The sequence below is a fragment of the Pseudomonas sp. 44 R 15 genome (genome assembly GCF_900004965.1).
In the GTDB taxonomy this organism is placed as follows: Bacteria; Pseudomonadota; Gammaproteobacteria; order Pseudomonadales; family Pseudomonadaceae; genus Aquipseudomonas; species Aquipseudomonas orientalis_A.
In genome coordinates this window covers 1-54,802 of the sequence record NZ_CVTU01000010.1, presented here as the reverse complement: position 1 = coordinate 54,802, position 54,802 = coordinate 1, and the positions used below count along the sequence as shown (strand labels likewise).

General features: G+C 61.0%; 46 protein-coding genes and 2 pseudogenes. 16 read left to right on the top strand and 32 right to left on the bottom strand.

The window, feature by feature from the left end:
* The first annotated feature begins 252 nt into the window (after positions 1 to 252).
* Complete coding sequence (locus BFP93_RS00345; RefSeq protein ID WP_065891541.1) at positions 253 to 1,563, top strand: MFS transporter; 1,311 nt, start codon at positions 253 to 255, stop codon at positions 1,561 to 1,563.
* Between the two features lie 144 nt (positions 1,564 to 1,707).
* Here the strand turns inward: BFP93_RS00345 and purT are convergent, their stop codons facing one another.
* From purT to BFP93_RS00325, 5 genes are all read right to left on the bottom strand, one after another.
* Positions 1,708 to 2,889, bottom strand: coding sequence for a formate-dependent phosphoribosylglycinamide formyltransferase (gene purT / locus BFP93_RS00340; RefSeq protein WP_054918313.1), 1,182 nt, complete (start codon positions 2,887 to 2,889; stop codon positions 1,708 to 1,710).
* 70 nt (positions 2,890 to 2,959) lie between these two features.
* A complete protein-coding gene (locus tag BFP93_RS00335) occupies positions 2,960 to 3,427 on the bottom strand; it encodes a VUT family protein (protein WP_065891540.1) in 468 nt (155 codons plus the stop codon).
* A 127-nt stretch (positions 3,428 to 3,554) separates the two neighbouring features.
* Positions 3,555 to 3,770, bottom strand: a complete 216-nt coding sequence (locus BFP93_RS26925) for a DUF1289 domain-containing protein (protein WP_083203181.1) — start codon at positions 3,768 to 3,770, stop codon at positions 3,555 to 3,557.
* A complete protein-coding gene (locus tag BFP93_RS00330) occupies positions 3,767 to 4,291 on the bottom strand; it encodes a gamma carbonic anhydrase family protein (protein WP_065891539.1) in 525 nt (174 codons plus the stop codon). The genes BFP93_RS26925 and BFP93_RS00330 overlap by 4 nt, the downstream gene beginning before the upstream one ends.
* 35 nt (positions 4,292 to 4,326) lie before the next feature.
* The gene (locus BFP93_RS00325; RefSeq protein WP_065891538.1) at positions 4,327 to 4,929 is read right to left on the bottom strand and encodes a CoA pyrophosphatase; all 603 of its coding nucleotides are present in this window, start codon (positions 4,927 to 4,929) and stop codon (positions 4,327 to 4,329) included.
* A gap of 147 nt (positions 4,930 to 5,076) precedes the next feature.
* Between BFP93_RS00325 and BFP93_RS00320 the strand changes: the two genes are divergently transcribed.
* From BFP93_RS00320 to nagE, 7 genes are all read left to right on the top strand, one after another.
* Positions 5,077 to 5,625: an NUDIX hydrolase gene (locus BFP93_RS00320; RefSeq protein ID WP_065891537.1), complete on the top strand. Its 549-nt coding sequence runs from the start codon at positions 5,077 to 5,079 to the stop codon at positions 5,623 to 5,625.
* Between the two features lie 37 nt (positions 5,626 to 5,662).
* Complete coding sequence (locus BFP93_RS00315) at positions 5,663 to 6,166, top strand: L,D-transpeptidase family protein (protein WP_065887515.1); 504 nt, start codon at positions 5,663 to 5,665, stop codon at positions 6,164 to 6,166.
* 261 nt (positions 6,167 to 6,427) lie between these two features.
* Positions 6,428 to 7,186, top strand: a complete 759-nt coding sequence (locus tag BFP93_RS00310; RefSeq protein ID WP_065891536.1) for a GntR family transcriptional regulator — start codon at positions 6,428 to 6,430, stop codon at positions 7,184 to 7,186.
* 10 nt (positions 7,187 to 7,196) lie between these two features.
* Complete coding sequence (gene nagA / locus BFP93_RS00305) at positions 7,197 to 8,303, top strand: N-acetylglucosamine-6-phosphate deacetylase (protein WP_065891535.1); 1,107 nt, start codon at positions 7,197 to 7,199, stop codon at positions 8,301 to 8,303.
* A complete protein-coding gene (locus BFP93_RS00300) occupies positions 8,284 to 9,306 on the top strand; it encodes an SIS domain-containing protein (RefSeq protein ID WP_139113416.1) in 1,023 nt (340 codons plus the stop codon). The genes nagA and BFP93_RS00300 overlap by 20 nt, the downstream gene beginning before the upstream one ends.
* A gap of 30 nt (positions 9,307 to 9,336) precedes the next feature.
* Positions 9,337 to 11,862 (top strand): phosphoenolpyruvate--protein phosphotransferase, encoded by a 2,526-nt coding sequence (gene ptsP / locus BFP93_RS00295; RefSeq protein ID WP_065891533.1) that lies wholly within the window; start codon positions 9,337 to 9,339, stop codon positions 11,860 to 11,862.
* A gap of 26 nt (positions 11,863 to 11,888) precedes the next feature.
* Positions 11,889 to 13,586, top strand: coding sequence for an N-acetylglucosamine-specific PTS transporter subunit IIBC (gene nagE, locus BFP93_RS00290; RefSeq protein ID WP_065891532.1), 1,698 nt, complete (start codon positions 11,889 to 11,891; stop codon positions 13,584 to 13,586).
* A 115-nt stretch (positions 13,587 to 13,701) separates the two neighbouring features.
* Here the strand turns inward: nagE and BFP93_RS00285 are convergent, their stop codons facing one another.
* The 5 genes and pseudogenes from BFP93_RS00285 to purL form a co-directional block, all read right to left on the bottom strand.
* Positions 13,702 to 13,971 (bottom strand): DUF6124 family protein, encoded by a 270-nt coding sequence (locus tag BFP93_RS00285; RefSeq protein WP_065891531.1) that lies wholly within the window; start codon positions 13,969 to 13,971, stop codon positions 13,702 to 13,704.
* Between the two features lie 485 nt (positions 13,972 to 14,456).
* The gene (locus BFP93_RS00280) at positions 14,457 to 15,395 is read right to left on the bottom strand and encodes a pectate lyase family protein (protein WP_065891530.1); all 939 of its coding nucleotides are present in this window, start codon (positions 15,393 to 15,395) and stop codon (positions 14,457 to 14,459) included.
* A 213-nt stretch (positions 15,396 to 15,608) separates the two neighbouring features.
* Positions 15,609 to 15,725, bottom strand: a pseudogene (locus tag BFP93_RS29510) (DUF6124 family protein); the annotation flags it as partial.
* A 249-nt stretch (positions 15,726 to 15,974) separates the two neighbouring features.
* The gene (locus BFP93_RS00275; RefSeq protein WP_065891529.1) at positions 15,975 to 16,286 is read right to left on the bottom strand and encodes an NGG1p interacting factor NIF3; all 312 of its coding nucleotides are present in this window, start codon (positions 16,284 to 16,286) and stop codon (positions 15,975 to 15,977) included.
* A gap of 4 nt (positions 16,287 to 16,290) precedes the next feature.
* Positions 16,291 to 20,187 carry a phosphoribosylformylglycinamidine synthase gene (gene purL / locus BFP93_RS00270; protein WP_065891528.1) on the bottom strand — a complete coding sequence of 1,299 codons (3,897 nt, stop codon included), beginning with the start codon at positions 20,185 to 20,187 and terminating at the stop codon, positions 16,291 to 16,293.
* Positions 20,188 to 20,473: 286 nt separating this feature from the next.
* Here purL and mltF point away from each other — a divergent pair, with 286 nt between their 5' ends.
* Positions 20,474 to 21,934 carry a membrane-bound lytic murein transglycosylase MltF gene (gene mltF / locus BFP93_RS00265; protein ID WP_065891527.1) on the top strand — a complete coding sequence of 487 codons (1,461 nt, stop codon included), beginning with the start codon at positions 20,474 to 20,476 and terminating at the stop codon, positions 21,932 to 21,934.
* A 127-nt stretch (positions 21,935 to 22,061) separates the two neighbouring features.
* On the opposite strand, the gene BFP93_RS00260 is transcribed toward mltF, so the two are convergent.
* From BFP93_RS00260 to treP, 5 genes are all read right to left on the bottom strand, one after another.
* Entirely contained in the window at positions 22,062 to 22,352 is a 291-nt protein-coding gene (locus tag BFP93_RS00260; RefSeq protein ID WP_065891526.1) for a PTS transporter subunit EIIB, read from the bottom strand.
* Positions 22,353 to 22,354: 2 nt separating this feature from the next.
* Positions 22,355 to 24,886, bottom strand: a complete 2,532-nt coding sequence (gene ptsP / locus BFP93_RS00255) for a phosphoenolpyruvate--protein phosphotransferase (RefSeq protein WP_065891525.1) — start codon at positions 24,884 to 24,886, stop codon at positions 22,355 to 22,357.
* A gap of 171 nt (positions 24,887 to 25,057) precedes the next feature.
* Complete coding sequence (locus BFP93_RS00250; protein WP_065891524.1) at positions 25,058 to 26,278, bottom strand: maltoporin; 1,221 nt, start codon at positions 26,276 to 26,278, stop codon at positions 25,058 to 25,060.
* 164 nt (positions 26,279 to 26,442) lie between these two features.
* On the bottom strand, positions 26,443 to 28,089 hold the full coding sequence (gene treC, locus BFP93_RS00245) for an alpha,alpha-phosphotrehalase (RefSeq protein ID WP_065891523.1): 1,647 nt from the start codon (positions 28,087 to 28,089) through the stop codon (positions 26,443 to 26,445).
* Positions 28,090 to 28,207: 118 nt separating this feature from the next.
* On the bottom strand, positions 28,208 to 29,650 hold the full coding sequence (gene treP / locus BFP93_RS00240) for a PTS system trehalose-specific EIIBC component (protein WP_065891522.1): 1,443 nt from the start codon (positions 29,648 to 29,650) through the stop codon (positions 28,208 to 28,210).
* A gap of 255 nt (positions 29,651 to 29,905) precedes the next feature.
* Here treP and treR point away from each other — a divergent pair, with 255 nt between their 5' ends.
* Together treR and BFP93_RS00230 are read left to right on the top strand one after the other, a co-directional pair.
* Positions 29,906 to 30,610, top strand: a complete 705-nt coding sequence (gene treR / locus BFP93_RS00235; protein ID WP_065887498.1) for a trehalose operon repressor — start codon at positions 29,906 to 29,908, stop codon at positions 30,608 to 30,610.
* A gap of 176 nt (positions 30,611 to 30,786) precedes the next feature.
* Complete coding sequence (locus BFP93_RS00230; protein ID WP_065891521.1) at positions 30,787 to 32,091, top strand: helix-turn-helix domain-containing protein; 1,305 nt, start codon at positions 30,787 to 30,789, stop codon at positions 32,089 to 32,091.
* Positions 32,092 to 32,231: 140 nt separating this feature from the next.
* On the opposite strand, the gene BFP93_RS00225 is transcribed toward BFP93_RS00230, so the two are convergent.
* The 4 genes and pseudogenes from BFP93_RS00225 to BFP93_RS29500 form a co-directional block, all read right to left on the bottom strand.
* Positions 32,232 to 32,864 carry an NAD(P)H-dependent oxidoreductase gene (locus BFP93_RS00225; RefSeq protein WP_065891520.1) on the bottom strand — a complete coding sequence of 211 codons (633 nt, stop codon included), beginning with the start codon at positions 32,862 to 32,864 and terminating at the stop codon, positions 32,232 to 32,234.
* A gap of 81 nt (positions 32,865 to 32,945) precedes the next feature.
* The gene (locus BFP93_RS00220) at positions 32,946 to 33,926 is read right to left on the bottom strand and encodes a sterol desaturase family protein (protein WP_122461284.1); all 981 of its coding nucleotides are present in this window, start codon (positions 33,924 to 33,926) and stop codon (positions 32,946 to 32,948) included.
* A gap of 463 nt (positions 33,927 to 34,389) precedes the next feature.
* Positions 34,390 to 35,157 carry a methyl-accepting chemotaxis protein gene (locus BFP93_RS29505; protein WP_370671680.1) on the bottom strand — a complete coding sequence of 256 codons (768 nt, stop codon included), beginning with the start codon at positions 35,155 to 35,157 and terminating at the stop codon, positions 34,390 to 34,392.
* 87 nt (positions 35,158 to 35,244) lie between these two features.
* Positions 35,245 to 36,132, bottom strand: a pseudogene (locus tag BFP93_RS29500) (cache domain-containing protein); the annotation flags it as partial.
* A gap of 12 nt (positions 36,133 to 36,144) precedes the next feature.
* Between BFP93_RS29500 and BFP93_RS29050 the strand changes: the two are divergent.
* Positions 36,145 to 36,354, top strand: a complete 210-nt coding sequence (locus tag BFP93_RS29050; RefSeq protein WP_241088563.1) for a hypothetical protein — start codon at positions 36,145 to 36,147, stop codon at positions 36,352 to 36,354.
* A 298-nt stretch (positions 36,355 to 36,652) separates the two neighbouring features.
* A complete protein-coding gene (locus BFP93_RS00210) occupies positions 36,653 to 36,964 on the top strand; it encodes a hypothetical protein (RefSeq protein ID WP_065891518.1) in 312 nt (103 codons plus the stop codon).
* A 142-nt stretch (positions 36,965 to 37,106) separates the two neighbouring features.
* Here the strand turns inward: BFP93_RS00210 and guaA are convergent, their stop codons facing one another.
* The 4 genes from guaA to BFP93_RS00190 form a co-directional block, all read right to left on the bottom strand.
* Positions 37,107 to 38,684, bottom strand: coding sequence for a glutamine-hydrolyzing GMP synthase (gene guaA, locus BFP93_RS00205; RefSeq protein ID WP_065891517.1), 1,578 nt, complete (start codon positions 38,682 to 38,684; stop codon positions 37,107 to 37,109).
* Positions 38,685 to 38,765: 81 nt separating this feature from the next.
* Positions 38,766 to 40,235, bottom strand: coding sequence for an IMP dehydrogenase (guaB, locus tag BFP93_RS00200; protein ID WP_015885726.1), 1,470 nt, complete (start codon positions 40,233 to 40,235; stop codon positions 38,766 to 38,768).
* 242 nt (positions 40,236 to 40,477) lie between these two features.
* Positions 40,478 to 41,026 (bottom strand): sugar ABC transporter ATPase, encoded by a 549-nt coding sequence (locus BFP93_RS00195; protein ID WP_065891516.1) that lies wholly within the window; start codon positions 41,024 to 41,026, stop codon positions 40,478 to 40,480.
* A 143-nt stretch (positions 41,027 to 41,169) separates the two neighbouring features.
* Positions 41,170 to 41,937 carry a sulfite exporter TauE/SafE family protein gene (locus tag BFP93_RS00190; protein WP_065891515.1) on the bottom strand — a complete coding sequence of 256 codons (768 nt, stop codon included), beginning with the start codon at positions 41,935 to 41,937 and terminating at the stop codon, positions 41,170 to 41,172.
* A 123-nt stretch (positions 41,938 to 42,060) separates the two neighbouring features.
* Here BFP93_RS00190 and xseA point away from each other — a divergent pair, with 123 nt between their 5' ends.
* The 3 genes from xseA (at position 42,061) to leuA (ending at position 46,265) form a co-directional block, all read left to right on the top strand.
* On the top strand, positions 42,061 to 43,440 hold the full coding sequence (gene xseA, locus BFP93_RS00185; RefSeq protein ID WP_065891542.1) for an exodeoxyribonuclease VII large subunit: 1,380 nt from the start codon (positions 42,061 to 42,063) through the stop codon (positions 43,438 to 43,440).
* A 3-nt stretch (positions 43,441 to 43,443) separates the two neighbouring features.
* Positions 43,444 to 44,265, top strand: a complete 822-nt coding sequence (locus BFP93_RS00180; RefSeq protein ID WP_065891514.1) for a M23 family metallopeptidase — start codon at positions 43,444 to 43,446, stop codon at positions 44,263 to 44,265.
* Positions 44,266 to 44,585: 320 nt separating this feature from the next.
* Positions 44,586 to 46,265: a 2-isopropylmalate synthase gene (gene leuA, locus BFP93_RS00175; RefSeq protein ID WP_065891513.1), complete on the top strand. Its 1,680-nt coding sequence runs from the start codon at positions 44,586 to 44,588 to the stop codon at positions 46,263 to 46,265.
* Positions 46,266 to 46,432: 167 nt separating this feature from the next.
* Here leuA and BFP93_RS00170 read toward each other — a convergent pair whose 3' ends face one another.
* The 9 genes from BFP93_RS00170 to BFP93_RS00130 all read right to left on the bottom strand — a co-directional run.
* Positions 46,433 to 47,224, bottom strand: a complete 792-nt coding sequence (locus tag BFP93_RS00170) for an amidohydrolase (RefSeq protein WP_065891512.1) — start codon at positions 47,222 to 47,224, stop codon at positions 46,433 to 46,435.
* Positions 47,212 to 48,360 (bottom strand): pyridoxal phosphate-dependent aminotransferase, encoded by a 1,149-nt coding sequence (locus BFP93_RS00165; RefSeq protein WP_065891511.1) that lies wholly within the window; start codon positions 48,358 to 48,360, stop codon positions 47,212 to 47,214. Before BFP93_RS00165 ends, BFP93_RS00170 begins: the two co-directional genes overlap by 13 nt.
* A 135-nt stretch (positions 48,361 to 48,495) precedes the next feature.
* Entirely contained in the window at positions 48,496 to 49,965 is a 1,470-nt protein-coding gene (gene der, locus BFP93_RS00160; protein WP_057723953.1) for a ribosome biogenesis GTPase Der, read from the bottom strand.
* Positions 49,953 to 50,159: a hypothetical protein gene (locus BFP93_RS29495; RefSeq protein WP_158254504.1), complete on the bottom strand. Its 207-nt coding sequence runs from the start codon at positions 50,157 to 50,159 to the stop codon at positions 49,953 to 49,955. The genes der and BFP93_RS29495 overlap by 13 nt, the downstream gene beginning before the upstream one ends.
* Positions 50,160 to 50,219: 60 nt before the next feature.
* A complete protein-coding gene (gene bamB, locus BFP93_RS00150; protein ID WP_065891509.1) occupies positions 50,220 to 51,371 on the bottom strand; it encodes an outer membrane protein assembly factor BamB in 1,152 nt (383 codons plus the stop codon).
* On the bottom strand, positions 51,364 to 52,005 hold the full coding sequence (locus tag BFP93_RS00145) for a YfgM family protein (protein ID WP_065887485.1): 642 nt from the start codon (positions 52,003 to 52,005) through the stop codon (positions 51,364 to 51,366). Before BFP93_RS00145 ends, bamB begins: the two co-directional genes overlap by 8 nt.
* A gap of 41 nt (positions 52,006 to 52,046) precedes the next feature.
* Entirely contained in the window at positions 52,047 to 53,336 is a 1,290-nt protein-coding gene (gene hisS, locus BFP93_RS00140; RefSeq protein ID WP_065891508.1) for a histidine--tRNA ligase, read from the bottom strand.
* Between the two features lie 23 nt (positions 53,337 to 53,359).
* Entirely contained in the window at positions 53,360 to 54,469 is a 1,110-nt protein-coding gene (gene ispG, locus BFP93_RS00135; protein ID WP_003175952.1) for a flavodoxin-dependent (E)-4-hydroxy-3-methylbut-2-enyl-diphosphate synthase, read from the bottom strand.
* A gap of 2 nt (positions 54,470 to 54,471) precedes the next feature.
* The coding region (locus tag BFP93_RS00130; protein WP_141687916.1) for a DUF4115 domain-containing protein at positions 54,472 to 54,802 on the bottom strand (331 nt) is incomplete at its 5' end.

The following is a 54,802-nucleotide window of genomic DNA, read 5'->3' as shown; positions in this document are numbered from 1 at the left end:
AGCAGCCGTTACCGCAGAAACGGATATGTACTCGATCTGATCCAACATCCTGGTCGGCCCAGAGGCCGCCATCGGGGGCAAGCCCCCTCCCACATTGGATCTGTGTTACTTCAGCCACTTGTTGTAATTCCACCCCCCTTCCTATAATCCCTGCGGCTTACCCAAGCCGCTGCGCGCACAACCCTGATCCATGGGTGTACGACCAATAATAATCCGCGTCCAAACGCGCAATGACCGTCAGGGATTACCGCCATGAGCCCCCCCTATAACGAGGCCACCACCGCTGCCCCGACCAACTCGACGGCTCGCGTGGCGACCGCGAGCATCGTCGGCACCGCCATCGAGTTCTACGACTTCTATATCTACGCCACGGCTGCCGCGCTGGTGATCGGCCCGGTGTTCTTCCCGCAGACGTCCGGCACCGCGCAGATGCTGGCGTCGTTCCTGACCTTCGGCATCGCGTTTATCGCCCGCCCGCTGGGCTCGGCGCTGTTCGGCCATTTTGGCGACCGCATCGGTCGCAAGTCGACGCTGGTGGCCTCCCTGCTGCTGATGGGCGTGTGTACCACCCTGATCGGCTTGCTGCCCGGCTACGACAGCATTGGCGCCTGGGCACCGATCCTGTTGTGTGTCTTGCGCTTCGGCCAAGGCTTGGGCCTGGGCGGGGAATGGGGCGGCGCGGCCTTGCTGGCGACCGAGAACGCGCCCAAAGGCAAACGCGCCTGGTTCGGCATGTTCCCGCAACTGGGCCCGTCGATTGGCTTTTTGGCGGCCAATGGTTTGTTCCTGATTTTGGCCATGAGCCTGAACGATGAGCAGTTCCGCAGCTGGGGCTGGCGCATTCCGTTCATCCTCAGCGCGGCGCTGGTGATGGTGGGCCTGTACGCACGGCTCAAGCTGCACGAGACGCCTGTGTTCGCCAACGCCGTGGCCCATGAAAAACCGGTGAAAGTGCCGCTGGTGGAGCTGTTCAGCCAGCACTGGCTGCCGGTATTGCTGGGCGCCGCGTCGATGGTGGTGTGCTATGCGCTGTTCTATATCACCACGGCGTTTTCCCTGAGTTACGGGGTGTCGACCCTCGGCTACAGCCGTGAAACCTTCCTCGGCCTGTTGTGCTTCGCGGTGCTGTTCATGGGCCTGGCGACGCCGTTGGCGGCGCTGGCCAGCGACCGCTACGGGCGCAAACCGGTGCTGATCGTCGGCGCGATCCTGGCGATACTGTCGGGTTTTACCATGGAGCCGCTGCTGACCCACGGTTCGACCTGGGCCGTAGCGTTGTTCCTGGCGCTGGAACTGTTCCTGATGGGCATAACCTTCGCGCCGATGGGTGCGCTGCTGCCGGAACTGTTCCCGACCCGCGTGCGTTATACCGGCGCTTCGGCGGCGTATAACCTGGGTGGGATCGTGGGCGCGTCGGCGGCACCGTTCTTCGCAACCAAGCTGGTGGCGATGGGCGGGCTGAGTTATGTGGGTGGGTATGTGTCGGCGGCAGCGTTGCTGAGCTTGATCGCGGTGCTGTGCCTGAAAGAGACGCGGGATAATGATTTGAACAAGGTCGCCTGAAGCCTGATCGCGATGATCGTTCCCACGCTCTGCGTGGGGAATGCTGCCCTGGACGCTCTGCGTCGGCTTTTAAAGTCGTGACGCGGAGCGTCACAGGATGCATTCCCACGCGGAGCGTGGGAACGATCGGCGTCAGGGGCGGTTTTAGAGTTCTACAACCACAGCCTGAGAAGCCCGGGTCGCCTTGGCCCGAGCAGCCTCAATCGACTCATCTCGCGCCAGCGCCACGCCCATGCGGCGCTGGCCATTGACCTCCGGCTTGCCAAACAGACGCAACGCCGTATCCGGCTCGCTCAACGCGGCGCCCAGGTTGGCGAATGCGGTCTGGGTCGACTGCCCTTCCACCAGGATCACCGCCGAAGCCGAAGGCCCGAACTGGCGGATCAACGGGATCGGCAGGCCGAGGATGGCGCGGGCGTGCAGGGCAAATTGCGACAGGTCCTGGGAAATCAGGGTCACAAGGCCCGTGTCATGGGGGCGCGGCGAGACTTCGCTGAACCACACCTGATCACCCTTGATAAACAGCTCCACGCCAAACAGACCCCGGCCGCCCAAGGCCTCGGTCACGGCTTTGGCGACGCGCTCGGACTCGGCCAGCGCAATCGGGCTCATGGCCTGGGGCTGCCAGGATTCCTGGTAGTCGCCCTTCTCCTGACGATGGCCGACCGGCGCGCAGAAGGTGGTGCCGCCGATATGGCGCACGGTCAGCAGGGTGATTTCGTAGTCGAAGTCGATAAAGCCTTCGATGATCACCCGGCCTTTACCGGCGCGCCCACCTTCCTGGGCGTAGTCCCAGGCTTTCTGCACATCGTCCGCGCTGCGCAGCAGGCTCTGGCCCTTGCCCGACGAACTCATCACCGGCTTGACCACACACGGGAAACCCAGGTCCTGCACGGCCTTGCTGTAGTCTTCGAAGGTGTCGGCGAAGTGGTATGGGGAGGTCGGCAAGTCCAGCTCTTCGGCGGCCAGGCGACGGATGCCTTCACGGTTCATGGTCAGCGAGGTGGCGCGCGCGGTCGGGATCACGGTGAAGCCTTCGGCTTCCAGCTCGACCAGGGTAGCGGTGGCGATGGCTTCGATTTCCGGCACGATGAAGTGCGGCTTCTCCGCCTCGATGACGGCACGCAAGGCGGCGCCGTCGAGCATGTTGATCACATGGCTACGGTGCGCCACCTGCATGGCGGGCGCGTTGGCGTAGCGATCCACGGCAATCACTTCAACGCCCAGGCGTTGCAGCTCGATTACCACTTCCTTGCCCAGCTCACCGCAGCCACACAGCAAAACGCGGGTCGCGGTTGGCGACAATGGAGTTCCGATTCGGGTCATCTCAGGTCCTCAGGGGAGCGGATCATGGGGGAGAAAGGCCGGCATTTTACATGAACTGTAGAGATTGGCCTCAGTTAGCAACGGCGCGCCGGCGCATGCGCCAGGCCATGACCAGCCACACCACGGTCACCCCGGCGAATTTCGACACCAGCGCGGTGCCCGCCACCGCCGGCGTCAGCGCGCCGATCAGGCCGAAGAAGATAAAGGTATCCAAGGGAATGCTCAGCGCCGAACTGATCCACAGGCGATCGTGCAACGGGCGCCGGGTGATGCTGAACACCAGCCAGTCGATGCACTCGGACACCGCGAACGCCGTGGCGCTGGCCAGGGCGATGGACGGGTCCGACGTGATATACGACAACACCAGCGCCGCCAGCATGGCGATGATCGCACCGTGGCCGAAGCGGGTTTGCACCATGTCGCGCAGAATGAAGACCAGGCCACCCCAGGCGGACCAGATCACGTCCAGGTGCGGGGCGGTGGAAAAGGCAAAGTTGATCAGCACGACGCTGCTGATGTAGGCGATCAGGAAGAGCATGGGGCGAAAACCTGTAGGAGCGAGCTTGCTCGCGAAAAACGTTAACGATGACGCGGGGAATCTGACTATACGCGGTGTTCTTGGGTTTTTCGCGAGCAAGCTCGCTCCTACAGGGGGGGGGCAGCAGTCAGGCGCCGGATTTACCAGAAACCATAAACACTAACCCACTCGCCACCGCCCGCTCATGGCACAACCCCAACACCAGCCGGCGTTCGGCATTGTCCATGCGGCTCCAACGCGTAATCTCGTCCACGGTACGCTGGCAACCAGTACAGATATCGTCATCATCCAGTGCGCAAATACTCACACAAGGCGAAGCGACAGGCCGTTCAACCGTACTCATTGTTCCTGCTCGACCAGATCACGCGCATACCGCTGCGCGTTATGCACATAGTGCGCGGCGCTGGCTTCGAGCATGCGTTTCTGCGCTTCAGTCAGCTCACGCACCACCTTGCCGGGCGACCCCATCACCAGCGAGCCATCGGGAATTTCCTTGCCTTCGCCGATCAGCGAATTGGCGCCGATGATGCAGTGCTTGCCAATCTTCGCGCCATTGAGGATCACCGCGTTGATGCCGATCAGGCTGTAATCATCGACGGTGCAGCCGTGCAGCATGGCGTTGTGGCCGATGGTCACGCCGGTGCCGAGAGTCAGCGGGTAGCCCATGTCGGTGTGCATCACGCTGCCGTCCTGCACGTTGCTGTTCCTGCCGATCAGGATCAGTTCGTTGTCGCCACGCAATACCGCGTTGAACCAGACGTTGGCGCCCTCCTCCAGCTTGACCTTGCCCACCAGCGTGGCATTGGGTGCTACCCAACTGTTGGGATGCGTCTCGACGCGGGCATCGCCCAGGCGGTATTTCATGGTTGTTCCTCACGGCTCGCCATTCAAACGATGGCTCAGATATTGATGAAGCTCTTGGGTGGCTGATGCAGGCTGATCTTGGCGTCGTCGTAGAGCAGGTTGATCAGCTCGACGATCATGATTGCCGTCAGGCCCCAGATCTTGTATTCGCCGAACCTGTAGCTTGGCACATACCAACTGCGACCCTGATAGTCGATGCGGTGGGTGTGCTCGCGTGGGTCCTGGCGGAAAAAATCCAGGGGCACGCTGAAGACAGCGGCAATTTCGGCGTCGTTGGCCAGGTACTCGACGTAATCAGGGACCACGCCCACATAGGGCGTTACACGGATACCGTGCAGGGAGATCAACGGGCTCAATGGGCCAATGACCTCGACCAGACCCGGCGGCAGGCCGATTTCTTCTTCGGCTTCGCGCAGGGCGGTAAAGATCAGGTCCGGGTCTTCGGGGTCACGGCGTCCGCCGGGAAAGGCCACTTCGCCGCCATGGGTCGACAGGCCACTGGCGCGCAGGGTCAGGATCAGCTCGGGTTCGTCACTGCGGGTAATCGGCACCAGCACCGCGGCCTCGGGGAAACGCCCGTCGGTCTCCAGCGAGTGGGGGGTGTGGTTGCTTACCCGGCGAAGTAGCTCGTCCAGCATGAGTCATCTCGGTCTGTTGGCTACCTTGCATCATGCACCAAAGCGCGCAGGCGCCCAACCCCAAAACCACCGGAGTGTCGCGAAACGACAACTTGCAGGAACGCCTGGCACCAAGCCAAGATGTGCCCACTCTCCAGGAACCCCAGCATGAATTTCTGCAGCCAGTGCGGCAAACCGGTCACCCAACGCATTCCCGAAGGCGACGCGCGCCTGCGCTATGTGTGCGATCACTGCTCGACCATTCATTACCAGAATCCCAATATCGTCGCCGGTACCGTGCCGGTATGGGGCGACAAAGTGCTGCTGTGCCGTCGCGCCATCGAGCCGCGCCTGGGTTACTGGACCCTGCCCGCGGGCTTCATGGAAAACGGCGAAACCGTGGAACAGGCCGCCATGCGCGAGACCCTGGAAGAAGCCTGCGCCCGCGTGCGCAACCTGAGCCTCTATACCTTGATCAACGTGCCGCACATCAATCAGGTGCATATTTTCTATCGCGCCGAGCTGGCCGACCTGGACTTTGCCGCAGGCATCGAAAGCCTGGAAGTGAAGCTGTTCGCCGAGGCCGACATCCCTTGGTCCGAGCTGGCTTTCCGCACGGTCGGGCGTACCTTAGAATGCTTCTTCGCTGACCGTGCGCAACAGCTGTTCCCGGTGCGCAGCGAGTCCGTGCCGCCCCAGTCCAAGCCCGCCCAATAACAAGCCGGCCACTCGTCGCCAAAGGGAAATCGTTTCAATGCGTTGGTTGCTTGCTCTGATCTGCCTGTCGTTCGCTGCCCTGTCCTCGGCCTCCACGGTGCAAACCCTCGGCGGCAAACCGGTCGAAAAGGTCCTGGTGCTCAAATCCGCCCACCAGTTGCAACTGATCAACGACGGCAAGCCGCTCAAGACCTATCGCATATCCCTGGGAAAAAACCCGAAAGGTCACAAACTGATCGAGGGCGACCGTCGCACGCCTGAGGGCTTCTACTGGATCGACTGGCGCAAGACCAGCGAACGCTTCAACCTGGCCATGCACATCTCCTACCCCAATATCAGCGACGCCGCCCGCGCGCGCCGCGAAGGGGTGAAACCGGGCAGCATGATCATGATCCACGGCACGCCCGACACCGAAGACTACCCGGAACAGTGGTTCCACACCCTGGACTGGACCGACGGCTGCATCGGCATGCGCAATGTGGACATGCGCGAAGTCTGGAGCCTGGTCAAGGACGGCACCCTGATCGAGATTCGGCCCTGATCTGCGACCGCTCGTAAAATAATTCGAAAATATTTCCTGCCCAGGGCAGCGCCTGCCGGTGAATACCAGTTCACCGCGCGCGCTGTGCGTTTGTGCGCGCAACAAAGACCTCTCTAATACCACTTGATACCATGCACCATTAGCACGCCCTGAAACCGGGGTTCGCACCGTTTTGGCAGCATTGACATGGTATTTAAGTGGTATTAATTTCCGGCCATTACCGGGCGACAACATTCCAATAACGCATCGGAAACCTGACAGATGAATCCCATCCTGGCCCTGCGCCCCGACGACAAGCAATCCACGCCGCTGTACCTGCAACTGGCCCGCAGCCTTGAAGCGGCGATCCATGCCGGCCAGTGGAAATCCGAGCAGGCCCTGCCCTCGGAGCGTGCGCTCAGCGAGCAGTTGGGCATCTCGCGGGTGACCGCCCGCAAAGCGCTGGAGGTGTTGCTTGCCCAGGGCCTGATTCGCCGCAGCCAGGGCTCCGGCACCTTTATCACGCCGCGCCTGGAACAACCGTTGTCGCGCCTGTCGGGGTTCAGTGAAATGTTGCGGCTCAAGGGCTTTGTGCCCACGTCCCAATGGCTGGAGCGCGACATCACCCCGCCGACCCACGAAGAGCTGATCCGATTGTGCCTGTCGCCCACCGACAAAGTGGCGCGCCTCAAGCGTTTGCGCAAAGCCGATGACACGGTAATGGCGATTGAAATGACCACCCTGCCCGCCTCGGTGCTGCCTCAGCCGCAAGCCATCGGCAATTCGCTGTACGAATACCTGGAAGGCATCGGCAAGCCCATCGTGCGCGCCCTGCAGCATATCCAGGCGATCAATGCGTCGGACGAGTTCGCCAGGCTGGTGGGCATCGCCCCCGGCACCGCCATGCTGCTGATGACCCGCGTGGGCTACACCGCCGACAACACGCCGATTGAAATCACCGACACCTACTGCCGCAACGACTACTACGACTTTGTCGCAGAGCTGCGCCGTCATGACTACTCCGCCGAATTGCGAATTTAGAGAACTGCCCATGTCAGAAGACAATATCCTCACGCCCAGCGGCTGGATGCGCGGCCGCCTGGTGCACGAGCACGGCAAGGTGGTCGCCGTTGAAGGCACCCCGTGCGACCCGGCCGACAACGAGCTGCCCTACTTGCTGCCAGGCTTTATCGACCTGCATGTGCATGGCGGCGGCGGTGCGGACATCATGGAAGGGGCGCACGCCTTCCAGACCATCACCCGTACCCACGTGCGGTTCGGCACCACCTCGCTACTGGCCACCACCATGACGGCGCCGGTGGAAGAAATCACCAAAGTGCTCGGTGAGCTCGGCAAGTTCTGTGAACAACGTCCGACGGGCAGCGCCCGGGTCCTGGGCGTGCACTTGGAGGGCCCTTACATCAATCCAGGCAAACTCGGTGCCCAACCCAACTTCGCCCACACCGCCTTGATGGCCGAAGTCGAAGCCTACCTGCGCCTGGCACCGATCCGGGTGATCACCATCGCCCCGGAAATCGCCGGCCACGACGGCCTGATCCGCGCCCTCAGCGAACGCGGCGTGCGCATGCAGATCGGCCATACCCTGGGCAGCTATGAAGAAGGCGTCGCCGCCCTCGCCGCCGGCGCCACCAGCTTCACGCATTTGTACAACGCCATGAGCCCGCTGCATCACCGCGAGCCGGGCATCGTCGGCGCCGCGCTGGCCCACGCCCAATACGCCGAATTGATCCCGGATTTGCTTCACGTGCATCCTGGTGCCATGCGCGTGGCCCTGCGCTCGATCCCGTGCCTGTATTGCGTCACCGACTCCACCGCCGCCGCCGGCATGCCCGATGGCGAATACAAGCTGGGCAGCCACACCGTGACCAAATGCCTGGGCGGGGTGCGCCTGGCCGACGGCACCCTGGCCGGCAGCACGCTGACCATGGACCAGGCGCTGCGCAACCTGGTGAAGATCGGCCTGCCCATCAGCGAAGCCTCACAACGCCTGTCGCAATTTCCTGCGGACTACCTGGGCCTGGAAGAACGCGGCCGCCTGCAACCCGGCAGTTTTGCCGACTGCGTGCGCCTGGACCGCTCCCTGACACTCACCGACGTAATGGTCGAAGGAGAAACCATTGACTTCAAAAATGCTTGAAGAGGCCCTGGCCTCCTGCGACGCCGTCGCCGCACAACTGCAACGCCTGGACCCGTTGCTGGAGGAAGTCGCCGGTCGCCTGCGCCGCCAGCCGCCGCAAGTGGCGATGACCATTGCCCGTGGCAGCTCGGACCATGCCGCCAGCTACTTCGCTTACCTGGCCATGCAGCATGTGGGCATTCCGGTGGCGTCGTTGCCGATGTCGGTGGTGACCCTGTTGCAGGCGCCAATGAAAGTCAGCGGCCAAGTGGCGTTCGGGTTCTCCCAGTCGGGGCAGAGCCCGGATTTGGTCAACAGCCTGCGCCTGTTGCGCAAACGCGGGGCCTTGAGCATTTCGCTGGTGAATGCCGAAGATTCGCCGCTGGAAGCCGCGTGTGAATTCCATGTGCCGCTGTGCGCCGGGCCGGAACTCAGCGTGGCCGCGACCAAGAGCTTTATCGCCACCCTCAGCGCCAGCGCGCAGTTGATCGGCCACTGGAATCAGGAAGCCGATCTGCTGCAAGCCTGCCAGGCGCTGCCCGACGGCCTGCGCGACGCCGCCAGGCAGGATTGGCGCCTGGCAGTCGACGCCCTCAAAGGCAGCCAGCGCTTGATGGTCATCGGCCGTGGCGCCGGTTTCGCCATCGCCCAGGAAGCTGCGCTCAAACTCAAGGAGACCTCGGCGATCCAGGCCGAGGCCTTCAGCAGCGCCGAAGTGCGCCACGGGCCGATGGCCTTGATCGACGAACACTACCCGCTGCTGGTGTTCGCCCCACGCGGCGCTGAACAGGCCGGCCTGCTGAGCCTGGCCGCCGACATGCGTCAACGCGGTGCCCGCGTGCTGTTGGCCGCGCCCGACGATATCGCCGAACGCGACCTGACTCTGAGCCGTGCCGAACACCCGAGCCTGGACCCGATCCTGGCGATCCAGAGTTTCTATGTGATGGCCGCCAGCCTGGCTGAGGCACGGGGCATGGACCCGGACCAGCCGCGCCACCTGAGCAAAGTCACCCGCACCCACTGAAGCGGCGTTTTCCTGATGAGTACCGTGCCCATGTCCAACAACAATAATGTACTGACCCTCAGCGCCCCCTTGAGTGGGCCGGTGCTGGCCCTGAACAGCGTCCCCGACGAAGTGTTCGCCAGCGGCGCCATGGGCGACGGTATCGCTATCGACCCGTTGAACGACTGTCTGCAGGCCCCCTGTGACGGCGTGATCATCCATGTCGCCCGCACCGGGCACGCCCTGACCATCCGCGCCGATAACGGTGCCGAGGTATTGATGCATGTGGGCATCGACACCGTGGAACTCAATGGCGAAGGCTTTGCCTTGCTGGTCAAGGAAGGCGCACGGGTGAGCCAGGGCCAGGCACTGGTGCGGTTTGACCTGGACCGTATTGCGCGTCAGTGCAAGAGCCTGGTGAGCCTGATCATCCTGACCAACAGTGATCGCTTTGAGCTGACGCCGGTGCCGCTGAAGACGGTCAAGGTCGGTGAGCCGTTGATGCACATTGCCGCGCGCTCCACCGCCACCGTTCAAGCAGCGGTGGATAACTCCAATTGCGAAGCCGGCTCCGAAGCCAGCGCCAGCGTACGCATCACCCACCGGGGCGGCTTGCATGCCCGCCCCGCCGCCTTGATCCGCAAGACGGCCCAGGGTTTCAGCAGCCAGTCGCACCTGCATTTTGCTGACAAGTCGGCGTCGTGCGACAGCCTGATTGGCTTGATGGGCCTGGGCATTGGCGAAGGCGACGAAGTGCGCGTGAGTTGCCGTGGCAAAGACGCCGAGGCCGCCTTGCAAGGGTTGCTCGCGGCATTGTCGGTAGCGGTCAGCGAAGCCCATCACGCCCCCGTGGTCGCTGCTGCGCCCCGTCGTGCCAGTGTAGAAACCGATGTGCTGCAAGGCGTTTGTGCAGCCCCCGGCCTGGTGTGCGGTCCGCTGTTCCGCCTGACCGGCATCGAGCTGCCGCAAGACACCGGCAACCATTCGGCCGCCGAACAACAACAGCGCCTCGACACGGCACTGGAGCAGGTGCGCGATGAAATCCACAGCACCCTCGAGCATGCCCGCCAACGCAAGAACGTCGAGGAAGAAGACATCTTCGCCGCCCACCTCGCGCTGCTCGAAGACCCGGCGCTGCTGGAAGCGGCCAGCGCCGCCATCGCCCACGGCAGCGCCGCCACCCATGCCTGGCGCGATGCGATCCAGGCCCAGTGCGCGGTGCTGCTGGCACTGGGCAAGCCGTTGTTTGCCGAGCGCGCCAACGACCTGCGCGACCTGCAGCAACGCGTATTGCGTGCCTTGCTGGGCGAGGCCTGGCACTTCGAACTGCCCGCCGGGTCGATCGTCAGTGCCCACGAACTGACCCCGTCGGATTTGCTGCAGTTGAGTGAGCAGCAGGCCGTGGGTATCTGCATGGCCGAAGGCGGCGCCACGTCACACGTCGCCATTCTTGCGCGGGGTAAAGGCTTGCCCTGCGTGGTCGCGTTGGGTGCCGAGGTGCTGGATGTGCCCCAGGGCCAGCGTGTGGTGCTGGACGCCGTCAATGGCCGACTGGAACTGGCCCCCACAGACGCGCGCCATGCTGAAGTGCAGCAGATTCGCGACGCGCAAAAACTGCGTTGCCAGCAGCAGCAAGCCCAGGCGCAACAACCGGCACGCACCACCGATGGCGTGAGCATTGAAATCGCCGCCAACGTCGCCTCCAGCAGCGAGGCGCGGCTGGCGTTTGAAAATGGCGCCGATGGCGTCGGCCTGTTGCGCACCGAATTTCTGTTCGTCGACCGCCGCACCGCGCCGGATGAACAGGAACAGCGCCAGGCCTATCAGGCCGTGCTGGATGCCATGGGCGACAAATCCGTGATCATTCGCACCATCGACGTGGGCGGCGACAAGCAGCTCGACTACCTGCCGCTGCCTGTCGAAGCCAACCCGGTGTTGGGCCTGCGCGGCATTCGCCTGGCCCAGGTGCGCCCGGAACTGCTCGACCAGCAACTGCGCGCCCTGTTGCAAGTCTCGCCGCTGGCGCGTTGCCGCATCCTGTTGCCGATGGTCAGCGAGGTGGACGAACTGCTGCAGATCCGCCAGCGCCTGGATGAGTTGTGCGTGGAGCTGAAACTGACGCAGCGCCCCGAACTGGGGGTGATGATCGAAGTGCCCGCCGCCGCGCTGATGGCCGAGCAATTGGCCGAACACGCAGACTTTTTGTCCATCGGCACCAATGACCTGTCCCAGTACACCCTGGCCATGGATCGCGACCACGCAGGCTTGGCCGCCCGCGTCGATGCGCTGCACCCGGCCTTGCTGCGGCTGATCGCCCAGACCTGTGCCGGTGCGGCCAAGCATGGGCGTTGGGTCGGTGTGTGCGGCGCCCTGGCCTCCGACCCGCTGGCCACGCCGGTGCTGGTCGGCCTGGGCGTCAGCGAGCTGTCGGTAAGCCCGCCGCAGATCGGAGAAATCAAGGACCGCGTCCGCCACCTGGACGCGGCGCAATGCCGGCAACTGAGCCTTGAGCTGCTCGACCTGAGCAGTGCCAAGGCCGTTCGCCACGCCTGTCAACACCACTGGCCGCTGAGCTGAAAACAACAAGAATAGGGAGACACGCCATGTACCAACACTTTATCGAAGGCCTGCAACGCCTGGGCCGCGCCCTGATGCTGCCGATTGCGATCCTGCCAATCGCCGGCCTGCTGCTGCGCCTGGGCGACACGGACTTGCTCAACATCGCGGTGATGCACGATGCCGGGCAAGCGATCTTCGCCAACCTGGCGCTGATCTTCGCCATCGGCATCGCCGTCGGCTTTGCCCGCGACAACAACGGCACGGCCGGCCTGGCCGGGGCGATTGGCTACCTGGTGATGATCTCGACCCTCAAGGTGATGGATACCACCATTAACATGGGCATGCTCGCCGGTATCGCCAGTGGCCTGATGGCGGGCGGGCTGTATAACCGCTTCAAGGACATCAAGCTGCCGGAGTACCTGGCGTTCTTTGGTGGGCGACGGTTTGTGCCGATTGTCACCGGCTTCAGTGCAGTCGGTCTGGGGGTGATCTTCGGCTTGATCTGGCCGCCGATCCAGCACGGCATCAACAGCTTCGGCGTGTTGCTGATGGAGAGCGGCAGCCTGGGCGCCTTCGTGTTTGGCGTGTTCAACCGCCTGCTGATCGTCACCGGCCTGCACCACATCCTCAACAATATGGCGTGGTTCGTGTTCGGCACCTTCACCGACCCGGCAACCGGCGCGGTAGTGACCGGCGACCTGACCCGCTACTTCGCCGGCGACCCCAAAGGCGGCCAATTCATGACCGGCATGTTCCCGGTGATGCTGTTCGGCCTGCCCGCCGCGTGCCTGGCGATGTACCGCAACGCGTTGCCGGAGCGCCGCAAAGTGATGGGCGGGATTTTCCTGTCGATGGCGCTGACCTCGTTCCTGACCGGGGTGACCGAGCCGATTGAATTTGCCTTCATGTTCCTGGCGCCGTTCCTCTACTTGCTGCATGCACTGCTCACCGGCCTGTCGATGGCCGTGACCAACCTGCTCAATATCCACCTCGGCTTTACCTTCTCCGGTGGCTTTATCGACATGGTGCTGGGCTGGGGCAAGTCCACCAACGGCTGGCTGGTGGTACCGGTAGGCCTGGCCTACTCGGTGATCTACTACACGGTGTTCAGCTACTGCATCCGCCGCTTCAACCTGAAGACGCCGGGTCGGGAAGATATACAGGTGGTGCAGGCCGAAGCAATGAGCGATAACCAGCGCGCCACGGCTTATATCCAGGCGTTGGGTGGTGCTGAGAATCTGCTGAGTGTAGGTGCCTGCACCACGCGCCTGCGGCTGGACATGGTGGATCGCAACAAGGCGGTGGATACGCAGTTGAAAGCGCTGGGCGCCATGGCTGTAGTGCGGCCGGGGAATGGGGGAAGTTTGCAGGTGGTGGTTGGGCCGATGGCCGATAGCATTGCTGATGAAATTCGCTTGGCGATGCCGGGGTTTGTTGCAGCAGCGTCTGTAGCGGTTGCGCCTGTGGATAAGCCGGTGGCTGTGAATGTACACGAGGCAGAAAAATGGCTGAATGCGCTGGGGGGCCGGGGGAATGTGCGCCAGCTGGAAGCGGTAGCGATGACCCGGTTGCGGGTAGAGTTGGGTGATGATTCAGGGTTGTCTGAGGCTCAACTTACTGCGCTCGGTTGCCAGGGTGTGAGTCAGCTTGAGAGCGGTGTTTGGCACCTGTTGATTGGGGACAAGGCGTCCGGGTTGGGTGAGGCGCTGGAGCGGTTGGTTGCCCGCCCAATCAACGCCTGATCGATCGTTCCCACGCTCCGCGTGGGAATGCCGCCCCGGACGCTCCGCGTCCCGCCGTGCGCAAGGGTGACGCAGAGCGTCACAGGATGCATTCCCACGCGGAGCGTGGGAACGATCAGTTGGCGGTGGCTGTTGACACTTCGTGAAGATCCAGCACTCGATCCACCATCAGCTGGATCCCTTCCACCATACGATGAATCCCCAGCACTGCATCACGCTGGGGGCCGTCAACATCAAAAGCCAGATTCCCCGCCAGTGCCTGTACGGATGCCAGGTCTTGGGAGGCGTTGGCGAGCAGGGTTTCGCTGTTCAGGTGGGTCAGGACGGTGAAGATTTGGTCGGTGGGCGGAGAATCAGATGGGGGGGTTGGGCTGTCTTTGATCATGGTAAACCTCCTGAAAAATAGGAGCTGCCAGCATCACTTGCAGATGATGGGTGGCAGCTGTGCGCGGGCCTGCAAGACCGAGTCAGAAGCACCTCGGCAGACCCAAAGGTCTCCCGCGCACAGCCACCAGAAAACGATGACCATGAAAAGCGCCACGATTATAGCGGCGCTTCCGAGCCTCTAATATTATTTCGGCGGGCTTGCAGTCCCGGTCACTGAATTGGCAGCGACTCGAGAAGGTTAGTTGTGCGAGTTCCGACAGACAACCTGAAAGGCTTGTCGGAAATGTCTGAGGCGCCTGGGCGGACGCCATCGGGGGCAAGCCCCCTCCCACAGTTGACCGAGTTTCATCGTTGGAATGCAGTTGAATGTGGGATGGGGCTTGCCCCCGATGAGGCCCTTGCAGCCAACAAAAAACCCACCGGCCAAACTGGCCCGGCGGGTTTCTTGTTTATGCAGCCAGCCGATCAAGAATCCGCCAGGCTTTAGCCACCGAACACCAGGCTTACCGACTGGGCCCCCGCATTCTTGACGGTGAAATCCTTTGCCTGCGCGGCGGTCCTCAACGTGTAGGTGTAATTGGACGAAGCGGTCCACTGTGCTTTGGGCGACTTCTGATTCGTGATAGCAGGCACGCTGCCAATATCGGTAAACGTACCGTTGCCTTTATCATCCAACATGCCGTTGCTTGCGCTGCCTTCGCCAAAGTTGTTGCTCTCGGAAAGAATGTTGGCGTTTTGCGCCAGTGTAAAACCGAGATGAAACTTGTTGATGTAGTTGTTATAGACATGGAAGTAGCCATAACGCATCAACCCCGGTGCGCGCACTTCCATATTCTCGAAGCGATTATGGCAAATAGTCAGCCGTGGGAAGCCATTGAAGGCTGTGTTGTTGTCATCGCTCGGATGGCCCAGGATCAGGCCATACTTGTGATTGCCGAAAAAACAGTTGCTGATGGTCGCGTAGTCGGCCTTGTCGCCGATGTATAACAGCTTGTCGAGGCTGCCATCGTTGGCGGACCAGTCATGGCCGTCAAAGGAGCAGTGATCGATCCAGTACTTGCTGCCGTAGTTGAGGTACAGCTGGATATCATCATTGGCCTTGATACCCGCCGAGTGCTGGAAAACGATGTTCTGAAAAATGATGTTTTGCGACTCAGGTGTCGCACGCAAGTGAATGTTGTTGAGCGTGCGGTTCTGGAACGAGCCGACCAGGGTTTTATTTGAACCCATGGAGACCTTGGTCAAACTGGACGCCGAGATATTGCTGTTGATCACCAGCACGCGGGGTGTGGAACCGGCAATATTGGTTTTGAGCTGATCCAGGTTAGTGATGCTGACAACCGGACCGGACCAGCCGCCAGTGACCTTAGCGGCTTTGGCGAAGCCGGTCATGCCGGTGAGTTTACTTTCTGGATAAGACATAGGAGTTCCCTCTCTTTCAACATGGGACCCGATGATCGAGTCAAGGATGAAACATGACCGTCCTGGTCATGTGCACAGTGGGATGAGCGGCGGCGCAACCTACCGAACGTGGCAAGTTACCGCAGCCCCGCAAACTGTACATTTATACAGTGTCATGTGAAAGAAATGGCGTCAAGCGTGGATTGATCGTTGCCATGTTCCGCGCGGGAATGATCAGTTGGCGGGGGCTGCTGACACTTCGTGAAGATCCGGCACTCGATCCCCCATCAACTGAATGCCCTCCACCATCCGATGAATCCCCAGCACTGCATCACGCTGGGGGCCGTCGACAATCGAGATAGTCGCAGGGAGGCTATTGAGACAGGTTCCGACGGGCAACCTGAAAGGCTTGTCGGAAAGGTCTGAGGCGCCTGGGCAGACGCCATCGGGGGCAAGCCCACTCCCACAGTGGAGCGAGTTTCATCGTTGGAATGCAGTTGAATGTGGGAGGGGGCTTGCCCCCGATGAGGCCTTGAAAGGCAACAAAAAACCCGCTGACCAAACTGGCCCAGCGGGTTTCTTGTTTATGCAGCGTGCGAATCAAAACTCCGCCAACTGCCACACCTCATACGCCGGTGTCTCATACGGATGGCTCAGTTTCAACGCAGCCACAACCGCCACGATCAACGCATCCGCCACCACCAGCTCAACCTTCCACTCCTCAACCACTTCAACCTGGCCCACTTGCCCGATGAACGGCTGACTGCCGTCCAACGCGCGGAATTGGCCCTGGCCCAGCACTTGCCAGGCGCAGCTGTCGTAGTCGCCGATGCGCCCGCCGCCGGCTGCGAAGACGGCGGTTTTCACCGTCTCCACGTGGCTGTCGGGTACGAAGAAGGCGAGCTTGTACACCGCCTTAGTTCACCCACACACGGGCGTTGCGGAACATGCGCATCCAGGCGCCGTCTTCGTTCCACTCTTCCGGGCGCCACGAGTTTTGCACGGCGCGGAATACGCGCTCCGGGTGCGGCATCATGATGGTGACGCGACCGTCGCGGCTGGTGAGGCCGGTGATGCCGCGCGGCGAGCCGTTCGGGTTGGCCGGGTAGCTTTCGGTGACCTTGCCGTGGTTGTCGACGAAACGCAGGGCCACGGTGCCGGACAGGTCGGCTTCGAGCAGGGCTTCTTCGCTGGCGAACTCGGCATGGCCTTCACCGTGGGCGATGGCGATCGGCATACGCGAACCGGCCATGCCCTGCAGGAAGATCGAGTTGGATTCCTGCACCTGCACCATGGCGACACGGGCTTCGAACTGCTCGGAACGGTTACGCACAAAGTGCGGCCAGAACTCGCTGCCCGGGATCAGTTCGCTGAGGTTGGACATCATCTGGCAACCGTTGCACACGCCCAGGGTGAAGCTGTCGTTACGCTCGAAGAACCCCTGGAACGCGTCGCGGGCGCGGCTGTTGAACAGCGCCGACTTGGCCCAGCCTTCACCGGCACCCAGTACGTCGCCGTAGGAGAAACCACCGCAAGCTACGAGACCTTTGAACTCATTGAGGTCAACGCGACCGGCGAGGATGTCGCTCATGTGCACGTCGATCGCATTGAACCCGGCACGGTCGAACGCCGCCGCCATTTCCACCTGGCCGTTGACGCCCTGCTCACGCAGCACGGCAACCTGTGGGCGAATACCCTTCTTGATGTAGGGCGCGGCGATGTCCTGGTTGACGTCGAAGCTGAGCATGGTGCTCAGGCCCGGGTTGTCTTCTTCCAGGATCGCGTCGAATTCCTGCTCGGCGCAGTCGACGTTGTCGCGCAGGCGCTGGACCTGGTAGCTGGTCTCGGCCCACTGGCGCTGCAGCAAGCGGCGCTGACCGGTAAAGACCGTGTCACCGTTGAACGAGATAGTAACTTCGCCGTTGTTGATCGGCTGGCCAATGACCGCCACGCACTCGGCAAGACCGGCAGCGCTGAACTGTGCGAGCACGTCCGGGGTAGCGTCCTGGCGCACTTGAATCACCGCACCCAACTCTTCGTTGAACAGGATGCCGTTGATCTCGGCGGCATCCTCGGCAACGCTGTCGAGCACGATGTTCAGGCCGCAGTGACCGGCGAAGGCCATTTCTACGACGCTGGTCAGCAAACCACCGTCGGAACGGTCGTGGTAAGCCAGCAGGTGACCGTCGGCATTCAGGCCCTGGATCACGGCGAAGAAGGCCTTGAGGTCTTCGGCGTCGTCGACATCCGGCGCGTGTTTGCCGAGCTTGCCGTGAGTCTGCGCCAGGATCGAGGCGCCCATGCGGTTCTGGCCACGGCCCAGGTCGATCAGGATCAGATCGGTGGTGCCCTTGTCCATGCGCAGTTGCGGGGTCAGGGTCTGGCGGATGTCGGTGACCGGCGCGAAACCGGTCACGATCAACGACAGTGGCGAGGTGACGCTCTTGTCGGTGCCGTCTTCGTTCCAGCGGGTGGCCATGGACATGGAGTCCTTGCCCACCGGAATGGTAATACCCAGCTCAGGGCACAGCTCCATGCCGACCGCTTTAACCGTGTCGTACAGGCGCGCATCTTCACCCGGGTGACCGGCAGCGGACATCCAGTTGGCCGACAGTTTGATGTCGGACAGCTTGCCGATACGCGAGGCCGCGATGTTGGTGAGGGTTTCACCAATGGCCATGCGGCCCGACGCCGGAGCGTCCAGCAGGGCCAGCGGCGTGCGCTCGCCCATGGCCATGGCTTCACCGGTGTACACGTCGAAGCTGGTGGCGGTGACGGCAACGTCAGCCACCGGAACCTGCCACGGGCCGACCATTTGGTCACGGGCCACGAGGCCGGTGATGGTGCGGTCGCCGATGGTAATCAGGAAGCTTTTGCTCGCCACGGCGGGGTGGTGCAGCACGCGCTCGATGCTGTCGGCCAGCTCAAGGGGGCTTGGGTCGAAATCATCGCCCAGCTCGGCTTCACGCACGGCCGAACGGTGCATGCGCGGGGCTTTGCCCAGCAGCACTTCGAGTGGCATGTCCACCGGGCTGTTGCCGAAGTGGCTGTCTGTAACAGTAAGCTGCGGCTCGGCCGTGGCTTCGCCGACCACGGCAAACGGGCAGCGCTCACGTTCGCAGATGGCCTGGAAGCGCGCAAAATCTTCAGGGCCGACGGCCAGCACGTAGCGTTCCTGGGATTCATTGCTCCAGATTTCGTGCGGGGCCATGCCCGGCTCGTCGTTTGGAATATTGCGCAGTTCGAAACGGCCACCACGCTCGCCATCGTTGACCAGTTCCGGGAAGGCGTTGGACAAACCGCCAGCACCGACGTCGTGGATGAAGCTGATCGGGTTCTTGTCGCCCAACTGCCAGCAACGGTCGATGACTTCCTGGCAGCGGCGTTCCATCTCGGGGTTTTCGCGCTGGACGGAAGCGAAGTCGAGGTCCGCCGAGCTGGTGCCGGTGGCCATGGAGGACGCTGCGCCGCCGCCCAGGCCGATCAGCATGGCCGGGCCGCCGAGTACGATCAGCTTGGAACCGACCAGAATCTCGCCCTTCTTGACGTGTTCTTCACGGATGTTGCCCATGCCGCCGGCCAACATGATCGGCTTGTGGTAGCCGCGCACTTCATCGCCACGGGGGGTGGTGATGGACTGTTCAAAGGTACGGAAGTAACCGGTCAGCGCCGGACGCCCGAATTCGTTGTTGAACGCGGCGCCGCCCAGCGGGCCTTCGATCATGATGTCCAACGCGGTGACGATGCGCTCAGGCTTGCCGTACGGCACTTCCCACGGCTGTTCGAAGCCCGGGATCTGCAGGTTCGATACGGTGAAACCGGTGAGGCCCGCCTTGGGCTTGGCGCCACGGCCGGTGGCGCCTTCATCGCGAATTTCGCCGCCCGAACCGGTGGCCGCGCCAGGGAACGGGGCAATCGCGGTCGGGTGGTTGTGGGTTTCAACCTTCATCAGGATGTGCACCGGCTCCTGCACCGCGCCGTATTGGCGGGTTTCCGGGTCCGGGAAGAAGCGGCCGGCGACGGAGCCGACGATCACCGAGGCGTTGTCCTTATAAGCCGACAGAACACCTTCGCTGTGCATCACGTAGGTGTTCTTGATCATGCCGAACAGGCTTTTTTCCTGGCTCTGGCCGTCGATGTCCCAACTGGCGTTGAAGATCTTGTGACGGCAGTGCTCGGAGTTGGCCTGGGCGAACATCATCAGTTCGATGTCGTGGGGGTTGCGCTTCAAGCCGTTGAAGGCGTTGACCAGGTAGTCGATCTCGTCTTCGGCCAGGGCCAGGCCCAGTTCGGTGTTGGCCTTCTCGAGGGCGGCGCGGCCACCGCCAAGCACGTCAATCGCAGTGAGCGGCTTGGGCTCGGCGTGGCTGAACAGGCCGGCAGCCTGTTCCAGCTGGCTGACGATGATCTGGGTCATGCGGTCGTGCAGGCTGCTGGCGATCAGCTCGGCGTCGGCGTCGCTGAACTGGCCGGCCACGTAGAACGCGATACCACGCTCCAGGCGCTGGATTTTATCCAGGCCGCAGTTGCGGGCGATGTCGCTGGCCTTGCTCGACCACGGCGAGATGGTGCCGAACCGCGGCAGAACCAGGAACAGGCGACCGGTCGGCTCTTGAACGGGAACGCTTGGGCCGTACTTCAGAAGGCGTGCGAGCACTTGCTGTTCGTCGGCGGTCAAGACGCCGGTTACGTCGGCGAAGTGAGCAAATTCAGCATACAGGCCTGTAACAGCTGGAACCTTCTGGCTCAGTTGCTCAAGGAGTTTGCTGTGGCGAAAGGCAGAAAGGGCAGGAGCGCCGCGCAGGATCAACATCTTCGGGACAGCCTCGGGAAGGGGTGTGCTTTGAGGCCGTGCATTCTAGCGTAAACCTTCGCCCACGGCACCCGAAACGCTACCGCTGGCCGCTGCCGAACGTCAGTTGGCACGGTTTGCGCGGCGCCGGGGGATAATCCATGGCCTCGGGCGCAGATATTTTAACCGTCACAATCACGCGCCAGGCCGCGTTTCTGCGGGATACAGCACAGTTTTGCAGCGACTAGCAGACAAGTGTGCCGCTGTCGAGATATGGCGCCGTGGGCCGTTTGCGTATACTGCGCAGATGTTCTCCCCAACTGCTTTGCGCCCGCGATGCGCCAAATGGCTCATCGCAACCGGACTCTTCCTGATGCTCAGCGCCTGTGTTGATAAACCCAGCACGCTCGAGCGAATCAAGGAGGATGGCGTATTGCGGGTGGTTACCCGGAACAGCCCCGCTACGTATTTCCAGGACCGCAACGGTGAAACCGGTTTCGAATACGAACTGGTCAAGCGCTTTGCCGATGACCTGGGCGTCAAGCTGGAAATCGAAACCGCCGATAACCTCGATGACCTGTTCGGCCAGTTGGGCAAGCCCAACGGCCCGGTGCTCGCCGCTGCCGGCCTGGTCAGCAGCGAACAGCGCCAGCAGCAGGTGCGTTTTTCCCACCCGTACCTCGAAGTGACGCCGCAGATCATCTACCGCAACGGTCAGTCACGGCCGACCAATGCGGCGGACCTGGTCGGCAAGAAGATCATGGTGCTCAAGGGCAGCACCCACGCCGAGCAGTTGGCGGCGCTTAAAAAGCAGAATCCTGCCATCGAATACGAAGAGTCCGACGCCGTTGAAGTAGTCGACTTGCTACGCATGGTGGACGAAGGACAAATCGACCTGACCCTGGTGGACTCCAATGAAGTCGCCATGAACCAGGTGTACTTCCCCAACGTGCGGGTCGCATTCGACCTCGGCAATGCCAGCAACCAGAGCTGGGCCGTGGCCGCCGGCGTTGACAACAGCCTGCTCAACGAGATCAACAGTTACCTGGACAAGGTCGAGAAGAACGGCACCCTCCAGCGTCTGAAAGATCGCTATTACGGGCACGTCGATGTACTGGGTTATGTCGGCGCTTATACCTTCGCCCAGCATTTGCAACAGCGCCTGCCCAAGTACGAAAAGCACTTTCGCGCCTACGCCAAGGAAGAAAAGGTCGACTGGCGACTGTTGGCGGCCATCGGCTATCAGGAATCGCTGTGGCAGCCGGCGGTGACGTCCAAGACCGGCGTGCGCGGCTTGATGATGCTGACCCAGAACACCGCCCAGGCGATGGGCGTGTCCAATCGTCTGGACGCCAAACAAAGCATCATGGGCGGCGCCAAGTACCTGGCCAAGATCAAGGACGAGCTGGACGACAAGATCGCCGAGCCCGACCGCACCTGGTTTGCCCTCGCCGCCTACAACGTCGGCACCGGGCACCTGGATGACGCGCGCCTTCTGGCCAAGAAGGAAGGCCTGAACCCGAATAAATGGCTGGATGTGAAGAAAATGCTGCCGCGCCTGTCGCAGAAGCAGTGGTACAGCAAGACCCGCTACGGTTATGCCCGGGGCGGCGAGCCGGTGCATTTTGTGGCGAACATCCGACGCTACTACGACATTCTGACCTGGGTGACCCAGCCGCAGCTGGAAGGTAACCAGGTGGTGGAAGGCAACCTGCATGTGCCGGGTGTGGACAAGACCAAGCCGCCGGAAGAGACCCCGCAGTTATAAACCCGATGCTCCAGACACCATAGAGCAATGTGGGAGGGGGCTTGCCCCCGATGGCGGTGGATCAGTCACCTTATGTAGTGACTGACACTCTGCTATCGGGGGCAAGCCCCCTCCCACATTTTGATCTCTACTTGGCTTGGAGGCCGGTGAGCAGATGGACGACGCCTCCCGTCAACACCATGACGCCCGGTACGCCCGCTGCCTTCAGCGCAGCCTCATCCAACCGCCCCGCCTCTTTCAACTGCACCCGCACCCGCGTCAGCGCCACGCGTTGTTGCGACGTGAGGTTGGCCTCGCCGCCCAATGCACTCAACACATCGACCGGTAACAGGTTCTCCCCCGCCGGCGCCGCGACCGTTTCCGCAATCAGATCCGGCGTCAGGGCTTTCCAGAACGCCTGCTGCAATTTCTCGAACATGCTCAATGCTCCACGACAGATGAGGTTTCAACGGTGGCGGCGTGGTACAGGCGCAAGGCCTCACGCACCTGGCCGGCTTCTTCCAGGCCCAGCACCTGACGGGCGATGATCTGGCAGTCGGCCAGGTCCAGTTCACGCACGGTGGCCTTGATGCTCGGGATCAACGGCACGCTGACCGACAGTTCATCCACACCCAGCCCGATCAGCACCGGCACCGCCAGGGTTTCGGAGGCCAGTGCACCGCAGACGCCCACCCACTTGCCATGGGCATGGGCGGCCTTGACCGTGGCCGCGATCAGGCGCAGCACCGCCGGGTGAAAACTGTCGGCCTGGCTGGCCAGCCGTGGGTGGTCGCGGTCCATGGCCAGGGTGTATTGGGTCAGGTCATTGGTACCGATGGAAAAGAAATCCACATGGGGCGCGAACACATCCGCCATCAACGCGGCGGACGGCACTTCAATCATGATGCCCAGCTTTGGCAACTCGCTGAGCCCGAGTGCCCGCGCTTCCTCCTCGAGCACCTTGCGCGCCAGATGCAGTTCCGAAAGCAGGCTGACCATCGGCAACATGATGTGCAGCCGCGCCAGCCCGGCACAGGCAAGGATTGCGCGAAACTGTTCACGCAACAGTTCCGGCCGCTCCAGGCACAGGCGAATACCGCGCAATCCCAGGAACGGGTTGGTTTCGGCTTCCATCGGTACATAGGCCAGCGGTTTGTCGCCGCCGACATCCAGGGTGCGCACCACCAGATTGCGCTCGGTGCCCAGGGCACGGGCAATCGCACGATAGGTGCCGGCCTGCTCGGCGGGGCTGGGCGCGCGGTTGCGGTCCAGGTAGAGGAGTTCCGAACGCAGCAGACCGACGCCCTCGCCGCCCAGGGCCAGGGACTGCTCCACTTCCTGCAACGAGGCAACGTTGGCCGTGACGTCGACGTGACGGCCGTCGCGGGTGACGGCAGCCTGGGCGGCCGCGGCCACTTCGCGCTGACGTCGCAACCCCTGCCGCGCACGGGCCGCCTGCAAGTGGTCAATGTCGACCTGATCCGGCGCCAGGTGCAGTTCGCCCTTGTCGGCGTCGAGCAGCACGTGCGTACCCTCGGCCAACGCCAATACGTCAGCGGGCGCACCGCAGAGGGCGGGCATGCCCAGCGCACGGGCGAGGATTGCGACGTGACTGGTAGCCCCGCCGCCCACCGTGACAAATCCCATCACCTTGCTGGTATCGAGATTCGCCGTTTGCGAGGGGGTCAGTTGCTCGGCGATCAGGATCGCCTGCTCCGGCAGCGCCCAGGCGCGATCCTCGACACCCAGGATCAGTTTAAGCACGCGCCGGCCGACGTCGGACAGGTCTGCCGCACGCTCGGCGAGCAACGTATTGCCCAGGCCCTGGAACAATTTAGCCGTGGCGGCGGTGGCGCTGTTCCAGGCGAATGCTGCGCTCTTGCCCTTGGCCAGCAACAGGTGGGCCTGCTCAAGCAGCGTCGGGTCTTCAAGCAACTCCTGATGGGCGCGGAAGATATCCGCCTGGGCACTGCCGGCGGCGCCGGCCTGCAAGCGTTGCAACGCCTCATTGGCCGCCAGCAGGCCACGCGTCAATGCATCGCGCTCGGTGGCTTCGCCTGCACCGGCTTCATTGACTACCAGCTCAGGTTCAGCCACCTGGACCACCTGGCCGAACGCCGAGCCCGGTGATGCACATACGCCGCGCATCAGCGTGGCCGACGACACCGGCGCGACAGGTTCGACCGGCTCGATCGGAGCCACCACCGTTTCGCCACACCCCTCGGCCAACAACGCCGTCAATGCCCGGATCGCGGCCTGCGCGTCCTCCCCCGCCGCGCTCACCTGCAAGGTGTCGCCCTGAACGGTTTGCAGCGCCATGATCGCCACCAACGACTTGGCGTTGGCGCTCTGGGTCTGCTTGTGCAGGTAGAGGCTCGAACTGAAGCCTTTGGCCGCCTGGGCCAGCACCGCCGCAGGGCGAGCGTGCAAGCCGTGGGCATTGAGCAAGGTCAGCGGTTTGGAAAACAGCGCCGAGCCCTGCTGTTCATTCGCGTCTGCCGCTGCCTCGCCGGGCGACAGTCGCAGCACCGGCCGGCCCTCCTCAATCATGTCGGCCTGCGCCGCCAGCACCACAAACGGCTCGCCACTGACCACCAGCATCAAGGTCAACAGACTGCGCGCATTGAGCGCCACATAGTCGGCGTCGAACTCGATCAACGGCTGGCCGGCCGTCACCCGCTGGCCCTCTTCGACCAGGCGGGTAAAGCCCTTGCCTGCCAGGCTCACGGTGTCCAGGCCGATATGCATCAGCACCTGTACGCCGTTGTCGTCGGTGACGCTGACCGCATGGCCGCTGTCCTGGATATTGCTGATCACTCCGGCGAGCGGTGCACAGAGGGTCTGCGAGGTGGGATCGATGCACACACCATCACCGATCATGCGGCTGGAAAATACCGGGTCCGGCACCTGATCCAGCGCCAGCAGCATTCCGGACAGGGGTGCCAGCAGTTCCAGGGGTTGAGAGGGGTTCATGGCTTCACCTGTAGTGTTGTCTTTAACATTCATTGAGTGGATACGAATCCTGGGATTGCGCAGATCAAATGTGGGAGGGGGCTTGCCCCCGATGACGGCGGACCAGTCAATGCATGCGTTGACGGTGACACCGCATCACGGGCAAGCCTGCTTCCACATTAAATTCGCGGGTCATTTCCACCAGTATTCAACTTGCACCCCCATGTTCGACCCATGCCGCGCCGTGCCGTAGGCACCGGTGTCGGACAACGCCGAACCTGCCGCCAGCTCATTCGCCGCGCGCTTGGCCGCCTGGTTCCAAGTGGCATAGGTGTAGTACAAGCGCACTTCCGGCCGTGCCCAGAATTCCGGGCCCTTGGGCGACCAGGTCGGCGCGAAGGTGAATTTGCTCAGCTTGCGCGTACCGCCCGTGGCCTCGACCTGATCGTGCCCCAGCTCGGTGACCAGTTTGAATTGCTCGCTGATGGCATACGCCGGGCGCACGCCGAGCGACAGCCAGTTCAGGTCCTGACGCCCGGGCCGCACATCCTTCTGGTACACCGCCTGCACCTGCCCGCCAAAACGCGGGGTCAGTTGCCAGTCGAAAAACTCCACGGCACGGTAGCTTTTGCTGCTGTTGTCCAACCGCGTATTGCCGGTGTAGCCCAGGCCGGTGCCAGGACCTTCGCCATACTGCAACGCGAATTTGTTCTTGCCGCCCAGGAACGCGCTTTGCACATGCTGCGCGGTCAACGCCCAGCCGCTGTTGGTGTCACGCCCGCCAGCCTTTTGGATGTAGCTCAAGCCAAGCTCCAGTTCGCCGCCAGGGTTGGTGTTGAAGCCGGCCACGTTGAAGTCATGCCGGGTGGCGTATTCCTTCTGGTAGAGGTTGTCTTTGCGTGACAGCGCGTAGCTGTATTTCAAGCCGCCGATCAACACATCCTCGATCCCGCCACCGGTGGCGCTCTGGTTCCAGTAGTAGAAGTCGGAGATATGGATGTCGTTACGCTTGTAGTAACGCCGCCCGGCCCACAGCGAACCGCCATTGAGGCTGGGCAGGTTGGACCATTGCGCATACATCTGCGGCATACGCGCAGAGCCGTTGTCCTCGCCCTGGAATTTGAGGGAGCGGTCGTACTTGTTATAGAGCGACGCCATGGCATCGACGCTGAGCACCGAGCCATCGTCGAAGGTCAGCAGGTCCTGGCGCAACTCAAGTTCGCCGTACTGCTCGCATTCGTTGCCCAGGCGGTATTTGGTTTGCGCGCCCGGCAATTGGAAGCACTGCTGCTTGCCGCTGCCGGTAGAGGTGCCGGCGCCGCTGCGCAGGTAACCGCCAAACTCCAGGGCTTGAGCACCAAAGGGCAGGCTCAGGCAGGATGCAACGAGGCCCAGCTTTATTGTTGTTTTCATAAAGCACTCCGATATTTTTATTGTTTTTCTTACTGTCTTGCGTGACGCGATCGCCTGTAGGAGCGGGCTTGCTTGCGAAGCACTTCCAGGCTCCGCGCTGCACCTGGAAGGGCGCGTTATCGTTGACGATCTTCGCGAGCAAGCTCGCTCCTACAGGCGGCATTTCAACCAGTCAGGTGCAGCACAAACGATTCGTACGGGCGCAGCGCCACCGCGCCGGTACGCACCGGGCAGTCGGGGTAATTGCTGATCAGCAAGCGTTGCTCGCTCGCTGCGTTGACGAGCTGATCGGGCAACTGGATTTCACATGGCGTGCCGTAGAAGTTGTTGACCACCAGCAAGCGTTCGCCCCGGCCTTCGCGCAGATACGCCCAGACCTGGGGATGGCCTTGCAGCAGTTCGCGGTAAATGCCTTCCTGGATCAGGGGTTCACGGCGACGCAAGGCGATCAGCGCGCGGTAGTGATGCAGCACCGAGTCAGGATCATCCCGTTGGCGCTCGACGTTGATCTGCGCCGCATTGGCCGGGATGCCGATCCACGGCTCGCCGCTGCTGAAACCGGCGCCGGGCTGACTGTTCCACTGCATCGGCGTGCGACCGTTGTCGCGAGACTTCTGCATGATCGCGGCCATGCTCGACGCCTCGGATTCACCGGCATTGCGCTTGAGGCGAAAGATATTCAGGGTCTCCACATCACGGTATTGGTCGATCCTGTCGAAGCCCGGATTGGTCATGCCCAGTTCCTCACCCTGGTAGACATAAGGCGTGCCCTGGAGCAAGTGCAGTGCGGTGGCGAGCATCTTGGCCGACACCACGCGATGCTCGCCGTCATCGCCAAACCGCGAGACCACCCGGGGCTGGTCGTGGTTACACCAGAACAGCGCGTTCCAGCCGCCACCGGCCTGCATGCCCGACTGCCAGTCGGAGAAGATCTGCTTGAGTTGCAGGAAATCGAACTCGGCCTCCACCCACTTCTGCAGGTTCGGGTAATCGACTTTCAGGTGATGAAAGTTGAAGGTCATCGACAGTTCTTTCGACGCCGGATTGGAGTAGCGAATGCAGTGCTCCAGGCTGGTGGAGGACATTTCGCCGACATTGATCAGGTCATGGCCCTCAAAGACTTCGCGGTGCATTTGCTGCAGGTAGTCATGCACGTTGGGGCCGTCGGTGTAGAAGCGCCGGCCATCGGTGTGGTCGTCGGGGAAATCCGCGGGTTTGGAGATCAGGTTGATCACATCCAGGCGAAAGCCGCCCACGCCCTTGTCACGCCAGAAGCGCATCATCTTGAAGACTTCGGCGCGCACCTTGGGGTTGTCCCAGTTGAGGTCGGCCTGGGTGTGGTCGAACAGGTGCAGGTAGTACTGGCCGGTTTGCGCCTCGTATTCCCAGGCCGAGCCGCCGAACTTGGATTCCCAGCTGTTGGGCTGGTCGCGCCAGATGTAGAAGTCGCGGTAGGGATTGTCGAGGCTGCTGCGCGCCTGCCGAAACCACTCATGCTCGACGGAGGTGTGGTTGACCACGATATCGAGCATCAACCTGATACCGCGCTTGGCCGCTTCGCTGATCAACAGGTCGCAATCGGCCATGGTCCCGTAGCTGGGATCGATGGCGTAGTAGTCGCTGATGTCGTAGCCGTTGTCGCGCTGCGGTGAGCGCAGGAACGGGGTGACCCACAGGCAATCGATGCCCAGCCATTGCAGGTAGTCGAGCTTGTCGACGATGCCCAGCAGGTCACCGGTGGCGTTACCCGCGTGGCTGTGGAAGCTTTTGGGGTAGATCTGGTAGATCACCGAGTGTTGCCAGGTTTGCATGGTGGGTTCCTTCAGTAGAATTGGGTGCTGGCCGTGCGGGCCTCATCGGGGGCAAGCCCCCTCCCACAGTGGAATGTATTTCAAATGTGGGAGGGGGCTTGCCCCCGATGGCGGTTGATCAGGCGACCCGATAACCAGGCCGAACAATCTTCATGCTCAACACACAGGTCACAACAAAGGGCACGACAATCGCCACCGCCATGCCGATCACAAACATCGCAATGGCGCTCGGCACGATCGAGATAAATCCAGGCAGGCCACCGACGCCGATGGCCGACGCCTGCACCTTGTTCAGCGACAGGAAAATGCTGCCCAGCGCCGAGCCCAGCAGCGCGGCATAGAATGGAAACTTGAAACGCAGGTTCACGCCGAACATCGCCGGCTCAGTGATACCGAAGTAGGCGGAAATCGCCGACGTCGACGCCATGCTCTTGTCCCGCGCATTGCGGCTCATGTAGAACACAGCCAGTGCGGCGCTGCCCTGGGCCAGGTTGGACATGACGATCATCGGCCAGATAAAGGTGCCGCCCTGGGTCGAGATCAACTGCAGGTCCACGGCGAGGAACATGTGGTGCATGCCGGTGATGACCAGTGGGGCATAGAGCAGGCCGAAAATCGCGCCGCCGACCATCGGTGCCAGGTCGAACAATGTCACCACACCCTCGGTAATCAGGATGCCCAGGTGCCGGGTGACCGGGCCAATAATGGCCAAGGCCAGCACGCCGGTCACAACGATGGTGGTGATAGGCACCACGAGCAGCTGGATGGCGTTGGGCACCCGTGCCCGCAGCCATTTTTCGATCACGCTCATGACGTAGGCCGCCATCAGGATTGGCAGGATCTGCCCCTGGTAGCCCACTTTCTCGATCTGGAACCAGCCAAGAATATCGAAGTACGGCAGGCTCTGGCCGTCGAGGCCGGCGACTGCCTTGCCGTAGTTCCAGGCGTTGAGCAGGTCCGGGTGAACCAGCATCAGGCCCAGCACGATGCCGAGGATTTCACTGCCGCCAAAACGCTTGGCCGCCGACCAACCCACCAGTGCCGGCAGGAACACAAACGAGGTGTTGGCCATCAGGTTGATCAGGCTCCACAGGCCATCCAGGTTCGGATACGCCTCCAGCAGCGTCTGGCCCTCGATGAACATGCCCTTGGCGCCCATCAGGTTGTTGATGCCCATGAGCAGGCCGGCAATGATCAGCGCCGGCAGGATCGGCATGAACACATCGGAGAACACCCGCACCAGGCGCTGCATCGGGTTGGTCTTGTCGGCGCCCTTGCGCTTCACATCGGCGATGGTCGATGCCGCCAGCCCCGTGACGTCGCGCAAGGCGGCGTAGACCTTTTCCACTTCGCCGGGGCCGATCACCACCTGGAACAAACCGCCGGTGAAGAACGATCCCTTGACCAGGTCGACCTGGTTCAACGCACTGCTGTTGACCAGGCTGGGGTCCTTGAGCGCCAGGCGCAGGCGCGTCACGCAGTGGGCAGCTTGCTCAAGGTTGTCGCGCCCCCCGAGGTTCTCGAGAATCTCGCGGGCAATCATCGAATAGTCGTGGCTCATGCTCGTTTTCCACTGTGATTGTTTTTATGGGTGGCAGTCATTGGCAGCACGCCGAGAGGGCAAATTACTCGTCTGTACGAGTGAAATCAACAACTCGTCTATACGAGTTACAATTTTGTTTAACTTTTGCAAATGGTCCGTCAGACATTTCCACCCCCTGCGCCAGTGGCGAATGGACAAACCCCACAGGTGCCACTAAGGTTCCTGCCTTGAAAGCGCCGTTCACCTTCATAGAGCCGGGCATCGAGCCATCCCATGAGCAAATACAACCAGATCTATACCGATCTGCTTGCCAGCATCACCACCGAACGCCTGCAGCGCGGCACGCGCCTTCCCTCCGAAACCGAACTGATGGACAGCTACCAGGCCAGCCGGGGCACGGTGCGTCGAGCGATCGAGCAGTTGCAGGAGCGCGGTTTCGCGCAGAAGATCCACGGCAAAGGCACCTTTGTGTTGTCGCCGAACCCGATCGAGTTTCAACTGGGCGGCATCGTGAGCTTCCATGAAACCCACGCCGACCTGGGCGATGACATACGCACCGAAGTGGTCGAGTTCACCCAAGTGCCGCTGGAAGGCTCATTGCAACAGCACATCGAGGCTGAACCCGGCACGCTGATCACCCGGATCAAGCGGGTACGGCGCATTGGCGGCAAACGGGTGATCCTGGACATCAACCACTTCGTCGCCGACCTGATCCCCGGCCTGGACCGCTCGATTGCCGAGCAGTCGATCTACGCGTTTATCGAGCAGACGCTGCAGCTGCAGATCAGCTATGCCCAACGCACCATCGAAGCCCTGCCGCGCAGCAAGGACGACCAGGCGCACCTGGACCTTGACGGGCAAAGCCATGTGATCGTGGTGAGTAACCAGACGTTCCTGCAGGACGGGCGGCAGTTCGAGTACACCGAGTCGCGGCATACGCTGGACAAGTTCTACTTTTCGGATATTGCGCGGCGGTAAGCGTAAGCCGGGAAACCCGCTGACCCAGTGTGCGCCGACCTCTTTTTCGCAACGCCAATGGTTGTGCGCTTGGCCAAGTGCCAATTTGGGATACGGATGCGGACGACCTGCCGCCTATGCTTAGGTCGAGCTCATCGCCTTATCCTCAATGGCGACGAGCGCAGTCAGGGTGTGAAATGGACAAGTCGCAGGAAGTTGACCAGGTAGATCGGCTCACAGCGCACGCGCACAGACTCTTGAAGAGTGGTGCGCTCGGTAAATCGCAACAGATCATTCGTCTTTTCGAGTTTCTCCTCGAGCGATCGCTGACGGCGACCGCAACCAAAGAAATCGAGATTGCACTCGTCGTGTTTGGTCGATCCGCCAGCGTGGATCTCGCGGCTGATGCAACGGTTCGCGTGCATATTCATCGGTTGCGAAAAAAACTCGATGCGGCGCCCGTCGATGAGCGTGGCGAGCGGCTTATCCTTCCGCGTGGTGAATATCGTCTGGTCGTCGTTGTTCCCGAAGAGCAAGACAACTACGCCGACCCTGTGCGCCGACGTTTCCTTGATTGGCGGTATTTAGCCGGCGCTGCGCTTTTCCTCACGCTTAACGCACTGTGCTGGCTCTGGTTGGCAGGCAAGTCACCCAGTGATTCGCGGATCGACAGCACGCTCTGGAGTGGTATCGCGAAGAATCTGGCGCCGCTACTCATCGTTTCCGGTGATTTTTATGTATTCGGTGAGCAAGGCGCTGACGGCTCCATTGTTCGTATGGTCGCTGATTCCACCATCGCTTCCAGCGAGGACCTCAATACGTACAAACAGCGGATGCCTGTGCCCGGCCAAAAGTATGTCGACATGAATGCCTATCACTTGCCGAGTGGGCTCGCATCAGCGCTGGTTTCGGTGATGCCCGTCATGGTCGCAACCAGGTCCGGAAATTCGAGCCTGATCAAGCATGTGACAACCTCACGTTTCACCAATGAGATGCTGAGCGATCACGATATTGTCTATGTGGGTTTGCTCGACACGCTCGGTGATCTGCAGGAGCCGTTTTTTGATCTCTCCGGATTTTCGCTGTCGGCCAGCGGCGATACCCTTGTGGATCTAGCGACCGGGGATAAATTTCAATCTGATTGGGCCGAACCCTCCACTGACAGAATCATGCGTCGTGATTATGCGTACCTTGCTCGCTTTCCGGGACCCGCAGGCAATCACATCGTTGTCGTTGCCGGCATTATGGATCCGGCACTGATTGAGGCCGCGAAAATTGCATCGGACAGTGCCGAGCTGAGTCGCTTGAAGACCGTGCTAGGCAATAGCGACGCCTTTGAAGCGATGTATGAGGTGCGCACATTTGGTCCGTCGAGTGTATCGGCAGAACTGCTGATCGCACGCCCGCTGGACGTCGGTCAGATGTGGCGTACAAGACGGGCGCCGCCTGCCAGTGACAAGGCCATACCAAGCCCCGGCAAGGCAGACGAGGCCGTTCAGTAGAAGCTGAGTGTGGGAATGCCTTGCGCAACGTGCATGGCCTGCATGGGGTCTCGGCAACGGCGCCTGAACCGGCATGCAGGCACATTTTATCTGCCCTGCTGATTACAACCTGTGTTGTTGGAAATTATCCGGAGTAGACCCTACGCAATCTCGACGAACATATGCGCCTTGTCGCGCCGGACCTTTTCGAGCTTTACCAGCCAATCGCTTTCAGTATCCCGGTAGCCCAGGGCCAAGAGAACGGAACTGTTCAACCCCTGCTCGGGAAGCTTCAGCAGCGCGTTCACTGCCTGGTTGTCGAAGCCTTCCATGGGTGTGGCATCCACGCCCAGTTCGGCTGCCGCTACCAACGCGAATCCCAAGGCGATGTAGCACTGTTTGGACGCATGAACATACTGCTGCTCCTTGCTCATGCTGCCAAAAGAATCGAGCAGCGATAACCGGTAATCATCGGTGACCGTGGCAGGCAGATTACGTATCCCGTTGCTGTATTCAAAAAATGCATTGATCCGCTCAGGTGTGTACTCGTCCCAGGCTGCAAAAATCAACAAGTGTGACGATGTGGAGATTTGCTGTTGATTGGCGCAGATCGGCTGCAATTGCGCCTTCAACTCGGGGTTAGTGATGATTAACACCTTGAAAGGCTGCAGGCCCGAACTGCTGGGGGCCAGGCGTATGGCCTCCAGGATCGAATCAATTTTTTCTTGCGCGACCTTGTCGTCGTTGTAGCTTTTAGTTGCATAGCGCCAATGAAGCGTGTCTTTCAATGCCATGATGATTCCCTTAACGCAATTGAGCCTGCGATTGCCTGGTGTGCTTTAAACCCTGGATGCTTCCCGAGTGCTCCGAACCCATCACGGATTCGGGCTTTGTCCGTCCTTCACGTGACGCCAGAGGGTTTTGAAAGGATCGATATAGAAGCCCTTCAGGGTATTGTGCGGATTGTTGGCACCGTACTCTTCGTCGTTACACCCCCAACGCCAGCTTTCGCCCTTCTTGGGTAAGTAGAGTGTTCCGAACATCCAGTCCCAGAGTGTCAGTACGACTGCATTGTTCTTGTCCCAGTGATGGGGTTCCATGCTGTGGTGGAGGTTGTGCATGACAGGCGCCAAAACGATCCGGTTCATCCATCCGTAGGAGATCGGCAGATGGACGTGAGAAAACACATCGATAACAAAGAAGCAGATGTAGGCCATTGTGGTAACGGCAACCACCATGCCTGGGTGGATTTGGCTGCCCGTCGCATAAAGCACCAGACCGGTGAAGGCCCCGCCGACCACCGCCGGGATGATATTGAGGCCAAAGAACTCGATGGGGTGCTGGCGAAATAACGTCCAGGGCGTCAGTGTCTCGGCGGTATGGTGAGGTTTGTGAAGATGCCACATCAGTGCGTTGGTATGGCACCAGCGATGTATCCAGTACCCGACGAAGTCGACACTGAGGAAATAGGTCAGAAACTGAACGGAGATGATCAGCCAGGTTGACGTCATCAACGGGGCTCGGACGCCGAACTCAGCGGTGATATAAGCGCCGACATTGTCAGCAATAGCGATCCCATTGACGGCGAAGACGCCTACCAGGGGAAAACCGAGCATCAACAGGATGATACCGTTCCACATATCCACGCGAGATGAGGGGTTGTCGTATTGCTCCTTGGGAAAGGCTGCATTGGCCAGAGAGCGGAGGGTCAGGGGGCTCTGCCACTTTTGCGAGATGATGAACATCACCGCAAGCACTGAGACGAACAGAGGAAGGCCCCAGGCCCACAAGCTCATTATTTCCAGAGTCGGTTCATAGAACGCGACAATTGATTCCCAAATGTCATGCATCGTCATCGTAAGTACCTCGCCATTTATTCTTTTGTTATTGTTTTGAGGCCATGGATAGCCTCGCTTTGTCTTTACTCTCCGTGCAGACCCGGTCGGATTTTCTGTTGCACCGGGCTATATGGATACTGCCCATGACTTAATGCCCAAGATAAGTTGGTTAACGGTTAATTAACGGTACGTAACAGGTTATTTTCAGCGCAGGTTTCGCTAAAAACGTATTTGAATCAGTTAGATAGTCTTAGGGCATGCTGGCGGACTGATTTCCCCGTGGCCAGGCGTGTCAGCCGCACGGGGTACGTTCGGGCACTGATTGGAACGTCGTTTATTGAAAACGACGGCTCTTGCTTCGCAGATTTCTATCCAAAAAAATGCCAGTCAGTGATAACTGACTGGCATTGGTTAAACGACTTCCGGCGCAACTGCGAATCTAGAGCTGCACGCTAGTCAGTGCCTCCCGGCCCTCACGTACTTACGACTTGAAGCGCCCTACCAGCCCGTTCAGCTCATTGGACAGATGCGAAAGCCGACCCGAGTCTTCCTGCGCAGAACTGGCGAGGCTCTCGACCAGTTGCGCCTCGTCGTAGATCTGCTGGATATGCTTGTTGATGTCTTCGGCCACACTATGTTGCTCTTCGGCGGCGGCGGATATCTGCAGGTTCTGATCCCGGATCTCATTCACCGACAGCTGGATGCCTTCAAAGCTTTCACGTGCGTTTCCAATGGAGGAAACGCTGGCGCGTGACAGCTCCAGGCAACTTTCCATCTTCTGCGACACTTCCTGAGTCTTGCTACCGAGCGCGCTGAGCAACTGATCGATTTCCCCAGTGGAATCCGAGGTACGCTTGGCCAGCGCTCGAACTTCATCCGCGACCACCGCAAACCCTCGCCCCTGGTCACCGGCCCGGGCCGCTTCGATTGCCGCGTTCAGTGCCAGCAAGTTGGTCTGCTCGGCGATGGCGCGGATGGTGCCCAGAATCTGGTTGATACTGCGACTACCCTCCTCCAGCTCCACCATGGCCTGTGAAGACTCGGTCAGGCGACGCCCCAGGCGATTGACGTTGTCGGTGGTCAACTCAATCTGCTCTTTACCTTCGGCGACACGATGATGACCACTCTCGGCGGAATTGGCCGCAGCGCTGCACGAGCGCGCCACTTCATTAGCAGTGGCGACCATTTCATTGAACGCCGTGGACACCAACTCCACCGCCTCACGCTGGCGTCCAGCCGCCTGGTTCATGTTAGTGGCCACTTCGCTGTTCACACGCGAAGCATCCTGCAGGTTGGTCGATGCCGCGCCGATGCTCTGGATCAACTGGCGTATTGCGGCGAGAAACTTGTTGAACCAGCCTGCCAGCTCGGCGGTTTCGTCTTTGCCCTGCACATCAAGATCACGGCGCAGGTCGCCCTCACCTTCAGCAATTGACTGCAGCCCGGTGCTGACCTGGCCGATGGGCTTGACGATAACCTTGGCGAAAGCCGCCGCCAGCAGTGCGAAAAGCAGCACCAGCACCACCACGATCGCTAGCGTCACGTAGGTCATGCGTGTGGCCTCGGCCATGACTTCGCTGTACTCAATCAACCCCACGTAACGCCAGCCCAGACCCGGCGATGTCCACACGTTTGCCATGTACCGGACGCCGTTGATTTCCACTTCGGTTGAACCTTGCGCAGTGGCGGCCAGTTTGGCGTAAGGCTCACCCAGATCCTTGAGCTGCTTGAAGCTGTGCCCGGCATCACGCGGATCGACCAGTACTGTGCCGTCTTCGATGAGCATCACATAGCCGCTTTCGCCGAGCTTGATGCTTTTGACCAGTTCGGTGAGGTTGGTCAGCGATACGCTTACCACAAACACGCCCTTGGCCTTGCCTGCTTCATCGAGCATGGCCCTGGCGCTACCAACCAGCGCTACCGCATCCTTTTCGTAGTAATACGCCGCAGTCCTTACCGCTTTACCGGGGCTGGCCATGGCGGCCTTGTACCACGGGCGCGTACGCGGGTCGTATTTCGACAACTGAGGGTCATCCGGCCATTTCGCGTAACTGCCGTCTTCCAGGCCAATGGACAGGATTGCCGCGGCCGGATGCGTCGCGCCATACCGGGCAAACGCATCGATGACTTGCCGGGCTGCCGCAGGCAGCGGCTGACTGGCTGCATCAGCAGCCTCGTAGTGCTTTAGGCTGGCGACCGATGTGTAGAAAGGGTCTGTAGCCATTTGATCGACGTTTTGCTGCGTACCATCAAAAAACTGCCGGATATTACCGTCGATCTGGCGTATTTCTCGGGTGCTGCCATCCATGAACTGGCTGACCGCTTCGGACCGGGTATTGAGTACAGAGATCACGGCCACCAGACTTACGGGGATGAATGCGACGAGTACAAAAGCCAGGACGAGCTTGTTTTTTATTTTCATTTTGCAGATCACTACCTGAAATAAGTGAGATAACGCACCCGGAGCAAACCTGCTGGACGCGAGTCGCCGCAAAAGCGATATCGGCCTGCGTCGCGCAATCTTTACAGTCATCTACGCGAATGCCGTTTGGAACGTAGCGCCTGATAAAAGTGGCTGTGAGCCCTGCAGATGTCGCTGCCCTCAAATAATTACGAGGACAAACGACTGCATTCCGGCGGCGATAAACAGTGAATAACGACCAGGGCGTGTGCAGGCCTTTCTAGAAAGAGTCAGACGACGGCGTATCATATGCTTTGCGAGTCATACCATCAGGGAAGACGACATGGTTACCAGGAATCTGCTGTTGAGTTTTTGCGCGTTATTATTGATCGGCTGCACGGGTAGAGGCTTTCAACCGCCGCCGCCGGAATTTACCAATTGGAAAAAAAGCGGGGTCTCGCAAGAGGGTGTCAAGCACGCCATGACCGCATGCGGCTATACCAACCTTACAGGGACGGGAGACACGACGCCTATTGACGAGGTACTCACGCAGTTTTATTGCATGAAAGACTCCGGTTTCAAGCGCACAGATAACATTGACCTGTGCAAGGAAGGCCGCATCGGCGAATCACCGGTGTGCGAAGGCCGCCGGTAATCCATCGGCAACAGGACACAAGGGATTTGGCGATGCGCAGAGCTGCCAGAATTTTTCCAGTCCCAAAAAGCCAAAAGCCCGCAATTAAGCGGGCTCCAGGGCATTTCTTGCTAGATAGTGCCGGACAATGCCGGACGTCCAATCATTCCCACTCAATCGTCGCCGGCGGCTTGCTCGACACGTCGTAAGTAACGCGCGAAATACCTTCGATTTCATTGATGATACGGCCGCTGACCGTTTCCAGCAGTTCGTACGGCAGGTGTGCCCAACGCGCCGTCATGAAGTCGATAGTCTCCACCGCACGCAACGCCACAACCCACGCGTAACGACGGCCATCGCCTACGACGCCTACAGACTTGACCGGCTGGAATACCACGAATGCCTGGCTGACCTTGTGGTACCAGTCGGCCTTGCGCAGTTCTTCGATGAAGATGTGGTCGGCGCGGCGCAGCAGGTCGGCGTATTCCTTTTTCACTTCGCCGAGGATGCGCACGCCCAGGCCCGGGCCCGGGAAGGGGTGGCGGTAGACCATGTCGTACGGCAGGCCGAGTTCCAGGCCCAAACGGCGGACTTCGTCCTTGAACAGTTCGCGCAGCGGCTCGACCAGCTTGAGGTTCATTTCCTCAGGCAGGCCACCCACGTTGTGGTGGGACTTGATCACGTGGGCCTTGCCGCTCTTGGCGCCGGCCGACTCGATCACGTCGGGGTAGATGGTGCCCTGGGCGAGGTATTTGATGTTGTCCAGTTTGTTGGACTGGGCATCGAAGACGTCGATGAAGGTGCGGCCGATGATCTTGCGCTTCTTCTCCGGGTCGGACTCGCCAGCCAGGTTGTTGAGGAACTGCTCCTCGGCGTTGGCGCGGATCACCTTGACCCCCATGTTCTCGGCGAACATGGCCATCACTTGCTCACCTTCGTGCAGGCGCAGCAGGCCGTTGTCGACGAAGACGCAGGTCAACTGGTCGCCGATGGCTTTGTGCAGCAGCGCGGCGACTACGGAGGAGTCGACGCCGCCGGACAGACCGAGCAACACGTTGTCTGTGCCAACCTGGGCGCGGACGTTGGCGATGGCGTCTTCAGCGATTTTCGACGGGGTCCACAGGGCTTCACACTCGCAGATGTCGAGGATGAAGCGCGACAGGATGCGCCCGCCTTGCTTGGTGTGGGTCACTTCCGGGTGGAACTGCACGCCGTAGTAACGACGCTCGTCGCTGAACATGCCGGCGATCGGGCAGCTCGGGGTGCTGGCCAGGATGTGGAAGTCCTGCGGCATTTTGGTGACCTTGTCACCGTGGCTCATCCACACGTCGAGGCCGAACAGGCCGTCGGCGTCGATGTGGTCTTCGATGCCGTCCAGCAGGCGGCTCTTGCCGACCACGTCGACGCGCGCATAACCGAATTCACGCAGCTCGGAACCTTCAACCTTGCCGCCCAGTTGCTCGGCCATGGTCTGCATGCCGTAGCAGATGCCGAACACCGGTACGCCCAGGTCGAAGACCGCTTGCGGGCAGCGCGGGCTGTTGGCTTCGTGCACGGACTCGGGGCCACCGGCGAGGATGACGCCTTTCGGTGCGAATTCGCGGATCGCTTCGTCATCCATGTCGAACGGGTGCAGTTCGCAGTACACGCCGATTTCACGCACGCGGCGGGCGATCAGTTGGGTGTACTGGGAACCGAAGTCGAGGATCAGGATGCGGTGGGCGTGAATGTCGAGGGCCATGAAGTCAGTCTCGTCTAATGAATCAGAAACAACTCGGGGCTGAAAGAACAGCCCCGGTTACTTAACGTTTTGCTGGAAGCCTCAACCTACGCGGTAGTTTGGCGCTTCCTTGGTGATCTGCACGTCGTGGACATGGGATTCAGCCATGCCGGCGCCGGTGATCCGTACGAACTCTGGCTTGGTGCGCATTTCTTCGATGTCGGCGCTGCCGGTGTAGCCCATCGAGGAACGCAGGCCGCCCATCAGTTGATGGATGATCGCGCTCAGGGTGCCTTTGTACGGCACACGGCCTTCGATGCCTTCCGGGACGAGCTTCTCGGCGCCTGCCGAGGAGTCCTGGAAGTAACGGTCGGAAGAACCTTGCGCCTGGGACATGGCGCCCAGCGAACCCATGCCGCGGTAAGCCTTGTAGGAGCGGCCCTGGAACAGTTCGATCTCGCCTGGTGCTTCTTCAGTACCGGCGAACATCGAGCCCATCATCACGCAGGAAGCACCGGCCACGATGGCCTTGGACAGGTCACCGGAGAACCGGATGCCGCCGTCGGCGATCAACGGTACGCCGGTGCCTTCAAGGGCAGCGGCGACATTGGCGATGGCGCTGATCTGCGGCACGCCCACACCGGCAACGATACGCGTGGTGCAGATCGAGCCAGGGCCGATACCGACCTTGACCGCGTCAGCGCCCGCTTCGGCCAGGGCCTTGGCGGCAGCGCCGGTGGCGATGTTGCCGCCGATCACCTGCACATCAGGGAAGTTCTGCTTGACCCAGCGCACGCGGTCGATCACGCCTTTGGAGTGACCGTGGGCAGTGTCGACCACCACCACGTCAACACCGGCGGCGACCAGCGCCGAAACGCGGTCACCGGTGTCTTTACCGGTGCCGACCGCAGCGCCGACGCGCAGACGACCCTGGTCATCCTTGCTGGCCAGCGGGTAAGCCTTGGCTTTTTCGATGTCGTTGACGGTCATCATGCCTTTGAGGGCGAATTTGTCGTCGACGATCAGCACGCGCTCGATGCGGTGCTTGTGCAGCAGTTCGCGCACATCGTTCTTGTCGGCGCCTTCCTTGACGGTGACGAGGCGCTCTTTAGGCGTCATCACTTCGCGGACGGTGACTTCAAGGCGGTTCTCGAAACGCACGTCACGGGAAGTGACGATGCCGACCAGGTCGCCATCGTGCAGCACCGGAACGCCGGAGATGTTGTGCAGGCGGGTCAGTTCGAACAGATCACGCACGGTGGCGTCGGCTTCGATGGTGATGGGATCTTTCACCACACCCGCTTCGTAACGCTTGACCTTGCGCACTTCGGCAGCTTGCTGCTCGATGGTCATGTTCTTGTGGATGATGCCGATGCCGCCTTCCTGAGCCATGGCGATGGCCAGACGGGCTTCGGTGACGGTGTCCATGGCAGCGGAAACCAGGGGAATATTCAGCTCGATGCCACGGGTTAGGCGGGTCTTGAGACTGACTTCGTTAGGGAGCACCTCGGAATAACCGGGCACTAGGAGAATGTCGTCGAATGTCAGAGCTTCTTGGCTGATACGCAGCATCGCGGGGGCTCCCGAGCGGGAAAATGGAAGCGCGCCATTATACTCAGACACCCCTCAGGTCTCAATGTAAAACTCTGACATATTTGGGAATAGTGATAGATGGAAAAATTTCGCCACCCTGATCGTTCCCACGCTCTGCGTGGGAATGCCGCCCCTGGACGCTCTGCGTCCCGCCTTTAATAGTGACGCGGAGCGTCACAGGATGCATTCCCACGCGGAGCGTGGGAACGATCAGGTCGGGGTTAAAGCTCGACCTTGACCCACGCGATCTTCTGATCCAGCCAATCGGCAAACTCATCGATAAAGCTTTGCTTGAACCCCGCCTCCGCCCAATTGTTGAAAATAAATCCCAGGTTGGAAAACCCGCATTCCTGCAGAAACAGAAAGCCATTGATGTCGTCTTCATGCCCACACAGCGGGCAGGTGAAGTTATCGGTGTGGCCGGGCATCCAGTCTTCCAGGCTTTCGAACAGCGCTTCGCCGACTTCCTTCAGGCACTCCGGGCAGCCGGCTTCTTCGAGAAAACCCTTGGCCGGCGTGTAGATGCAGCGCTTGTAGATGATTTCCAGGCCATTGACCGGCTCGTTGAACGGCAGCGCTTGCGGGTGCAGCACCACCGCGCGGGCGCCGTCGGCCAGGGCGTAGGCCATGCGGTTGCCGGTGCGCCCGCAGGTGGTCAGTTCCTCCTTGATGATGTTCTTGCGCACCAGCCAGCGCACGATTGCCCGGGCGCGGGGTTCGTGGACGGGCAAGGTGGAGATTTTCGGGACAAGGATGCTTTGGGAATTCATGGGAGTCCTGCGGTGTGGCTGCTGACGCCATCGGGGGCAATTCCCCTCCCACATTTTGAATTGTGAACACAGTCAACTGTGGGAGGGGGCTTGCCCCCGATGGCGCTCTAAAGGCTGGCAGCTTAATCCCTGCCCCACACAGGTCAAGTACTCAAATACCGCCCAATCAACGCAATCCCACTGGCCAGCACCAACCACGTCACCAACCGCACAAACGCCTCGCGAGACATGCGCATCGTCAGCCTGCGCCCGCACCACAAGCCCAGCGCCATCGCCGGCAACAGGCACAGTGCCAACAGCAGCAGCGGCAAATCGGCATACACCCCGGCAATCAGAAACAGGCTCAGGCGCACCGCGGTGCTGCAACTGATCAACGCACTTTGCGTGGTCCGCGCCGCCTCCTTGGACAGGCGGCTGTTCAGGTAGATTGCATATAAAAAGCCGCCACTGCCGAACAGCGCGCCAAACAAGCCGCCGACCGTGCCCATGGGAATCGACCAACCCGCCGCCAACTGCGTGGGCCGCGCCTTCACTGCCAGGCTGTAGACCGCATAGGCACTGATAAACAGCCCCATCAACAACAGCAAAAGATCCGAATGCAGATTGAGCAAAAACACCACACCCAAGGTGCAACCGATGGCCATGCACGGCAGCAGCCGCAGCAATTCCGGCTTGCTGACATCCCGACGTGTCTGCAGCAGGCCACCAAAGGCGGCGACAAAATCCAGCAACACCAACAGCGGAATGATCTTCGACAGCGGCATGAACAGAATAAGCACAGGCCCTGCCACCAGCGCCGTCCCAAAGCCGGCAATACCGAAAACGATATAGGCCACAACAATACCGAGACCGATCACCAGCCACTCAACTGCGCCGAACGACCACTGGCTCATCAGCTCAACCGCACTCATGGGTAACTCCTTGAAAGAGAATGCCGACACTTTAGTCATCCGTGAGCATTGCGCCAGCACGAAGACGCACGCGGGTGGAGCAGTTCTGTCAAACCTGGCACGAATGCCTATAAACTGCCGCCCATGATTAAAGATCCTTTTGCCCGACTGGGCCTGGACCGCGAAGTCCTGACTGTCAGCCAGCTCAACGGCCGCGCGCGGGTGTTGCTGGAAGACGTGTTCACCAATATCTGGGTGGAAGGCGAGATCTCCAACCTCGCCCGCCCGGCTTCGGGCCACGTGTATTTCACCCTCAAGGACAGCGGCGCCCAGGTGCGTTGCGCGCTGTTTCGCAACAACGCCGCGCGGGTACGCCAGGCGTTGAAGGACGGCCTGGCGGTGAAGGTGCGCGGCAAGGTCTCGCTGTTCGAGGGCCGTGGCGACTACCAGTTGATCCTCGACACCGTGGAGCCTGCCGGTGATGGCGCGTTGCGACTGGCCTTCGATGCCTTGAAGGAAAAGCTCAGCGCCGAAGGCCTGTTCAGTGCCGAGCGCAAGGTGCCCTTGCCGGCGCATCCTCGGCGCATCGGTATCATCAGTTCGCCGACCGGCGCGGTGATTCGCGACATCATCAGCGTTTTCCGCCGCCGCGCGCCGAACATTGAATTGACCTTGATCCCGACCGCCGTACAGGGCCGCGAAGCCATCGCACAGATTGTGCGTGCGCTGAAGCTGGCCGACGCACGCGGCTTCGACGCGCTGATCCTGGCCCGTGGCGGCGGCTCGCTGGAAGACCTCTGGTGCTTCAACGAAGAAGCCGTGGCCCGGGCGGTGGACGCCTGCGTCACGCCCATCGTCAGCGCGGTCGGCCATGAAACCGATGTATCGATCAGCGACTTCGTGGCGGACGTGCGCGCCCCTACCCCCTCCGCTGCCGCTGAACTGCTGGCACCGGACGCCAGTCACCTGGTGCGCCAGGTCGAAAACCTGCAGCGCCGCCTGGTGCTGTTGATGCACAACCGCCTGCGCCATGATCGCCTGCGCCTGGAGGGCATGGCCCGACGCCTGCGACACCCTGGCGAACGCCTGCGCCAGCAGGCCCAGCGCCTGGATGACCTGGACATGCGTCTGCGCCGCGCGTTCGAGCGCAGCCTCAATACCCGTCGCGAACGCCTGATTCGCCTGGAAACTCGCCTCGCCGGCCAACATCCGGGGCGTCAACTGGCCTTGCTGCGCCAGCGCCTGGACAGCCTCGCCGAGCGTCTGCCCCGCGCCATGCGCGAAGGCCTCAAGGCGCGGCGCCTGCAACTGCAAAGCCAGGTGCAGACGCTGCACGTGGTCAGCCCGCTGGCCACCCTGGGCCGTGGCTACAGCATCCTGCTCGACGAGCGCGGCCAGGCGATTCGCAATGCCGCGCAAACCCACACCGGCCAGCGCCTGACCGCACGCCTCGGTGAAGGCCAACTGCAGGTGCGGGTGGAAGACAACCACCTGACCCCCGTTACCCTTTCTCTCCTGGATTGACCGATGCCACGCTTTCTCAGCTTGTTGATGCTCGTTTGCCTGACCTTCAATGCCCACGCCGACAGCTACATCACCCGCCTGCTGAACAAGCCGGTGCCCGGTGGCGTCGCTGTCGTGGACCTGGGCACGGCGGCGGCCGCACCCAAGGCCACCTACCTGAACAGACCGGTGCTGGTGGTGAAGGAACAAAACACCTGGCTGGCGATTGTGGGTATCCCGTTGACGGTCAAGCCGGGCACCGAACGCATCACCAGTGGCGGGCGCCAACTGCCGTTCGTGGTGGGCTTCAAGAAATACCCCGAGCAACGCATCACCTTGAAGAACAAGAGCCAGGTCAACCCGGAACCGGCGCAACTCAAGCGCATCGAGGGCGAACTGGCCGTGCAGCTCAAGGCCTACCGCAGTTTCAGCCCGAACACACCGAGCAACCTGCTGCTGGACAAGCCGGTCAACGGGCCGCTGTCGAGCAAGTTCGGGGTAAGACGTTTCTTCAATGGCGAGGAGCGCAATCCCCATTCGGGCCTGGACTTTGCCGTGGGTGCGGGCACACCGATCAAGACGCCGGCGGCTGGCAAGGTGATCCTGACCGGTAACTACTTCTTCAACGGCAACACCGTGTTCGTCGACCATGGCCAGGGCTTTATCAGCATGTTCTGCCATATGTCGAAGATTGACGTGAACGTCGGTGACCAACTGGCGCGCGGCGCAGTCGTGGGCAAGGTCGGCTCGACCGGCCGGGCAACCGGGCCGCATATGCACTGGAACGTCAGCTTGAACGATGCGCGGGTCGACCCGGCGATCTTCATCGGCGCTTTTCAACCCTGACCATTCGATTGCGCACCCGATAAAGGTCGCGCAATTAAATTTAGATATAGTTGTTTATCCAGCCATAAAATCGCTATTCACACGCAAATAGCAGAACTTATCTCAATTTTTTTCGACTGCTTGCCATCTTTCACCCCGGCGGTTAGGGTTGAGCTTATGAAAACCTCTCACACCCTCATTCAGCGCCGCCAGCACCGCAGTCTGTGCCTCGTCAGCGCACGACTGCCAGGCTGAATCGATCTGTCTCGCCCAAGCGTCGTCCCCAATAATAGTGATTCGGCAGGCCGCCTCTTCTCGGCCCTACAACAAAGGATTTTGCGATGAGCATGCTCAAAGACCCGTCTTCGAAGTACCGCGCGTTCCCGACCATCGATATCCCGGACCGCACCTGGCCGTCGAAAACCATCACCAGCGCGCCGATCTGGTGCAGCTCCGACCTGCGTGATGGCAACCAGTCGCTGATCGAGCCGATGGACGCCGCGAAGAAGCTGCGCTTCTGGAAGACTCTGGTTGCCGTGGGTGTGAAGGAAATCGAAGCCTCCTTCCCGGCCGCATCGCAAACCGATTTTGATTTCGTGCGCACCCTGATCGAAGACAACCACATCCCCGAGGACACCACCATCCAGGTGCTGACCCAGGGCCGTGAAGACTTGATCGCGCGCACCTTCGAATCCCTGCGCGGCGCCAAAAAGGCCATCGTGCATTTGTACAATGCCACGTCGCCGTCGTTCCGCCGCATTGTGTTCAACCAGGACAAGGACGGCATCAAGGCCATCGCGGTCAACGCCGCCAAGCTGTTCGTCAAATACGCCGCGCAGCAACCCGAGACCCAGTGGACCTTCGAATATTCGCCTGAAACCTTCAGCGCCACGGAGCTGGAGTTTGCCAAGGAAGTCTGTGACGCAGTGATCGAGGTGTGGAACCCGACGCCCGAGCACAAGATGATCCTCAACCTGCCGGCCACCGTGGAATGTGCCACGCCGAATATCTATGCCGACCAGATCGAGTGGTTCGGTCGCCACATCAACCGCCGTGACAGCGTGATCATCAGCCTGCACACCCACAACGACCGTGGCACCGGCGTGGCCGCCACCGAACTGGGCCTGATGGCCGGCGCCGACCGTGTCGAAGGCTGCCTGTTCGGCAACGGCGAACGCACCGGTAACGTCGACCTGGTCACCGTGGCACTGAACATGTACACCCAGGGCCTCGACCCGCAGCTGGACTTCTCCGACATCGACGGCGTGCGCAAAGTCGTCGAAGAGTGCAACCAGATCCAGGTGCACCCGCGTCATCCGTATGTCGGCGACCTGGTGCACACCGCGTTCTCCGGCTCGCACCAGGACGCGATCCGCAAGGGCTTCTCCCAGCAGAAAGACGATGCACTGTGGGAAGTGCCGTACTTGCCGATCGACCCGGCCGACATCGGTCGCAGCTACGAAGCGGTGATCCGGGTGAACAGCCAGTCGGGTAAGGGCGGCATCGCCTACCTGCTGGAACAGGAATACGACATCAGCTTGCCGCGCCGCATGCAGATCGAATTCAGCCAAGTGGTACAGGCCGAGACCGACCGCGTGGGCCTGGAGATGACCGCACCGCAGATCTACGCGTTGCTGCAGCGTGAATACCTGCAAGCCAACACTCCGTATGCGCTGGTCAGCCACCGCCTGCAGGAAGAAAACGGCAACAGCTATGTGGAAGTGGAAGTCTCCGGCAAGGGCCAGGGCGAAACCAACCTGCACTGGAAAGGCAAAGGCAACGGCGCGCTGGAAGCGCTGGTGGCCGGCTTGCCGATCGGTGTGGAGATCATGGATTACAACGAACACGCGATTGGCGCGGGCACCAACGCCAAGGCGGCGGCCTACATCGAACTGCGCGTGAACGGCGAGCGTCCGGTGCATGGCGTGGGGATTGATGAAAACATCACCACGGCAAGCTTCAAGGCGCTGTTCAGTGCGCTGAACCGCTCGTTGAGCCAGCAGGAAGCGAAGGCGGCGTAAGCGTTATCGGCGCCATGCAAAAGGCCCCTGGGTAAGAATCCAGGGGCCTTTTTGCTTTGGGTTAGGGTGGTGCTGGTGATGGCCTCATCGGGGGCAAGCCCCCTCCCACTTTTTGACTTGTGAATACCTTCAAATGTGGGAGGGGGCTTGCCCCCGATAGCGGCCTGTCAGACAAACTGAAAACTATCGGCATCCAGATTCGCCGGGAATTTGGTGCGATACGCCGCCAACTCCGCTGCATCCAGAATCACCTGGAATACCCCATCCGCCTCCCCCGCGCTCAGCAATGTCTCACCCTGGAAATCCAGCACCTGGCTATCGCCGGTGTAGGCAAAGCCCTTGCCGTCCGTGCCGACTCGATTAACCGCCGCCACATAACACAAATTCTCGATGGCCCGCGCCGGCAACAAGCGGTTCCAGTGCTGGCGCCGCGCGCCCGGCCAGTTGGCGGTGTACAGCAGCAAGTCGGTGTCCTGGGCATCGCGACTCCACACCGGGAAGCGCAGGTCGTAGCAAATCAGCGGACGGATACGCCAGCCCTTCAACTCGAACTGCACCTGGCGCTCGCCGGGCGTGTAGTGGTCGTGTTCGCCGGCCATGCGGAACAGGTGGCGTTTATCGTAATGCAACACTTCACCGTCGGGGCGCGCCCAGAGCAGGCGGTTACGGTGGCTGCCGTCGGCCGCCTGGATAATCACGCTGCCGGTGATCACGGCGTTGTATTTCGCCGCCTGGGTTTGAAGCCAGCGCTGAGTCGGGCCGTTTTCCCGCTCGGCCAGGGCGGCCGATTCCATGGAGAAACCCGTGGTGAACATCTCCGGCAATACCATCAGGTCGGCGCCGTTGGCCTGCTCCAGCAGCAGCTCGAAATGCTCAAGATTGGCCTGGCGGTCGTGCCAGGCCAGGGTGGTCTGGATCAGGGCAATGTTCAGATTCGGCAAGGCACTCAAATCACGCATAGTTTTTCCGCCGCTTGTTGCAGCGTCTCCTCGCGTTTAGCAAAGCACAGGCGCACCAGGCGCTGGCCTTGGGGTGGGTCGCGGTAAAACACCGAGATCGGAATCGACGCCACGCCGAGTTCGCGCGTCATCCATTCGGACATGGCGACATCATCCAGGTCCGGGCGGATCCGGGAATAATCCACCAATTGAAAGTAAGTCCCCGCCGATGGGCTGAAGCTGAACCGCGACGGCGCCAGCAACTGGCAGAACAGATCGCGCTTGGCTTGATAGAACGCCGGCAGCGCATCCACGTGCTCCGGGTGCTCAGCCATGAAATCGGCCAGCGCGTACTGCAACGGCGTCACACCACAGAAGCTGACGTATTGATGCACTTTGCGCAGCTCGGCAGTGAGGGCCGGCGGTGCCACCACATAGCCGGTCTTCCAGCCCGTGACGTGATACGTCTTGCCGAACGAGCTGACCACAAACGCACGCGAGTACAGCTCCTCATGGGCCAGCACGCTGACGTGGGGCACATCGTCGAACACCAGGTGTTCGTACACTTCATCGCTGAGCAGATAGATATCACGGCCGCGAATCAGCTCGGCCAACTGGTCCAGTTCCTCACGGCTGACCAGCGCGCCACTGGGGTTGTGCGGGGTATTGAGCACAATCATGCGCGTGCGCGGCGACAGCGCGGCCTTGATACGCTCCAGATCCAGGCTGAAATCCTGCAAGCCCAACTGCAGATGCACGCAGCGCCCGCCGGCCAGCTCTACCGAGGGTGCGTAGCTGTCGTAGCAAGGGTCGAAGATGATCACTTCGTCGCCGTTGCGGATGACCGCCTGGATCGCGCAGAAAATGCCTTGGGTGGCGCCGGGCGTGATGGTGACTTCACGGTCGGCATCAACGCTGACAGCGTAGCTGCGGGCAATCTTCGCCGCCACCTGCTGACGCAGCACGGGCAAGCCGCTCATCGGTGCGTATTGGTTATGGCCACTGGCGACGTGCCGACCCACGGCGTCGAGCAAATCCTGAGGCCCGTTGAAGTCGGGAAAACCCTGGGACAGGTTGATTGCGCCGGTGTCGGCCGCCAACTGCGACATGCTGGTGAAAATGGTCGTGCCGACGTTCGGCAGCTTGCTGGTGATCATGGGAGCCCCCTTCGGGTGAGCTGCAAGTTTTAAGCTGCAAGCTGCAAGCGGGTCAAGGGGCAAACCGCCGCGCACAAAAAAGGGCGCCAACGGCGCCCTCTCTTGCAGCTTGCAGCTTACAACGTGAAGCTGCGGTTATTTCTTGTCGCGGCGCTTCTTGTCGGCCTTCTTGTGGTGAGTCATCAAACGACGCTTCTTGTTCACCTGACGGTCGGTCAATGTGTTCTTGTTGCCTTCGTATGGGTTCTCGCCACCCTTGAACTCGATACGGATCGGCGTGCCGACCAGCTTCAAGACACGGCGGTAGGTGTTTTCCAGGTAACGCACATAGGACTTGGGCACCTTCTCGATCTGGTTACCGTGAATCACGATAATCGGCGGGTTGGCACCACCCAGGTGGGCGTAACGCAGTTTGATGCGGCGGTTGTTGACCATCGGCGGCGCGTGCTCGCCCACCGCGTCTTCCAGGATCTGGGTAAGGCGGTTGGTCGGCCAGCGCGTGACCGCAGACTTGAACGAGTTCTGTACCGAGGCGTAGAGGTTGCCCACGCCGGTGCCGTGCAGCGCCGAGATAAAGTGGATATCGGCAAACTCAACGAAGAACAGGCGACGCTGCAGCTCGATCTTGACGAAATCGCGCTCGCTCGGCGTCATGCCGTCCCACTTGTTGATCGCGATCACCAGGGCGCGACCGGCTTCCAGGGCAAAGCCCAGCAGGTTCAGGTCGTGGTCCACCACGCCTTCGCGGGCGTCCATCACAAAGATCACCACGTTGGCGTCTTTGATCGCTTGCAGGGTTTTGACCACGGAGAATTTTTCAACTTCTTCGTGGATCTTGCCACGCTTGCGCACACCGGCGGTGTCGATCAGCGTGTACTTTTCTTCGTTGCGCTCGAACGGGATGTAGATGCTGTCGCGGGTGGTGCCGGGTTCGTCATAGACGATTACCCGGTCTTCACCGAGCATGCGGTTGACCAGGGTCGACTTGCCGACGTTAGGGCGGCCGATGATGGCGATCTTGATACCGTCTTTTTCGCTCGGGCCAGGAATGCGCTTGGCTTCCTCGCCTTCGGCGACGATCTCCTCCTCACCCTCTTCTTCCTCATCGTCATCCTTGGGAAAGGTGCTGAGGGCAATTTCGAGCATCTGCGTGATGCCGCGACCGTGGGCGCCGGCAACCGGGATCGCGTCGCCCAGGCCCATCGGGCTGAATTCGGCGCGGGCCGCTTCAGGATCGATGTTATCGATCTTGTTCGCAACCAGATAGGAGCGCTTGTTGCGCTTGCGCAGGTGCTCGCCAATCATCTGGTCGGCAGCGGTGTAGCCCGCGCGGGCGTCCACCAGGAACAACACGACATCGGCTTCTTCAATGGCCAGCAGCGACTGCTCGGCCATTTTTTCGTCCATGCCATGTTCGTCACCGGAGATACCACCGGTGTCGACAATAATGTAGGAGCGCCCTTGCCACTTTGCCTCACCGTATTGGCGATCACGGGTCAGACCGGACAAGTCGCCGACGATGGCGTCGCGAGTCCTGGTCAGGCGGTTGAACAAGGTGGACTTGCCGACGTTAGGTCGGCCCACCAGGGCGATTACGGGAACCATGCGGCTCTCCACTTCGTTATTTCAGAAAATACAAAAGCCGCTGCAGGGCAGCGGCTGGTGCTCGGGGCGGCATTTGAATGCCACATGCCCTGCTCGACACTGAATACTGCAGGAGCGAGCTTGCTCGCGAAAAACCAGAGGACGCCGCGTTTATCCAGAAAACCCGCGTTAGCGTTGACGTCCTTCGCGAGCAAGCTCGCTCCTACAAACAGCATTGAGGCAAGGCCGCCTGGGGGTTACCCCAAGCATGATTCTTACTTGATGGTCAGGGCTTCCAGCTTGCCGCTGTTGCCATACACATACAGCATGTTACCCACCACCAGCGGACGCGCACGCAGGCCGTCGCTGTCGATACGCTCGCGACCCACGAAGCGACCGTCCACCTGGCTCAGCAGGTGCAGGTAGCCTTCGAAGTCACCGACCGCTACGTAGCTGGAGAAGACTTCCGGCGCCGACAGTTGGCGGCGAGCCAGGGAGTCGTTGCTCCACAGCGCAGTGGTGGAACGCTCGTCGACACTTTCAACGGTGCCGGACGCCAGGCTTACGTAGACGCTGCCAAACCCTTGGGCGACACCGGCGTAGCTGGACGCATCACGCTGCCAGTTGACCCGGCCGCTCTGCAGGTCCAGTGCCGCGACACGGCCCTGGTAAGTAGCGACGTAGAGGGTCTCGCCGGACAGCAACAAGCCACCGTCGATGTCCACGACGCGATCCAACTCGGAACGACCTTGCGGGATAGCCACACGGGTTTCCCAGGCCGGCACGCCGTTCTGGGTATTCAGGGCCACCACTTTACCGGTGGACAGCCCGGCAACGGCCAGATTGTTGGTCACAATCGGACCACTGGTACCGCGCAGGGTCAACACCGCCGGGGTGCTGTCGTACAACCAGCGCTGTTCGCCGGTGCTGGCGTCCAGACCGATCACGCGATCATCCTGGGTCTGCACCACGACGATATCGCCGTTGGTGGCAGGCGGTGCGAGCACTTCACTGGTCACGCGGGCGCGCCATTTCTCTTCACCGGTGCTGGAGTCCAGCGCCACGACTTCGCCTTTGAGCGTGCCGAGCATGACCATGCCGTAACCCAAGCCAACGGCGCCGGAGACAGGCAGTTCAAGGTCTTTCTTCCACTTCACGTCGCCGGTCATGCGATCCAGGGAGGTCACGATGCCGGTTACATCAGCGGCCACAATGTTGTCACCGTCGATTGCCGGTACCAGCATGTTGTAGGTTTCGCCCTGACCGTCACCGATGGAGCGGCTCCACTGCTTTTGCAGGACCACTTCTTCCTTGAAGCTGGTCAGCTCCGCAGGCGGCAGTTCTTTTTTACTGTTGCTGCTGCAACCCGCGGCCAGAACGGCCAGAGCCAGCAATGCTGCATGTTTCCAACGGATCACGTCACGCATCCCCTTTGGCCAAGTCGTCCAGCTTGATTTGTAAGCCACCGACCGCCGCTTCATCAGACAGCGCCGCCTTGGCTTTTTGGTACGCAGCATTGGCTTCGTCGGTACGACCCAATTGGACCAACAGGTCGCCCTTGAGCTCTTCGCGAGTGGCTACAAATGCCTTGTCAGCATCGCCGTCGAGCAGTTTGAGTGCTTCGTCAGCCTTGTTCTGTGCCGCCAATACCTGTGCCAGGCGTTGACGTGCGATTTCACCCAGGGTCGGGTTGGTCGGTTTGTCGGCGATGGCCTTGAGCTCAGTGGCTGCCTCATCCAGCTTGCCGGTGTCGACCGCGACTTTCGCGACGAACAGGCTACCGTACTGGGCGTAGGTCGTACCGCCAAATTCGTTCTTCAGCTTGCCGGCCAGGTCTGCCACTCGTGCAGGGTCCGGCTTGCCGTCCGGCGTCAGGGTAGTTTCCAGCAATTGCTGGTAAACGATCGAGGCGCCCTGGGACTGGTTGGCCTGATACTTGGTCCAGGCTTGCCAGCCGAACACCACCACTAAAGCCAGCAGACCGCCAGTTACCAGGGGCTTGCCGTTACGCTGCCACCAGTCCTTGAAGTCGGCCAGTTGCTCATCATCAGTACTCGACACCCCAATACTCCTTAATCGCTAAATTCGGCTGTTCGACAGCTTCAACCCTGCACGACGCAGGTGGCCAGGTGCGCAGCGAGCGCATCAAAGGCAATGTTCTGTTGTTCGCCCTGGCCACGCAGGGGTTTGAAACCTACCACTTGCTGGGCCAACTCGTCATCGCCGAGGATCAGCGCATACAACGCGCCGCTCTTGTCAGCCTTCTTGAACTGGCTCTTGAAGCTGCCGGCGCCGGCATTGATTTGCAGACGCAGGTTCGGCAGTTGGTCACGCACCAGTTCGCTCAAGGTCAGGGCAGCCAGTTCGGCGGCCTCGCCAAAAGCGCAAAGGTACACGTCCACCTGCCGGGAAATCTCTTGTGGCACTTGCTCAAGGGTCTCGAGCAACAGGATCAGCCGCTCGATGCCCATGGCGAAACCTACGCCCGTGGTCGGCTTGCCACCCATTTGCTCGACCAGGCCGTCGTAACGACCACCGGCACACACCGTGCCCTGGGCGCCGAGTTTGTCGGTGACCCACTCGAACACGGTCTTGCTGTAGTAATCGAGGCCGCGCACCAGCTTGGGGTTGATCACATAGGGAATACCCGCCGCATCCAGGCGAGCCTTGAGGCCCTCGAAGTGCATGCGCGATTCGTCGTCCAGGTAGTCGGCCATTTTCGGCGCATCGACCAGTACGGCCTGGGTATGGGCGTTCTTGGTATCAAGCACGCGCAACGGGTTGGTCTTCAGGCGGCGCTGGCTATCTTCGTCCAGCTTGTCCAGGTGGGCAGACAGGTACTCGACCAGGGCTTCGCGATAGCGTCCGCGGGACTCACTGGTGCCCAGGCTGTTGAGTTCGAGCTTGACCGCGTCGCGGATGCCCAACTGGCCCCACAGGCGCCAGGTGAGGACGATCAGCTCGGCATCGATGTCCGGACCGTCCAGATTGAAGACTTCGCAACCGATCTGGTGAAACTGGCGATAGCGACCTTTCTGCGGACGCTCGTGGCGAAACATCGGGCCGATGTACCACAGCTTCTGGGTCTGACCGCCACCGGTGATGCCATGCTCCAGCACAGCGCGAACGCAGGCCGCGGTGCCTTCCGGACGCAGGGTCAGGGAGTCGCCGTTACGGTCTTCAAAGGTGTACATCTCTTTTTCGACGATGTCGGTCACTTCACCGATGGAGCGCTTGAACAGCTCGGTGAACTCGACGATCGGCATACGGATCTGCTTGTAACCGTAGTTATCCAGCAGACGCGCGACCGTGCTCTCGAAATAGCGCCACAGTGGCGTCTGCTCCGGCAGGATGTCGTTCATGCCACGAATGGCTTGCAGAGACTTGCTCACATCAAATCCTTAAATTCGTTCAATCAGCCGCGAGCGATCAGCGCTGCGTCAGCGGCGACCTTCTCGGCCGCTTTCTCGCGGATCAGCTTTTCCAGCTCATCCACCAGATTGTCATTCGTCAATTTCTGCGACGGTTTGCCGTCGATGTAAATCAGGTTCGGTGTACCGCCGGTCAAGCCCACGTGTGCCTCCTTGGCCTCGCCCGGTCCGTTGACTACGCAACCGATCACCGCGACATCCAGCGGCACCAGCAGGTCTTCGAGACGCAACTCCAGGTCGTTCATGGTTTTCACCACGTCGAAATTCTGCCGCGAGCAGCTCGGGCAGGCAATGAAGTTGATGCCACGGGAACGCAAACGCAGGGATTTGAGAATGTCGTAGCCGACCTTCACTTCCTCTACGGGGTCTGCCGCCAGGGAGATGCGGATAGTATCGCCAATCCCTTCGGCGAGCAGCATACCGAGACCCACCGCAGATTTCACTGTGCCTGAGCGTAAACCGCCCGCTTCAGTGATGCCCAGGTGCAGCGGCTGTACGATTTCCTTGGCCAGCAAGCGGTAGGCTTCTACGGCCATGAACACGTCGGAAGCCTTTACGCTGACCTTGAAGTCCTGGAAATTCAAGCGTTCCAGGTGCTCAACGTGGCGCAATGCCGACTCCACCAGCGCCGCCGGGGTAGGCTCGCCGTATTTCTTTTGCAGGTCTTTTTCCAGCGATCCGGCGTTGACCCCGATGCGGATGGGAATACCGCGATCACGGGCCGCATCGACCACGGCGCGCACACGGTCTTCACGACCGATGTTGCCTGGGTTGATCCGCAGGCAGTCCACACCCAGTTCGGCTACGCGCAACGCGATCTTGTAGTCGAAGTGGATGTCGGCAACCAGCGGCACCTTGACCAATTGCTTGATACGGCCGAAGGCTTCGGCAGCGTCCATATCCGGTACGGACACGCGCACGATGTCCACGCCGGCCGCTTCCAGACGATTGATCTGGGCGACGGTGGCAGCCACGTCATTGGTGTCGCTGTTGGTCATGCTCTGCACCGCGATGGGGGCATCGCCGCCCACCGGCACCGAGCCGACCCAGATCTTGCGCGATACGCGACGTTTGATTGGAGATTCGCCGTGCATGACTATTGTCCCAACTTGAGGCGAGCGGTCTCGCCACTGGTGAACGGCGCTACGTCCACAGGCTGGCCGTTGTAGGCCACTTGCGCGCCACGGGCATAGCCCAGACGCAGCGTCAAAGGAGGCTTGCCGCCCTGGTCAAGAGTATCTCCCTTACGCTTCAGACCGCTAAACAGCACTTTGCCATTACCGTCGCTGACTTGCGTCCAGCAGTCAGCGACGAAGGTGATCTGTACGCGCCCGTCACCGGCGATCAACGCGGGGGTGGTGGGCGGCGAAATGGCAGGCGCAGCCGGTGCCGCAGGCGCTGGAGCCTGGGCCGGAGCGGTCGCTGCG

Coding starts and splice junctions, on each gene's coding strand:
- BFP93_RS00345 (WP_065891541.1), top strand. CDS start 253: ATGAGCCCCCCCTATAACGAGGCCACCACCGCTGCCCCGACCAACTCG.
- purT (WP_054918313.1), bottom strand. CDS start 2,889: ATGACCCGAATCGGAACTCCATTGTCGCCAACCGCGACCCGCGTTTTG.
- BFP93_RS00335 (WP_065891540.1), bottom strand. CDS start 3,427: ATGCTCTTCCTGATCGCCTACATCAGCAGCGTCGTGCTGATCAACTTT.
- BFP93_RS26925 (WP_083203181.1), bottom strand. CDS start 3,770: ATGAGTACGGTTGAACGGCCTGTCGCTTCGCCTTGTGTGAGTATTTGC.
- BFP93_RS00330 (WP_065891539.1), bottom strand. CDS start 4,291: ATGAAATACCGCCTGGGCGATGCCCGCGTCGAGACGCATCCCAACAGT.
- BFP93_RS00325 (WP_065891538.1), bottom strand. CDS start 4,929: ATGCTGGACGAGCTACTTCGCCGGGTAAGCAACCACACCCCCCACTCG.
- BFP93_RS00320 (WP_065891537.1), top strand. CDS start 5,077: ATGAATTTCTGCAGCCAGTGCGGCAAACCGGTCACCCAACGCATTCCC.
- BFP93_RS00315 (WP_065887515.1), top strand. CDS start 5,663: ATGCGTTGGTTGCTTGCTCTGATCTGCCTGTCGTTCGCTGCCCTGTCC.
- BFP93_RS00310 (WP_065891536.1), top strand. CDS start 6,428: ATGAATCCCATCCTGGCCCTGCGCCCCGACGACAAGCAATCCACGCCG.
- nagA (WP_065891535.1), top strand. CDS start 7,197: ATGTCAGAAGACAATATCCTCACGCCCAGCGGCTGGATGCGCGGCCGC.
- ptsP (WP_065891533.1), top strand. CDS start 9,337: ATGTCCAACAACAATAATGTACTGACCCTCAGCGCCCCCTTGAGTGGG.
- nagE (WP_065891532.1), top strand. CDS start 11,889: ATGTACCAACACTTTATCGAAGGCCTGCAACGCCTGGGCCGCGCCCTG.
- BFP93_RS00285 (WP_065891531.1), bottom strand. CDS start 13,971: ATGATCAAAGACAGCCCAACCCCCCCATCTGATTCTCCGCCCACCGAC.
- BFP93_RS00280 (WP_065891530.1), bottom strand. CDS start 15,395: ATGTCTTATCCAGAAAGTAAACTCACCGGCATGACCGGCTTCGCCAAA.
- purL (WP_065891528.1), bottom strand. CDS start 20,187: ATGTTGATCCTGCGCGGCGCTCCTGCCCTTTCTGCCTTTCGCCACAGC.
- mltF (WP_065891527.1), top strand. CDS start 20,474: ATGTTCTCCCCAACTGCTTTGCGCCCGCGATGCGCCAAATGGCTCATC.
- BFP93_RS00260 (WP_065891526.1), bottom strand. CDS start 22,352: ATGTTCGAGAAATTGCAGCAGGCGTTCTGGAAAGCCCTGACGCCGGAT.
- ptsP (WP_065891525.1), bottom strand. CDS start 24,886: ATGAACCCCTCTCAACCCCTGGAACTGCTGGCACCCCTGTCCGGAATG.
- BFP93_RS00250 (WP_065891524.1), bottom strand. CDS start 26,278: ATGAAAACAACAATAAAGCTGGGCCTCGTTGCATCCTGCCTGAGCCTG.
- treC (WP_065891523.1), bottom strand. CDS start 28,089: ATGCAAACCTGGCAACACTCGGTGATCTACCAGATCTACCCCAAAAGC.
- treP (WP_065891522.1), bottom strand. CDS start 29,650: ATGAGCCACGACTATTCGATGATTGCCCGCGAGATTCTCGAGAACCTC.
- treR (WP_065887498.1), top strand. CDS start 29,906: ATGAGCAAATACAACCAGATCTATACCGATCTGCTTGCCAGCATCACC.
- BFP93_RS00230 (WP_065891521.1), top strand. CDS start 30,787: ATGGACAAGTCGCAGGAAGTTGACCAGGTAGATCGGCTCACAGCGCAC.
- BFP93_RS00225 (WP_065891520.1), bottom strand. CDS start 32,864: ATGGCATTGAAAGACACGCTTCATTGGCGCTATGCAACTAAAAGCTAC.
- BFP93_RS00220 (WP_122461284.1), bottom strand. CDS start 33,926: ATGACGATGCATGACATTTGGGAATCAATTGTCGCGTTCTATGAACCG.
- BFP93_RS29505 (WP_370671680.1), bottom strand. CDS start 35,157: ATGAACCAGGCGGCTGGACGCCAGCGTGAGGCGGTGGAGTTGGTGTCC.
- BFP93_RS00210 (WP_065891518.1), top strand. CDS start 36,653: ATGGTTACCAGGAATCTGCTGTTGAGTTTTTGCGCGTTATTATTGATC.
- guaA (WP_065891517.1), bottom strand. CDS start 38,684: ATGGCCCTCGACATTCACGCCCACCGCATCCTGATCCTCGACTTCGGT.
- guaB (WP_015885726.1), bottom strand. CDS start 40,235: ATGCTGCGTATCAGCCAAGAAGCTCTGACATTCGACGACATTCTCCTA.
- BFP93_RS00195 (WP_065891516.1), bottom strand. CDS start 41,026: ATGAATTCCCAAAGCATCCTTGTCCCGAAAATCTCCACCTTGCCCGTC.
- BFP93_RS00190 (WP_065891515.1), bottom strand. CDS start 41,937: ATGAGTGCGGTTGAGCTGATGAGCCAGTGGTCGTTCGGCGCAGTTGAG.
- xseA (WP_065891542.1), top strand. CDS start 42,061: ATGATTAAAGATCCTTTTGCCCGACTGGGCCTGGACCGCGAAGTCCTG.
- BFP93_RS00180 (WP_065891514.1), top strand. CDS start 43,444: ATGCCACGCTTTCTCAGCTTGTTGATGCTCGTTTGCCTGACCTTCAAT.
- leuA (WP_065891513.1), top strand. CDS start 44,586: ATGAGCATGCTCAAAGACCCGTCTTCGAAGTACCGCGCGTTCCCGACC.
- BFP93_RS00170 (WP_065891512.1), bottom strand. CDS start 47,224: ATGCGTGATTTGAGTGCCTTGCCGAATCTGAACATTGCCCTGATCCAG.
- BFP93_RS00165 (WP_065891511.1), bottom strand. CDS start 48,360: ATGATCACCAGCAAGCTGCCGAACGTCGGCACGACCATTTTCACCAGC.
- der (WP_057723953.1), bottom strand. CDS start 49,965: ATGGTTCCCGTAATCGCCCTGGTGGGCCGACCTAACGTCGGCAAGTCC.
- bamB (WP_065891509.1), bottom strand. CDS start 51,371: ATGCGTGACGTGATCCGTTGGAAACATGCAGCATTGCTGGCTCTGGCC.
- ispG (WP_003175952.1), bottom strand. CDS start 54,469: ATGCACGGCGAATCTCCAATCAAACGTCGCGTATCGCGCAAGATCTGG.